Source organism: Candidatus Marinarcus aquaticus (assembly GCF_004116335.1).
Classification (GTDB): Bacteria; Campylobacterota; Campylobacteria; order Campylobacterales; family Arcobacteraceae; genus Marinarcus; species Marinarcus aquaticus.
The window spans coordinates 1-57,671 of sequence record NZ_PDKN01000006.1 but is presented as its reverse complement, the minus strand read 5'-3'; the positions used below and the strand labels follow the sequence as shown (position 1 = coordinate 57,671).

The following is a 57,671-nucleotide window of genomic DNA, read 5'->3' as shown; positions in this document are numbered from 1 at the left end:
TCGTTAGCAAGTCTTTCAACCATTGTTCTTTCGTTTCTTTTTCTAGCTGCATCAACCAACCATCTTAAAGCCAATGTTTGTCTTCTTACTGGTCGAACTTCTACAGGAACTTGATAAGTTGCCCCACCAACTCTTCTAGATTTAACTTCTAAAAGTGGTTTAACATTTTCAAGTGCTTTTTCAAACAGTTCAATACCCGCGTCTTCACCTCTACCATCAAGGTTAGCGATTGCACCGTACATAATTTTTTGAGCAGTTGATTTTTTACCGTCTAACATAATTGCATTAATAAATTTTGTGATCACTTTACTGTTGTAGATAGGATCAGCCATAATTTCTCTAACTGGAGCTTTTCTTCTTCGCATTTTCTTATCCTTCTACTTATTTCTTAGGTCTTTTAGTACCATATTTAGATCTTGCAACCGTTCTGTTTGCAACACCAGCTGTATCTAAAGCACCTCGAACGATGTGATACTTAACACCAGGTAAATCCTTAACTCTTCCCCCTCTAACTAATACGATAGAGTGTTCTTGTAAGTTGTGACCCTCACCACCGATATATGAAATAACTTCATAACCCGTTGTTAATCTAACTTTTGCAACTTTTCTTAAAGCCGAGTTAGGTTTTTTAGGAGTTGTTGTATATACTCTTGTACATACACCTCGTCTTTGTGGACATTTTTCTAGTGCTGGTGATTTAGATTTTTTAATCACCTTTTTTCGCTCTTTTCTAATCAATTGATTGATAGTTGGCATATTTTCCCTTTGTAAAATTTATAGAGAGTCTTTTACGATGTCGTGATTGAATCTTTTGAGATTCTCTATTTATTGGTTTGAGCTTTAAAGCGGCTCATGCTTCTCGCGGACTTTGACATATGCGTGGAGCATAATCAAAACGATACTACCATTCTAGAGAAACGTTGAGTGTTTTCTAAAAAAGTTATGGATTGTACTTAATTACACCTTAATTAACCCTTATGCTAATAAACATCTTTTGGTATAACTACACGTCAAATAGAAAAATATCTGTACTCATTTACACCAAGTAAAATCCTACAAATATTTTTCTCTTTTCCTCTATTTATTTTAAAATCTATTCATTATCATAAGGGTTGATTTCAAGAAAATAACTTAGGGGTTAAGGAAGTAGGTTTAATAGTCGGCTCTTTAATTTTAACAATTATTGGCATTGGCATTTCAATACTAATTAAAAGTGCCTCACCTGATTGTAATGCTGGTAAATAAGAAAGTGAATTTCTACTTCCTTCCGAACAAGCTTTCTCTATAACTAATCTATCCGTTTCATTTATAAGTCTATGAACAATAAATGTTCCCATTTGACTTAATGTTCCTACAGGTATATCTCGAGGATTCTGTGTAGATATACATAAAAATAAACCATGTTTTCTACACTCTTTTGCTATTTTATCAAAAGCATCTAATTCCAGGTCTTGAAAAAAATCATCAGTAATTGTCTTTTTAAGAAATTGATGTGCTTCATCAACAAATAGTACCAGTGGCTTTTCTTTAAACTTATATTGCCTTGCTTCATCGAGCAAATAGTTACCTATTGCATTTGTTAGAATTTCTCTTAAGCCTTTTTCAAAAGAAGCATCTTTTAAACAGATTATAAATAAAGTTTTTTCAGTCTGGGTTGTGTCTAAAAAATCTTCTAGCTCTTGATTAAACTCATTATTGTTGTTTAATTGTTTATTAAAACCAAAAATATTACGATATTCTAACTTTCCTCGTATATGTTCAATTCTACTAATTAAGGAACGTACATTTGCAACTGCACTACCATCATTCCCCCCAAAATTATTTATATCACCATGTTTAATGCATTCACAACCAATTTGATGTGTCAAATTACTTATATTAAAATCACTCTTATCAGATTCTATCTCTGTTCTATAAGTACCTAAATGACTATAATATTCCATTTTAGATTGATTTTCTTTTTCATATATTGACGAATCATAGTCTTCATTTTCTTGTAATTGTTTTACAAGCTTTAAACTTTTAATTGCATCTAATAATTTAGGTTTTTGAGTATTTTCACTTGGTCTAAAAAGTGCTATTAAATCCATAGTTCTTAATCTTGAGTAATGGAAAAAAGTATCTTCATCATTTGCACCAAATTTTACAGTCTTTACATTACCTAATTCGTAAAAACTTTCATACTCTCCTGTAGCATCTATTAGAATAGCTTTTGATTGATTTAAATGTAAAAATTCTTCAAGTATTCTTGAAATAGTGTAACTCTTACCTCCACCCGTAGTTCCAACGACTGCACAATGTCTACCAAATAATTGATTTGGGTTTAAGGGTAAGTCTGTTTCTAAAGTATTAGTTAGTTTTGCAATATCAAAACTCACATTATTCTCTGCTACATCATTAACGAATAATGTTTTAATTAATTCAGCTGAACATAAATATACTTTTGAACCAACTGCAGGATACTTATCTAATCCTTTATCAATTTTTGTTGAATAATAATTAAATGATAACAATAGTTCCACTTTACCCTGTGGATGAAAAGAAGAATCATAAAAAGCATGTTCACCTAAAAAGTTTTGTTCTTTTTCAGGTAAGGAAACTTCTTGAAGTTTTCCTAAAAAACCATAATTTTCACCCTCTATAACTATATAGTTTCCTACTATACCTCCTGACAACTCATCGTCATAATGCCAAAATTTTTTTAGCAATTTAGGAGTTGGAAAATGAATATTTGAAAAACTAGGTGTTACTTTAGATATATACCCTACAAACTTTTCATTTGTAAAAATATGCTTGTTCATTAACTATCTCCATTAAAATTAAGATATTGACTAGATGGTAAATAGGATACAAAATTTTTAAAAAATTCTCCAATAATAAGTACCTGACTAGTTTTCGTTGATAATTCAAATAACTTTTCAAAGTTTTCATTTAAATCTGGTTTTATAAATGGTTCAATAATTACTAAATTTAAACTTGGATTTTGATTCAATGCTTCATTAATCATAGTAAAAATATGTTTATCCGCAAAACTAAATCCAACAGTAATTAAAGTAGTTGTACCACTTTTTCGTAGTTCTGATTGAAATCGACTCATCATCTCAAAATATGGTTGTTCATAAGAAGATTCATACTTATTACTATTTGGATAAATCATCATAGCTTTATCAGGATTGCTAGTTTGAATCACATCCTTGTTTTTCTTTTCCCAATTCACAGAACCATGAAGTTTATACAAATGAAATACATTATTCGCAAAGTTTTCAGTCGATGAAGTACGACTATTTTCACGGATGACTATATCGTAATCAAAATATTTACCACTAAATTTTCTTGGTTGAGTAAAAGAGAAACCATCAATAATTACATACCCTCCTTCTGCACCAGCTTCCTCAAATGCCTTATCATAATTAGTGGTGAATATTTTTAAGCGTGATTGTTTTGTCTTACGACTTGTCAATTTTTTTATAAACTCTAAATGTATTGATTTATCTATTAATGAGAAACTACAATTATCTAATATAGTTTTTTCAATTATTTTTACTTGATTTTCTAACTCTCTATCTTCTTTAAATTCTAAAAATAGTTTTGCTTTAGATAGTACTGTTTCTAAATCCGACCTATCTCTAATATTCTCGGGAATTTCTAATTTATCTAAAAAACTACCAAAATTGAAGCTATCAACTTCTAATGTACTAATAATATCCCATAGTTCCCACATAAGTTTTCCACCAAATAGTTCATCATCTTTTGAACTACCAGCACCTGTAAGGACTAATAACTTTTCAGCTGATACAAGTTTTTCAAGAGATTTAATATAATAATTTTGGGATATTTCAAAAGCTTTTTTAGTTAATGTATTTTCATCCATAGTATCAGACAATTTATATTCAAATACTTCGTCACCTAACTTTTCTTTTAATAAAACTCCATTTATTTCTAATTCATCATTATTAATTTTAACTAGTTTACTTTTTGTACTTAAAAATATTTTATCTTCCACAATATTTCCTTATGTTTTTATCATAGTATCGTTTATTGGTCACAAAATAAATACATATTCTTTTTTTATATAATCTTTAAGATTATATGTGTCAAAACATATCACTTTTAGTTTTTTAATTAAGATTCAAAACACAAATATTCGACAATAATTTGAAATGGAAATAACAACAAGAACATCAGTCCCTAAAAACTGATTTTTTGTTTTACTTATTTCATTGTTGGAAAAAGTAAAGAAGCGTGACTCACGAAAGTGAGCACAGAAGTAGGGGAAAACTTTTGATTTAATATCAAAAGGCAAACTTCACGCGTAGATTCCAAACGTAGTTTGGCATGTGTTAAGAGAATTCCTTTAAAGATATTTCTGTAAAAAGGCATTGAGTGCATTGGCAAAGAGTGCGCTATCTTTTTGAGAAAATGGGGCAGGCCCTCTTGTCATTTCCCCCATATCACGAATATTTTGCATCAAATCTCTTACTGCAAGTCTCTCCTTGATATTATCCACCGTAAACATCACCCCTCTGTGGTCAAGTGCATGTGCTTGTTTAGCAATGACTCTGTCAGCTAAAGGAATATCCGCAGTGATGACCAAATCTCCTGCTTGCACCTCATCAACAATTTTGTTATCTGCTTCATCTGCACCCAGTTCCACCAAACGATACTCTATAAGTGAAGATTGCCCGATATTGATTCTCTTATTTGAAAAGACAAGCGTTTCTAAGCCTTTTTTTTCAATGGCTCGAAAAAGGATGGGTTTAAGTAAGTTAGGAAAAGCATCGCCATCGACGTAAAGTTTCATTTCATTCCTTTGTATTAAACTCAAGCAAGAGTTTTAGTTATAAAGCTCAAGGCAAACAGTTAAAATAGAAGCAGGAGTTTACAGATAGTAAATGACTGTTTCTATTTTAGCAATAACGTAGAGATTTGCTACAAAAACTCTTGCACTCTTCCGACTTGACCATCTTCAAGCATCACCTTAATACCTCTTGGGTGGTATTTACTGTTGGTTAAAAGCTTTTTCACTTTCCCAGAAGTCAGTTTGCCTGTGCGTTGGTCTTTTTTCAGTACCACTTTTACACCCAATCCAATGGTAATATCTTCTCGTTCTCGATGGTCTCGAATCATTTGTTGTCCTAAATTTTTTGACAGTATATCTTAATCAAACTTCTTATAAAATTGAATTTATGAATGAACCACTTATGATATTAATTGCATTAAACCTTCTTAGCTTTATAGTTTATGGCTGCGATAAATACCTAGCAATCCATGATAAACGACGTATTTCTGAAAAAAATCTGCACACGCTCTCTATTGTAGGAGGTTTTGTAGGAAGTACCCTTGCCATGATGCTTTTTCGACATAAAATCAAAAAAGTGAAGTTTATGCTCATACATTCTGCTATATTTATAGGATGGATTTTTCTGCTATATTTCTATTTTCTTTCCAACTTTTTAAACAGTTCTGTTTAACAAATTCTGTACAAACTTTACCCATATATACTTTCATTCTACATCAACACAAAGGATAGAGAATGAAAAAAAGACTTTTACAAGTTTTAATGACAAGTGCATTAACTCTACTGGGCACTTCAGCAATGGCAGCATGCAATGTGAATATTCCAAATTTGGATAATCAACAAAGAACTGATCTCAACAGTTTTGTACAAAACTCTGAAGTAGCATTTCTTAGAAATGCATATAATAGCAATGATTGCACCATTACACAAAATTTTCATCCAGGAGGAGTGCTTCCTGGTTGGATATTCAATGAATATGGTATACCAACTGATGCATTTCATACAGAAACACATCTTACAGTCAGAGTCAGAATTGCTGATGATATAAATCTAACTTGCCATGTGTTTCAAACTTTAAATAGCAATGCTCAACGCTATTTAACAACATGTGGACATTAATAAAGGAGAAAAAATGAAAAACAAACTGTTTCAACTACTCGTTGCATTCACTCTTTTTGCAACCACTTCTTCAATGGCAGAGTGTACGACAGAGGATACAGACCTTAATACCTATGTTGAAAACTCTGAGTTGGTTATGGTCAATAAGGCCTATAAACAGAATAAATGTACCATCACAAAAGGGTGGCATCAAGGCGGTTATATCCCAGGATATATTATAAAAACTTACTATCGAGATGATTTACACGAAGCAAAACGCAATGTTGAACATATTACGGTTACATTAGATGGAGACGATAAAGCAACGTGCCACATCTTTAAAGAGCTTAACCGTTATGGATTTCATGTTTCAACGTGTGAGTAAATTCTACGAGCATCTTACTGCTTGAAGCAGCAAGATGCTCTTTTAAACTGTCTTGTGTGCATACAAGCGTATCACAAAACAAGCACCCACATACTCTTTCCCCTCATACTCAAAAGTCTCATTATAGACTTGAATCAAACCTTTGTATCTTTGACGTATTATTTTATCACTCAGAGATAACCCAAGTCCTGTTCCAACAGATTGATGTTTGGTTGTAAAATAGGGTTCAAAAATACGGTTAATAACCTCAGCATTAACTCCTCCACCATTATCCATGATGCGTAACTCTATTGTCTCCTTATCTAACTTTTTGCTTGAAACAAAGATGTAGCGTTTTTGTTTGGATTGCGCAATCTCTTTGAGTTGATCTTTGGCATTGTTTAAAATATTGATAAAGGCTTGTCCCAACTCATTTTTATTGCCTGCAATGATAAGATCCTCTTCAAGGGTTTCAACCACTTCAATATAGTTGCTTTTCATGGAAGCTTTCGTCAAGCTCAAAGCACTTTGGAGTGACTCTTTTACGCTTGTAGGTACAGATTTCATATCATCTTTAATAAACTCTTTAAAATCATCAATCGTTCGTGAAAGATATTGACATTGTTGTACAACTTCATTTGAAAAGTGTATGATTTCTTGATTCTCTACATGTTCTTGCATCTCTGCTTTTAAAGAGAGTCCCGTTGCACTTGTGGTAATGATACTTAAAGGTTGTCGCCATTGGTGTGCAATGTTTCCTATCATCTCTCCCATGGAAGCGAGTTTTGATTGAGACTCCAAAAGTTTCAAAGAGGTCAAATCTTTAACGGCTAAAAGCACTTTATTTTTATCGGGCATTAACGTAAATGTCATGTTGGTCGATACTCTTTTTTGATTTTTGCCCAAACAAACCTTTTCAAATAGGTCAATTGACTTGTGTGGTTCTATCTCTTTAATTACTCTTTTTATCTCTTCTTTATCCATACTGATAACGGTATCTAAAAAGTTTGTTTCAAGCAATTTGGCTTTTGAAAAACCAAGCATTTTTTCATACGCCATATTACAATCGATGAATTGAAACGTTCTACTGATAATGGCTATTCCATCTTTACTCTCTTTAAAAACTGCTTCAAACTCCTCTTTCTGTCGTAAAAGTTTACCTTGTGAAGCTTGCAACTCTTTGTTGATGAGTTTGATTTCCCTGTTTGTATTTTTAAGCAATCGGTAACGCCATACACCAAGAACAATCAACACCAATGCCCCTGCAATTATTTGATACAACAACTTATAATTGACTACTTTTCGAACCTCAATTTCGGTCCATTTTTTAACGATAGTATCGATTTTTGTTTTAGAAATTTGATTCAAAGACTTTTCAATCACTGAGGCTAAGACTCTGTTCTCTTTTTGCGTTGCCATTGAGAGTTTTAATGTTTGTTCCAATCGTCCAATGATTTTAAACTCTTCATCCTCATATTTAGAGATATAATATTTTGCAACAGGGTATAAATCTAAGTGCATGTAGACTTTTTTACTGTTAACCAATGCCAATCCCTCTTCTGTGTTCTGCACTGTGACTGTTTCAACAGAAGGGTACTTATTTTTAATCTCTTCACTTTTAAGTGTACCTTGAACAACCGATATTGTGATATTTTTCAACTCACTTAAGTCTGAGAAAAACTTTTTATCACTCTTTCCAACTGCTACATACGACATATCTAAATAAGGTGATGTCAGATTATCAGACAAACTTTTTTTCTCATACTCCATAATAGGTATAATATTGCACTTTTTATCTTGAATAAGTTGTCGTGTATTACTGTAATGATTGACTTCAATAAATGAGAAAGGTACATCCATAATCTTTTGAAGTTCAAACAAAATATCAGCAACAATGCCTTGCGGTTTTCCATTTTCAATATGACTTAAAGGGATCACATTGGCCAAAATACACGCATTGATTGAGCGCACATCCGAGAGATACTCCAACTCTGCAAGGTTAAACAGCGACTCCCCTTTTTCAAGCATGTTGCCAAACCATTTGTGTTGCAATTTATTCAACAAATTAATATCGGTATTCATATAGGCTTTATTTAAAATAGAGATTAAAATGGCTTGACTTTTCAGTGTTGCAAAATAGTAATCATCCAGAGAAGAATTGCTGCGTTCCAAAACAAATTTGCCCACTTTTAAGTTCATAAATCCATTTTTTATAATCGTATAATTTGCAATAAACCCATCATTCATAATGGCATCAATTTTGCCTACAGAGAGCGCTTCAAGTTTCTCTTTTAATCCGGAGAAGTAGACTTTGGTGATGTTGGGATTTTTGCTGATAATCTCCACCTCCAGCCACCCTTTGGTCACCCCTACTTTTTTACCAGAAAGATCTTTTAAATTCGTGAGTTTAAAATCATTCTTTCTTTGAACAAAATGGTTACGTCCAGTTAAATATGATGATGAAAAAGAGAGACTCTCTTCTCTTTTTTTTGTCTTATAAATGGTGTGCATCAGATCAATTTGCCCATTATACAAACTCTCTAAAAGTTCACTCCAAATTTGCGTTTTATACTGCACTTTCAGACCCACTTGGGTAGCTAAAATATTGAGTAAGTCAATCGAATACCCGACAGGTACTCCATTGACATTAAAATCCATGGGTTCATAGTCATACTCATTGGATGCAATGATAACTCTTTTTTGTTTGATATATGCAATCTCTTCTTGCGTTAAATAATCAGGAAGTTGAACACTCTTTTTTTGTAGGGATTGTGCGGTGAGTTGAAAGTTTAATAAGAGAGAAAAAAAGAGTATAAAACGCAACATCTCATTCTCCTTAGGAGATTGTATCTCTGATAAGTATAGCATATCTGAATCACATTTGTATTAGTGTTTCAATACAGTACTTTAAGTTAGTAGTAAACTTATTTTACTAAAATTCCAAAAATAGACTAACAAAGAACTTTATATGAGAAAACAACTTTTCCCTTTAGCCTTAGGTGGCCTTGCCATTGGTACCACAGAATTTGTGATTATGGGTCTGCTTCCTGATGTGGCACACGATATTGGTATTACCATTCCTGTAGCAGGGCATCTTATTTCTGCCTATGCTTTTGGGGTGGTTATTGGCGCACCTATTTTAGTCGCACTCAGTGCTAAGTTTCCCCCTAAAAATATCTTGATTGCCTTTATGGTGATTTTTACACTTTTTAACTTTTTATCGACCATTGCACCTGATTACGCCACTTTGATGATGGCACGATTTTTAAGTGGTTTGCCGCATGGAGCCTTTTTTGGTGTGGGTACGGTTGTGGCAGCAAAATTAGCCAAAGAGGGTAAATCTGCCCAAGCCATCGCTACCATGTTCACAGGTCTGACCATTGCCAATTTAGCGATGGTGCCTTTAGTGACCTACATTGGACACCACTATCACTGGCGTTATGCATTTGGTATTGTTTCACTCCTAGGTATACTCACCATCTTGTTTTTATTCAGAAATTTACCTCAACAAAAAGCACTTCGCACGGTTACGTTTAAAGAGGAGTTGGAGTTTTTTAAAACCATCAAAGCGTGGCACATTTTAACGATTGTCGCCATTGGTTTTGGAGGGTTGTTTGCATGGTTCAGTTATATTGCACCTCTGTTAATTCATGTCTCTGGTTTTGAAGCAAGCAGTGTCTCATACTTAATGATGGTTGCCGGTGCAGGTATGGTTGTTGGAAATATTTTAGGAGGCTATTTAGCCGATAAAAAAAATCCCATCAAAGTTGCCATTGCGCTTCTTATTGCCATGGTGATTTCCTTGGTGTGCGTCTTCTTCTTATCTGAATTTAAAATCATCTCTGTAGCGTTGACGTTTGTGTGTGGTGCCCTTGCAGTCTCTATTGGAGCACCTATTAATATGGTGATGCTTCAAAGTGCCAAACACTCAGCGATGCTCGGAGCTGCATTTTTACAAGCCGCATTTAATGTCGCTAACTCCTTGGGTGCTTTTTTTGGAGGTATCCCGCTGTTTTTTGATTTTAATTATGCGTACCCCTCACTTGTAGGAGCCTTTATGGCATTGATAGGGGTGATTTTATGTACACTTTTTTTAAAACAATATCACACAAAAGAAGCATAACATGAGTACCATTCTTGGGCACACCATCATCGGTCAGGGAAAACGAATCATGTTAGTTTTACATGAACTCATGGGTGATTGTAGAAACTATGAACCCTCTTTTGCTTATTTAAATACCCAAGAGTTTACCTATGTTTTTCTAGACCATCGTGGTTATGGAAAATCCAAAGCCATACAAGGAGAGTACAGTTGCAATGAAGCTGCCAAAGACATCTCAACACTTATTACACATTTAGGTTTTAGAGAAGTCTACCTTACAGCCCACTCCATGTCCACCATGATTGCGCAAAAAGCAGCACTTCTTGATAAACGTATCATTCAACTCAATCTTATCACCCCTATTTCTGCTGCTGGCATCAAAATGAAACCAGATGCCAAAGAGACCATGCTTTTACAAATGCAACAAAACGAGAGCAAAATTGAAGAGATTGTTGAAGCTGCCAGTAAACGCTACAATGATACTTGGAGGCAATACCGTATAGATATGGCATACAGCTCTTCTACTTTAGACGCGCGTGTGGGTTATATGAAGATGTATTTAGAGACCGATTTTTTACACGAAGCCCAAGAGGGTATTGATGTTCCTATTAAAATCCTCACAGGCGCAGAAGATTTTCCTGTGTTCAGCACAACACACGTACAAAAACTCTTTAAAGGATATAAAGATGTTGAGATAGTTGAGTGTGCCGTAGCAGGACACTACCCTATGATTGAGTGTCCTGTTTATTTTGTTACACAACTAGAGAAGTGGTGCTCCAATTTACTCTAAATTGAAATTAATACCTTGTTCAAGTTGTTGAATCCAGACATTGTAGTTTCTATGAATATAATAACCTTGATATTTTAAATTCTCACTGCTGATATACGTAATACTGTAATGCTCTTGATCATACGAAATTCGCACTATCATGGTATGTTTTCGTATCACTTTTTTTGCTAAGATAAAACCCTCTTTTTGCTTTTTCATTAACCAATTATTCTGTTTTCCTGAGATAAAAATTGCCTTTTCAATTTCTTCTATGCTGTGCCCTTGTGCAATGGGTGCATTGATCACATCGTAAATCTTTCGTAAGCCATTATCTGTCGTTGAACTGTTCTTTTTATCTGCTTGTGCTTCTTGCTCTTTTTTCTTTAAACTCTCTGTCATCATTAATGGCGTTGCAATACCATCAATTTGATTCTCTAAGTTTAAAATCCAACCATTATAGCCACTTCGTATGGTTTCCTCTGTAGGATTATAATCTAAGTTGTTCGCTTCTAAAAGTTTAATGCTGTATGAGTTTTCATTATATGTTATAGAGATTTTTGCATCATAATAACCAGTAAATTGAGGATTAGCAGTTGCACTGAATTTTTTTCGTACTAATATACCAATAATAGTATTTGAATTTTCTTCTCTCATATTCCATCCTAAAGAATAACCTGCATCAAATATTGCACGTTTCAGAACTTCTTTATTTGCACCTTCAATAATTTTATTTTCAACGTTATAGAGTTTTACAGGACCACCACACCCTATCATGATGAGTGCAAAGAGTGCTATTGCAAAGATATTTAACGTTTTGATTTTCATGTTTGTCCTTTAATATAGTTACAAAATGTAATAAATGAACTCTTAGAATATGATAAATTTATACTGTTTTATAAAAGACTCATTATCAATAATGAGTCTTTTGACGTGGTTTATTGTAAATTAAAGTTTATACCTGTTTCAAGCTCTTTGACCCAGATATTATAATTTTGGTGTACATGGTATGTTTGATAGTGCAATTTCTCACTTGTAATATACGTAATACTGTACTCTTTTTGACTGTAGGTAATACGCACGATTGCCACGTGATGGCGCACGATTTTTTTGGCAAGAATAAATCCATCTTCTTGTTTTTTCATCATCCAATTATGTTGTCGACCTGCAGTTAAAATTGCTTGTTCAAGCTCTTTCAAAGTATGTGCTTGGGGAATAGGAGTATTCATCACATCATAAATTTCATGAAGATTTCCATGAAACTGTCCTACTAAAACCAAACCTTTACTGCCAGGTTTTTTTAATTCTGAACTCTTCAAAGATGCAAGGTTTTCTTTATCTTTGTGTGCTTGTAACTCTTTTTTTTGGAGTGTCGCAGACATTTTTAAAGGTTTCACCAATCCATCGATTTTGCTTTCAAGCTGTAAAATCCATGTGTTATAGCCTCTTTTTATCATCTGTTTTTGGGCATCATACTTCATGTTTTTTGCTTCAAGCAGTTGAATACTGTAAGAATCAGTCGTATACTCCACAGCAATTTTAGCTTGGTAATCTTTGATGGCCATTAGCCCTATGATTCTATTTGAGGATTCCTCTTTCATCATCCATCCCAACTCCTCTCCTGCATTTAAAATAGCATTTTTCATTGAAAGTGTTGAGACATCTTCAAACGTTTTTGTTTTTACATTGTACACAGAAGCAGATGCACACCCTATAATAAAGAGTAATACACTGCTTAAGAGTGCATATTTAATCCAACTCATGTTTAAACAACTCTGTTATAGACCATCTTCTGGGTTCAATGTTCTCTCTGCAATTTGTGCATTATTTTTCGTTTGAAATCTTGGCCAATAGTAATCATATATTTTGACATACTTCTCTTTGTTTTCTACAAACCACTCTTGTGCTTCTTGTGGGTTAGTGGTATACAATTTGGTTTTCTCAACCCAATTTTTAAATGAAGACATATCGGTATTGTAATTTGATGTACCATCGGTTCTTATTGGTGTAGGTGCAAAACCACCGGTACCCCAGTTTGGTCGTACAATTGAGTAGTACGTCTTTCCTGCTTTAACATTTGCAATCATAAAATCAGCCGCCCCGCCAAATGCCATAAAAACTTTCTCTCCCGGTTCTGTTTGATGCGCAATCTTGCTTCCATTTCCTAAATATCCTACAAATGACAGTTTTCCATCATTAACTTCAAATACCTCTACACCAATGGCAGCTAATACAAATGACGAACGCATAAATACAATGGTTGCTTTCTCTTGTGATGGTTGAACCACGTTATTGGGAACTTTGACCATATAACTTCCCGCACATCCACTAAAAAGCAGTGCCAAAAAGATTGATACGACGAGGTACATACTCTTTTTCATTCTCTTCCTTTAATTATAATTATGAAAGTGTAATAAATGAACTCTTACAATATAATAAATTTGTGATTTTTTAAAAACTTTTTCTGATTATAGTAGCTTTTCGATACGTTTAGCCATAACCTCATATGCTGGCGTGTTCAAATGAAGTCCATCAGTTGTAAAACACTCTTTTAGTATCTTTTGTTCACTCAAAATATCATTGAGATTCAAAAGAGTTAAACCTTGGTGCTCTTTGACATAGTGTTGTATAAATTGGTTAAACACGGTTACTTTTGTATTGAGTGCATTCATTTGCGTATACAAAAGTTGTATGATGATGACATTAAATCCATGATTATCAAGTTTTTCGACAATGGTTTTATAGTTTTCAAACACCTCATCAAGAGGCATATAGAGATTTAAATCATTGATTCCCACGAGTAAAACCACGTTTTTAGGTTGCAACTCCACCACTTTATCCATGCGAGAGATGATATCTTTGGTGGTACTTCCATCCACACCAAGATTAATCACTTTTTTTGAAACAAAGAGTTGTTCCCATTTGGCACGTGCGAGTAAAGAGTCGCCTAAAAACACCACATCAATATTGTTTATCATCACTTCTCCTGCACTTTGTTTCTGTCTATATCATAGTCTTTTCAGACTAAAAAAAGAACTCATTTGATGAAAATTTGTTTTGAGTGCTTGGTGCTGTTTCAATTCGTAGCCCAATTTTATCTCATTACAAACATTAAAAGTGAGTGTTTAGATGAAGTTCAAGGAAGGAAAATAAAGTGATGAAGGAGCATACAAAAAGTATGTGACTGAGTAAATTTATTTTTCTGACGCTAAGATTCGCTCAAAACTCACTTTTTAGGAAGGAAGTAAAGAACGGTTTCATAGATGCCCTCCATATAATGCCTTAAATATACATCATAATCTGCTCGTATCCCCAGTACAATCTGCGGTACTTTGTACCAATCTTGTGCTTGATGATAGATACACACAGCTAAGATGGGATGAGATTTTAAAATAGTTTGCTTTGCTCCTTTTAAGGCTGCTTGTTCTGCCCCTTCAATATCGAGTTTGATGTAATCAACTCTGTCTTTTATGAGATTATCCAACGTGTCTGTTTGTAGTGCTTGATAGTTGTGGTCGCAGTTGTTTTGAGCTTCTTGAAATTGCTCAACAGTGGTTGTGGTATCACTCAAACCACAGTTGATAAACTCAATATTTTTTAACTCTCCAAACTCTCTTTTGGCGATATTGATGTGTAAGTTATTGGGCTCAATACAGTATATCTTTTCATAATCAGGGTAATTTTTGATAATCTCTTGAAGCGTATCTCCTACATACGCACCGCCATCCACAAAACGGATGTTTTTGATATTAGGAATAATATCTTTATCAAAGTATTGAGCTTCATGATTGTTCGTAAAGCCTTGCATAAATCTAAAGTCATAGGTGATTTTAAAATTCAAAACCTTCTCAAAAATTCGTTTTGACTCTTCATCAAAGAGCAGATGATAACTCTTTTCATACTCAGCTTTATTATTTAGAAAATCCTCTTTAAAATCAGCCATAAACATGGGATCAGGAAGTTGAAGAGTGCCGTATTTATATAAAGAGAGATAATTGAAATTTTCATAACCCAAGGCATCCAGACTCTTTTTAATTTCCAAAGGACTGCCACTTGCAGTTGAAAGAATCAGAGCATCTTTGGGTACATCTTCTATTTGTAGAATCTCTTTTTTACGCGAACTTTGTACTCGAGTAAAATCATCAATGATGCCATCAATGGCTACTTCTTTTGCAATAGATTTGGTGTATTTATTGATGCCTAAAATATACTTTTTCTCTTCAGAGCTGTACAAAAAGCGCTCTACTAAGCGTTTCTCCTTTTCATTGATATAATCAAACCCAACCAAATTCACCTGCATTCCTTTTTTAAGTGCATAAGTATAACAAACTTCAACGTAAAACTTATCTATGCTATAATATCAAATACTTAAATAAAGGCTACATCATCAAATTTCATACACTTCCCATTGAAGAGCAATTCAAACTTTTCTGCGAGCAAAACAGACCCAAAGATATGGAGCAAGCCATTGCTTACTTCACTGTGTTTGGAGGGACCGATGTTGTTTTGGATATGAATTTACCACTCACAACTTTAATTGAAACACACATTTTAAACCAATATAAGTTTCTACGAAATGATATCAGTAAACTCACCGATGGCGATGCTTTATTGCACTCAATTTTAAGTGCATGTGCTTTAAGTGATCGACGCACTAATGCTGCATTTAAGCGAGCCAATGTCTCTTTTAATGAAGGTATTGACTGCGTAGATGAATTGTGCGATATGAAACTGCTTACGCTTGAAACCACTGTTCGATTGCATCCCAATCAATTTGATGATGAAAACGTTTCAGAGAAAGTGCTTTTTGTATCACCTTTTTTACGTTTTTGGTTTGCATTTATCTCGCCACTCTTTAAAGGGATTAAAGAGGGCGATTACAGTGAGTTTTACGAACGATTTAAAAACAGAGAGCAAGAGTTCTCTGATTTGATTTTTGAACAACTCTGTCATGCCTATATCAAAAACTGTTTTACGCAAGAGAGTATTAAAAAAACCAAACGATACTGGGATGATGAGTATGAACTTGATTTGTATGCCAAAACACAATCAGGAAGAATTGTTATTGGAAGTTGTAAATACCGAGACAGTAAAGTGAGTAAAAAAGAGCTCACACGACTTCATGAAGTATGTGAGGATTTAGATTTCACACCAGATATTACTGTACTGTTTGCAAAAAAAGGCTTTTCAAGTGAACTTAAAAGCCTAAAAGGTGAACACCTCAAACTCTTTACCACCAAAAGTCTTAAAGCCTTGTTATCATAAAGTATGCATAATGAGACTTCGTTTTGGTACCTTTAATCTTTTTCAATTTGTGGCGCCCCCTTTTTCATGGTATATCAAAAAAGATCAATTCACCAATGAAGAGTTTCAAGAAAAAAAAGAGTGGGTTAGCCAACAAATTAAACGTATGAAGTGTGATATCATAGGCTTTCAAGAGGTTTTTTCTATTGATGAACTTCAATCTTTATGTAAAGATGCAGGCTTTAACTATTTTGTTACAGTCGATAAACCCACCGTTGAAAAAGAGACGATTTTTACCTCCACAGTGGTTGCACTTGCCAGTAAATATCCCATCAAAGATATTCAAGAAATCCCCGTACACAAACCCACACTCAAAGAGCACAACTACAAAGCCAAAACTGTTTTTGCACGCAAACCTATCAAAGCACTGATTGAACTTCCCAATCAACAAAATATTTGGCTTTATGTGTGCCACTTAAAGTCCAACCGTCTCAATGAATTTGAGTATACGTTTAAAGAAAAAGACAGCTTGGCTTTTAAAAAAAAGCAAACCAAAACAGCTTTAAAAGACCGCTATTCAAACGCTTTACGGCAACGTTTGTGTGAAGTAACCTCTTTATATTATGATATAAAAAAGCAGACACTTCCTACTGTATTAATGGGAGATATGAATGACAAACAATACTCGATTTGCTTAGAAGCATTAACAAACAGTGCATATTATGATGAAAAGAGAAAAGAATCACTTCTTATAGATGCCTACACACTTCATACCCCAATAGAGTATAACCCTCACCCTGAAGCAAAAGAAGTCAAACGCACCCCTACAAGTTACTATCAAGGGTATGGCAATATCATTGATTATATTTTTATCACCAAAGAGTGGTTGCCTACATTTAAAATCACAAATTATGAAATCCTTGATGAACATCTGCAAAAGCACAAAGATGGTTCTTTACTGCAAAGTGACCATGCTCAAGTGGTATGTGAAATCAGCTTAAATGCTTGACAATCCCCTTTAAAAAGACTACACTGTAATTAATTCTAAAAAGTCTTTTTATCACTATTTTGGCTTTTTTCTAAGGTCAGATATGCATATAATTGAACTCACTCGTGATGAATTTTTTGAATCCGTACAAAGCATTGAAGACTACGACAGTTTAAACTTCAGTAAGCACTGTTTGGATTGGTGGGACAACTATTTTAGCTGGACAAAATTCCCTCCTTTGTGTTTGGTCGATGATGAAGAGGAACACGTTTGTTATCTTTTTTACAATATTTCCAAAGACAACCAATATCTCACCATTCACAACTTATTAACGCCCAAGGCACACCGATACAAAGGCTATGCTAAGATGTTGTTTGCTTATCTCTTTGAAAAAGTAGCTGATCAAAATATTGAACGGTTTAAAATGTATTGTGTCTCCTCATCCTTAAGTTTTTATAATAAATTGGGCTTAGAGTATTGGGGTATTAATGATCTGGGACAATACTATTGTGATTATAAAATGCCCAAAGAAACCATTGATGAAATTCCAGACATTGTTAAAAATGCTTCGTTGTTTGAACTTGGAGATAGTGCCATTTTAGGTATTTATGAAAAACTAAAAAACAATGGTCAAGAGTTAGAAGAGAAACGTTGGGATATTTATGAAGAGATTTTAGAAAAATTCCAAGACCGTTTTCATTTTGATCAACTGTGTGAAAGAGTGGAGAGTATCAAATCTTAATATTAAAATACTCTTCTAAAACCTCTTGGCGATTATTTTTGCACACTTCCCAGCTCGTTTTTTCACCCTCTTTTTTAACACACAACATCTCATGCGTCAAGGTCATACGTCCATCTTCAAGTGCTTGAGTGACTAACATCATCTCCTCTTGTGAGAAGATTTCATCATCCACATCTTCAAAAACACACGCAAAGTCAGAGACATATTTGGGCTCTTTGGTAAACAAGTAACGTGGAAGCCACCCTTTGTGTCGATGATTAACTAAGAGAGTATACACCCCCTCTTGATGCTCTATTTTATACTCATTGTTCTCAGCAATGGCAATAAACATCTCATCGTGTAAAGGCATGGGTTCTCGTACATTTTGACCATTGGCCACATCCACAAGGTATTCATCATCGTTCAAGGTAACTAACAGTGCTAAATGAGGATAATCAAAGCCAATATAGGTCGTATCAGCAACTTTAGCTAAAATCATAATCACATCAAAACCCAACTGTTGTAACACATATGCAAACAAAGTATTGGATTCATAACAAATCCCTCCTCGGCTGGAGCAAACAATCTTAGAGTAGATATCTTCAAGCTTTACACTGAACTCTTTTTTCAAAGCCAAATCAAGATTTTCATAGGGTACATTTAAAATGTAGTGTTTAACTAAAAGACGCAGTGTCTCTAAGTTAGGTTTGTACTCTTTTGTAGGGTCAAGTTTGATTCGTTCTAATATTTTTGGGATTTCTATCATGCGTTATTATAATACCTTTCACAAAAGAGTTTCTTTAAGACTTCAAGCCTCTTTTTTATACGTTAAAACCTGTTTTGCAAAGCCAATATTATAAAAGAAAATAACTTTAAATAAAAATGAAATTTTTGTTTTTTTCTCTTGCGAAGTATCCAATACTAAAAAGCTTAAAGGTTCGAGTTCTTCAGGTTCGATACTTATCTCTAAAGGTTTCAAAGTTTTCATCATATTCATGATTTTTTTATACTCTTTTGGATTTGTTCCTTGTAACATATCCCCTTGTTTATCTTCTTTTTTCAATGCGGTAAACAAAGCAGTGAGTGTTGGTTTATAAATCATTTTATTCCAAGTAATTTTCCCTTTAGGGTAGTGAAACGTGCTGCTTTGTTTTAAAAGAGGATTGACTTTTTCAGCTTTGATACTTTCAATGAGTTGTAAAAAAAAGTTCATACCACCCAATTGGTTAGCATATTGCAGTAACTCTTCATGCATAGCTTGTTTGACACTGTTGTCAAGTGCGTTAAAATTCATGGTTCTCCATTGTTTAATATTTTTAGAAGTATATCTAAAAACTCAACAATTAAAGCGGTTCTAAAATTTTATTTTCAAGTTTATAAATTGTAGGGGTGAGTTGTTCGATAAAACTTTTATGATGAGAGACAATCACCATTGACTTTTTAATGCCATTGAGGATCTCAATAATGCGTTTCTCACTCTTTTCATCCAAAGCATTGGTGGGTTCATCCAAAAGCAAAATTTTAGGTTCTAAGACCAAAAGTCCAGCTAAAGCCACAATCTTTTGCTCTCCACCACTGAGTTCAAAAATCACACGCTCTTTTAAGTGTTCAATGCCTAATTGCGCTAAGACTTCATGGGCTTGTTGCATTGCATCATCACTGTTTACCCCTCGAGCTCGCAAGGAAAACATCACGTCTTCAATCACCGTAGGGCATAAAAAGTGATTGGTGACATCTTGCGGCAAATAACCAATATCATTTCGATAGATTTTAAAGGCCTTAAGGTCAGTGATTTTATTATGAAAGATTTCTAAGTATCCTTCACTTGGTTCTTGTACACCTGCAATGATTCGAAGAAGTGTGCTTTTCCCACAACCATTAGCCCCAACAATGGCCACCTTTTCTTCATGCCCCACATTTAAATTAATGGCTGCGAAGAGCGTTTTTTCACCACTTTTATAACCCACTTCTCTTAAATTTAATGAACAACTCATATGGCCAGCCCTTTTAATAAAATCATCATCGCAACAAGCAGTGCTAATGCATAATCTAACATCACAAGTTTTTGTGCTTGTAGAAGATAAATCTCTCCATGAAAACCACGTGTTATCATGCTTTCTTGTATGTGTTGTGCTTTTCGAATCACTTTAATAAACAGCAGTGCAAATACATTGCCGTAAGTTTGATAGGTAAACATGGAAGTCGTTGCACTAAAACCTCTCATTTTCATTGTTTGTTTTACATTTTTCAATTCACAGAAAAGATACTCAATTAAAGAGATCGTAACATAAAAAAGTGCCACAAACTTTTTGTTCATCTTTAAAGCATAACAGCCTCGTACAATATCATACCCTTTGGATTGATAAAACAAAAAAAGATTAAAAAGCAGTATTGCATTGGTTCTTAAAAAGAGTTGCCAAGCCTCTTGATGGTCTTGAAATAGAACAAAAAGAACTAAGAAGATAATAAAAACATTCAAAAGTAACAGTCGTTTAAAAATCGCCAGAAGATACGCTTTATGCACAAATGCTAAAAAAATCAAGGGGATAAACACATATATTTCTACTTCAGAAAAAGCAATGCTTACTGAGTACAACAATGCAATAATAAGATTAAACCCCTCTTTGCTCACTTCTTCACTCGTTTTAATAAAATAAAAACCAAAGCAATGAGGATCAAAGCTAAAATAATTTTAAAATAATTGCTCTCTTGCTCTTTTTTTTGATGCTCTTTGAGACTCTCTTTGGTCAAATGATCCACCACGACTGCTCGATGGGCAGCATGACCTCCAATGGTACTGACATGAATATCTAAACTGGGATACTGTGATTTAAAACTGTATTTCCCTTCATCATTGAGTTTGGTTTTTAATACCACCGTTTGGTTGTGTTTTATGACCAAATCACACCTTTTACATGGTGCAGCATTGGCAAAATAAGAGTATATTTCTACATTTTGTTTTTGAGTAGTGATAAAAAGATTAATTTTATGTGCCCAAACAAAACTCACACCTAAGCATAACAATAAAACAATACGCTTCAATCTAAACCTTTAATATATTCGAATATGTTTTTTGAATAAAAAGCAATAAAAACATGCTGATAATTCCTTCTATAAACATGGTAATAATATTGACACTGAATATGGTGTATGCCGCCCATTCATACTCTTCTTTTGAAAAATATAAAATTGCTGTTAATAAAACTGTAGAGAAAAATGCTCCTAAAAATCCTACTAAAAAAAATCTTATTTTTTGATTTAAATTCTGCATCCAAGCACATCTGTACAGCTCGTAAACTATCCATGCCGGTGCAGCCATAATAAAGAGATTCACCCCGACAGAAACCATGCCACCATAACCCAATAACAGTGCTTGCAAAATGAGTGCCACCGCAATGGCTAAAAAAGCACTTCTCCCTATTAAAACACCTATGACGCCTACAAGCAGAAGATGTATTTGCGTCACTCCCAAAGGGATATGTATAAATGAAGCCAAAAAAAACATTGCACTGCACGCAGCTGTGAGTGTAATTTTCTCTTCAGGTATCTCTTTAAGTGCTTTGTATAACACATAGATGCTCACAGCACTTACTGCTGCTGTGGCTTCTAATGTTAAAACACCATCTGCTATATGCATTTAAACCTCTTTTAGTACGCTTTCACCCAAATAAGTGCGCCATTTTCAATTGGATACTCTTTTCCATCAGAGTGTTTCAAACTTCCTTCTTCAATCAATGCTGCGAAACCCCACCAACCTTTATGATTCATGGTAAAACTAAAAACACCATTTTCATCGGTTTTCACTACTTGTGTAATGTGTGCATCAGTAGGTGCTTTAAGTCCAAATTCATTATAAAGTTCGACTTCAACTTCAACATTGCTCGCTGGTTTACCATTATGCAACACTTTTCCTTGAAATAAGTTTCCAGCATACAAACCAAATGGTTTTGTCATCGGAACAATCTCATATTTAAGTCCTACGGGTTCATCCCATCCATCTTCTAATCCAAATGAAGAGATAATCAATTTTGGTACATGTACAATAAACTTCTCTTCTGCAGGTTCAAAATAGGGTTGTGGTTGCACATAAAATTGATACACACCTGGGGTTTTAATCTCATACGAACCTTTCCATGACTTATGGTCAAACTTACTTGTTTGAGTTAATGGCAATTTTATTTTGTTATAAAAAAGCTCTGGTTTTTCCATGGTCATACCCGTTTGTTCAAAAGGATGAATAAAAGATATGTCAAATTGAACTTTTGATTGATTCATCTTTTGGATATTGTCATTGTTGGGTAAAAAAGTTAAAAAGTGTGCTTGCGCACCAATCATCACTGATAATACAAATAATAATGCTTTCATTTTGTCTCCTTGTAAATGTGGGCAAATTATATTCTTAAGCTTTTTACAGTAAAATAAATTTTTATATTTCTTATACATTTTTGGAACCAAATATGACAACCTGCATTTTCTGTGGTCACAAACACCTCTACACACTTCAACATCACCACGTCAAATGTGCACACTGCCGTCGTAAGTTCTCACTTTCACGACTGCACACAGATCAAGCAATCATTCACGCTTTTGTGAATAATCAAACAGCATTGCAAACGAGTAAAACTCTGCAGGTGCACTACAACACCGTACAAAAACGCTTTTTAAAACTGCGCACCAAAATTCTTTATTATTTAGATGAGCAGTATCAAAAAACATCAAACAGTTCTGAGTATGATGAGTATATCTACATGAAAAATAAAAATATCTATAACGCACAAAATTTTCTAACGTTTATCTATGACAACAACATCTATAACTTGATGTTGCCCTCACTGCATAAGTTTCGCACTTATGACAAAAGTGATGAAGAGTTAGCGAAATTTCTGTTTTTAAACAAAATTGCAAAACTGCAAAGCAAACATTCACATATCAATGAGTTTTGGAACTATTTTGAGAGTTTTTTAAAAGCCTTTAAAGGGGTTAACAGTGAGAATTTTATCTATTATTTAAAAGAGGCCGAGTTTAAATTCAATTACAGTAAAAAAGCGCAAGAAGAGATTCTTCTTAAGCTTTTTTATGACTAAGCTTGTGGCATCACTTTCACTTCTACAATTTGAATATTCTCCATATCCCAAACTTTTCCTTTCACGTATGGTTCATTGGACAACCATGCTTCAAACTCCTCTTCACTGGCAAAGTTTGTAACCACAGAAGAGCCCACCATTTTTTCATCTTCAATGAGTGCACAAGCAGAGATGATTTTTCCTTCTTTCATAAGTGCTTGCGTTGCTTTCACATGCTCTGGTCGAGCTTCCATTCTTTTATCTAATGCATTGTCATAGTCATAAGCGATTACTAAATATTGCATACGGTCCCTTTTGATTTTTTGAAATTATATCATGTTAATATGAAAAGAGTATAACATTACACCGTCTTTGTTAAATCCGAGAAATAATAGCCTTGCATGTAGTTTGACCCCAGTTTTTTAACTGTCTCATAATCCTCTTTGGTCTCAACCCCTTCAACAATTGACTTTTGTCCATTGGCTTGAATGGTTTTAATCACCCCTTCTAAATAGTAAAAGTAGTTTTCATTGCGCTCAATTTGACGCAAGAAAGATTTGTCAATTTTGATGTACGAAGAGTTGTTCATAATAAAAAAAGAGAACATGGAACCATCTTGAGCGAAATCATCCAGTGCTGTTTTAATTTCTCTTTGTTTTAACCATGATGAGAAGTTGCGCATGATATTGGCACTTTTTTCATCATCACTTCCATTTTCTGTGATTTCAACAACAATACTCTTTTGATGCTCTTTTAAAAACATTTCCCAATGATTTTTTTGCTCATCACTAACAACAATATCGGCATCAAAATTGACAAACACAGGATAACTTTGAGGTGCATGTTCAAGTTGATGTGCTTTATTTCGTTGCTCCAAAGAGTAAAAGAGTTCATTGTTATGATGCAAATATTGAAATATTTTTTCTGTAGAAATAATATTTTGATTTATGCCAAATTTGGCCAGTGCTTCATAGGCAACAATATCTTTAGAAGTAACGTCCAGTATTGCTTCATACTTGGTTTGATAAGGTGCATTTAGGATTAGGTTATTCAATTCATTTGTATTCATAAATGAAAATATAACGAAATGTAACTTAATTGTTATTGATAATAAATATTAATATTATAAGTAGTTGACTGCAAAAAGAAAGGATATCGGATAGATTAATACGTTCATGTATCGAAATATAAAGCCCATTTTTGCATTGACAGGCATGATATTTTCCATCTTTTCTCCATTGTCTAACTTTTTCATCATGGAAATTTTAAAAAAGACGTCGATGAATTTAACGATGGCAATTGCAATTAAAAGCATGGAGTCCACATTTAAATAGACCAATAAAAAGAGTGCATAAAAAAAAGTAGGATTGAAAATAAAAAAAGTAAAAAGGGATTTTTTATAAATTAAATAGTTGTTATAAAGAACTCCATATAAAGAGTCTGATTTTTGCCAATTAACTTCAAATAACTCTAATGCAATAAACAGAAAAAACAAAAAGAGTATATTATCCATTGATAAGCCTTAACAGTGAAGCTTTCGCTTCACTGTTTTACTCTTCGTCGTTTGCTTCAATGTCAGCAAACTTAACTTTTTTGTCTTTGTATAGACCTGTACCAACTGGAATGGTTCGTCCAATTACTACGTTCTCTTTTAAGTCTTCTAGCATATCCATTTTAGCAGAGATTGCTGCTTCAGTTAATACTTTCGTTGTCTCTTGGAACGATGCTGCTGAGATAATAGAATCTGATGTTACCGCTGCTCTTGTAATACCAAGTAACAGTGGCTCAGCAATTGCAGGTTCTCCACCTAGTTTGATGATTCTCTCATTTTCTATTTTAAATCGTTTTTTAGAAACCATATCACCGATAATAAACTTTGTATCTCCACCATCTAAAATAGAGACTTGTCGTAACATTTGAGATAAGATAACCTCAATGTGTTTATCCGCAATATTTACCCCTTGTGATCGGTAAACTTGTTGTACTTCAGATACGATAAAGAAATGAAGTGCTTTTTCACCTAAAATCTTCAAGATATCATGTGATGCAACTTGACCATCAGTCAATGCCTCACCTGCGTGTACAAACTCACCATCGTGAACTAAGATTTGTTTTGATTTCTCAACTAAATACTCAGCTTTAACTCCGTTTTCATCGGTTACGATGATTCGTTGTTTGTTTCTTAATGGTTTACCAAATGAAACGATACCATCAAACGATGCAAGCAAGGCAATATTTTTAGGTCGTCGTGCTTCAAACAGTTCAGATACTCTTGGAAGCCCCCCAGTAATATCTTTTGATTTTTGAGTTGCTTTTGGTGTTTTACCTAATACATCTGCAACTTCAACTTTTTGGCCTTCGCTTACGTTCAATGACGTTTTAGGATCAAGTGAATATCTTGACACGCTTGAAGAACCTTCAGCTGCAATCACGATAGCTGGTTTATATCCACTTGGGATATATTCATTAACTACCAGTTTCGATGTACCTGTTAACTCATCATATTGCTCAGCTACAGTAACACCTGGAATAATATCTTCAAACGCAACTGTACCAGCTTGTTCTGCAATTGTTGGATTCGCATATGGATCCCACTCAGCAATGATGACTTGCTCGGTTGATTGAGGAGAAGAGATCACTGTATCTTTTTCAACTTCCGTGTTATCATCTAACTCTAAGATAGACCCTCTTGCAACGTAATGTCGTAATGCTTCTCTGTCTTCTGCATCAACGATAACAGCAAAGAAACCTTTCTCATCTACTTTTTGACCCGCTTTAATATCTGATCTTCTTTCAATATAGTCACCTTTAAGTTTGTAGTATTTTACCACTCCCTTAGATCCAGCAACAATTTTAGAAGTAATAGGCGCACCATCTTCTACTTTTAATTCAGAAGCAAATGGGATTCGGTTAGGAACGTTCCATCCATCTTTGATCATCTCAACCACAGACTCATTCTCTTCTACTTCATCACCATTTGTATATGGTAAGTACAATTTACCATCAATTTTACCAGAAACACCTGCAAGCTCATTTGGCTTAGCAACATCGTTCTTTCTTAGGTAATATTTCTTCGTTTCACTTGCACCTGTGATGGTTAAAATTGTCTCTTCGTGAATCGTTTCAACAGTAACTTTACCTTTGAATGGTGCATTGATTTTTGGTTCAACCAATAAAATACCCGCATTTCTTCTGTTTGAAACAATTTTTGTTCCTGTTTTTGTTGTATAGGTTCTTACGTTGTAGTATCGGATGAAACCTTCTTTATCTACTCGTAATTGTCTCTCAGTTTGAGTTGCAGACGCTGTACCCCCAACGTGGAATGTTCGAAGTGTAAGCTGCGTACCTGGCTCACCAATTGATTGTGCTGCAAGTACCCCAACGGCTTCACCTGGGTTTGCTTTTCTTTGCTCACCAAGGTTAAGACCATAACATTTAGAACATAAACCATGCTCCTCTTTACACGTAAGTGGTGTTCGAATCACAACCGATTTTACTTCTGCTTCAGCTACTACTTTTGCATTCTCTTCAGTAATCAATGTACCTTCAGGGAACAAGATTTCATTAGAGATTGGGTCAATAATATCTTCAGCAATAACTCGACCTGTGATTCTCTCTTCAAGACTTTCAATCAACTCGTTACCACTTGATAAATCAGTGATTTCAATTCCTTCGTGTGTACCACAATCTTCTACAGTAATTCTTACATTTTGAGAAACATCGATTAACTTTCTTGTTAAGTAACCCGCATTCGCTGTTTTAAGTGCTGTATCAGCTAAACCTTTTCTCGCACCGTGCGTAGAAATAAAGTACTCAAGAACGTTCAGACCCTCTTTAAAGTTAGAGATAATTGGTGTCTCAATAATCGAACCATCTGGTTTCGCCATAAGACCTCTCATACCTGATAACTGTCTGATTTGCGCTGCAGATCCCCGTGCTCCAGAGTCGGCCATCATATAAATAGAGTTAAATCCATTTTTATCTGTTTCAACCAATGTCATCATCTCAGACCCAAGTGTATTGTTAACTTCTGTCCAGATATCAATGATTTTATTGTATCTCTCTTGCTCCGTTAAAAGACCTTGAGAGAACTGTTTTTGGACTTCAATTACTTCTTTTTTAGACTTCGCAATATGGTCAACTTTTGTTTCTGGAACTCGAATATCATCAATTGATACAGAAATACCAGCATCTGTAGCGTATCTGAAACCTAGGTTTTTCAAGTCATCTAAGAATCTTGGAGTTACTTTGTATCCACCATGTTTGTAGATATAATCAACTAATACACCAATATCTTTTTTCTTTAATACTTTGTTCCACAATTCAATTGGAACGAACTCTGGTAAAATCTCTTTAATAATCAATCTTCCCACAGTAGTGTGAATCACTTTATCATCTACTTTTGTTCTGATTTTTGCATGTAAATCGACTTGTTTCATGTCAAGTGCAATCACTGCTTCATTAACATCAGTAAAGAGTTTATGCTCACCTTTTACACCATCTTTAGCTAATGATAGGTAGTAAATACCTAAAATCATATCTTGTGATGGTACAGCAATTGCTCGTCCAGAAGCTGGTAAAAGAATGTTCATAGATGACATCATTAAAATCTTCGCTTCTGCAATTGCTTCTTGTGATAATGGTACGTGTACTGCCATTTGGTCACCATCGAAGTCGGCGTTAAATGCTGAACATACTAATGGGTGCAGTTGAATCGCTTTACCATCAATTAACACTGGGTGGAACGCTTGAATAGAAAGTTTGTGAAGCGTTGGAGCACGGTTCAGTAAAATCGGATATTCATCAACGATTTCATTTAAACATTCCCAAACTTCATTTGTTTCTGTTTCAATTAATCTTTTTGCAGATTTTAGTGTTGTTGCGTATCCTTTCTCTTCTAATTTTGCCATTAAATGTGGTTTGAATAGCTCTAAAGCCATTTTCTTAGGAATACCACATTGGTCCATATTCAGCGATGGTCCAACAACGATTACTGACCGTCCAGAGAAGTCAACCCGCTTACCAAGTAAGTTTTGTCTGAATCGACCTTGTTTCCCTTTAATGATTTCAGAAAGTGATTTAAGTGGTCGTTTATTCGCCCCTTTAACCGCATTTGCCGTTTTACCATTGTCAAACAATGCATCCACTGCTTCTTGAAGCATTCTTTTTTCATTTCGAATAATGATTTCAGGTGCATCAAGTTCTGTTAATCTTTTAAGTCGGTTATTTCTGTTAATAACACGTCTGTAAAGGTCGTTTACGTCTGAAACCGCAAATTTACCACCGTCAAGTGCAACCAATGGTCGTAAGTCTGGTGGAAGAACTGGAAGTTGTGTTAACATCATCCACTCTGGTCTGTTTCCAGAATTGATAAAGTTTTCAACCACTTTCAATCTTTTTACAATTGTTTTTCTTTTTGCTTCAGATTTTGTTCCTTGCATCTCTTCTTTAAGAGAAGTTAACAATTCAATTAAATCTAAACCTTCAAGTAAATCTCTTACAATTTGACCACCCATTTGTCCAACAAATCCAGTGTGTTCGAAATGTTCAGAAATTGTTCGGTACTGCTCTTCATTTAAAATATCATATTTTAAAACAGGTTTTGTTTTTTCATTATCATAAAATGCTTCACCTGGCTCAGATACGATGTATGCTTCATAATAAAGTACTCTCTCTAGGTCTTTTAATTTAACACCCAATAAAGTACCAATTCTTGAAGGCAATGAGCTTACCATCCAAATATGAGCAACAGGAGCCACTAAATCAATGTGTCCCATTCGGTGTCGTCGAACTTTTGATGATGTTACTTCAACACCACATTTTTCACATACAACACCTTTGTATCTCATCTTTTTGTATTTACCACAAAGACACTCATAATCTTTAACTGGTCCAAAGATTTTTGCACAAAAAAGCCCATCTCTTTCAGGCTTCAGTGTTCGATAGTTAATCGTTTCAGGTTTTTTTACTTCACCATTTGACCATGAAAGAATCTTTTCAGGACTTGCAAGTCTTAATTGAAAAGCTGAAAAATCTTGTGGTCTTTCAAGTTCTTTAATCTCTATTGCTTGTAGAATTTTATTACTGCTCATTATCTTCTTCCACCTCGTCAAAAATTTCAACATCTAATCCAAGAGCTTTAAGCTCTTTGGTTAATACGAAGAATGTTTCAGGAACACCTGATCTTGGAACATTTTCACCATTTGCAATTGCTCGATACGCTTTGGTTCGTCCTTCAACGTCATCTGATTTGGTTGTAAGCATCTCTTTAAGTACAGCCGTTGCACCGTATGCTTCAAGAGCCCAAACTTCCATTTCTCCAAATCTTTGACCACCAAACAATGCTTTACCACCAACAGGTTGTTGAGTAACTAAAGAGTAAGGTCCAGTTGAACGTGCGTGTACTTTTTCATCAACTAAGTGGTGAAGTTTTAACATGTACATGTAACCAACGTTTACACGCTCTTTCATTTTATCACCTGTTTTACCATCGTAAAGTACACATTTACCATCTTGGTCAATTTTTGCTAATTCGAACAGTTTTGCAAACTCTTCTTCTTTAACACCGTCAAATACAGGTGTAGCAAATCGTACACCTTTTGACCAGTCTCTTGCATAATCGATCAATTCGTCATCACTTAAGCTCTCAACGAATTTTTTACCATTCATCAATTTAGCTACATCAGCGATTTCAATCATTTTTGCTCGTAATTGCTCAATGAAGTCTGCTTGTTTTGCTTCGAACATATCTTGAATTTGGTCACCCAGTTTCTTACCAGCTAAACCTAAGTGTACCTCTAAGATTTGTCCAATGTTCATCCGTGAAGGAACACCAAGTGGGTTAAGAATAACGTCAACAGTTGAACCATCTTCTAAGTAAGGCATATCAACTTGTGGTACGATGTTAGAAACAATACCTTTGTTTCCGTGTCGCCCCGCCATTTTATCTCCAACTTTGATTTTACGTTTAGTAGCTACATAAACTTTAACTTGTTTAATCACACCACTTGGTAAAATATCATCGTGCTCTAATACTTGAAGTTTCTCTTCATGTTCTGTTCTTAAAGCAGATTTCTCTTTAATGAAGTGCTCTTTGATTTCATTATATTTATTTTCAACGTCACCGCTGTAAGAAGCAACTACTTTTTTCATCGCAAATCGATTTACGTTGTTTAAAACATCTAAAGGAATTTTATCCCCTTTTTTGTAATCCACACCGTCAACTTCAACTGCTTTTGCTAACTCAGATTTAGAAAGAAGGTCATTGATTTTTAAAATCTCTTCTCTGTCTAACATTAACAATTTATCGTGATGTTTAATATCCAATTCTGATTTCTCAGCTTCAATGGCTTGTTTTGCACGCTCATCTTTTTCGTACCCTTTTTTAGTGAATACTTTAACGTCAACAACTGTACCTTCCATTGAAGTTGGGCAGTATAATGATTTATTAATAACGTGACCCGCTTTTTCACCGAAGATTGCTCTTAAAAGTCTCTCTTCAGGAGTTGGTTTGATTTCACCTTTTGGTGTTACTTTACCAACTAAAACCATACCTGGTTTTACAAACGTACCCACTTTTACAATACCTGAAGCATCTAAGTGTGTAATCGATTCTTCTTTAACACCTGGAAGGTCTCTTGTAATCTCTTCATTTCCGTGTTTAAGCTCTCGTGCTTCAATCTCTTTTTCATAAATATGAACAGACGTAAATGCATCTTCTTTAATCAATCGTTGAGAAAGAACAATCGCATCCTCGTAGTTATACCCATTCCAAGGCATAAATGCAACCATTGCATTCACACCAACAGCCAACTCACCTTTGTCCATAGATGGACCATCAGCAATAACTTGACCTTTTTCAATATTATCACCCTCTTTTACTGCAATTCTTTGCCCAAAAGATGTGTTGTTGTTTGTTCGAACATTTTTATTGACATAGTAGTGGTCAATAAATGCACCGTTGTCATCTTCACCACGGATGTAGATATTTTTCGCATCTGCTTTTTCTACTACACCTGCTCTGTCAGCTTTAATGGCTTCCCAAGCATCTCTTGCAACTGTTTTTTCTAAACCAGTTCCTACAATTGGTGCATTTGGTCGTAACAGTGGTACGGCTTGTCTCATCATGTTCGATCCCATAAGTGCCCGGTTTGCATCATCGTGCTCTAAGAATGGAATTAATGAAGCTGCAACACCCATAACCATTTGTGAAGAGATGTCAATTAAATCAACTTTTGCTCTTTCAACTAATAAGATTTCTCCATCTTGTCGTGCTTCAATCAATGCTTCAACAATTTTACCACTGCTGTCTACTTTAGTTGAACCAGGAGCAATAACAAGACCCTCTTCAAGAGTTGCAGTCATATAGATGATTTCATCAGTAACAAGCCCATCAACTACTTTTTTATACGGTGCTTCAATGAACCCAAGGTCATTTACTTTTGAGAACGTTGATAATGTATTAATCAAACCAATGTTTTGACCCTCTGGAGTCTCAACTGGACAGATTCTTCCGTAGTGCGTTGGGTGAACGTCCCGTACTTCGAATCCTGCTCTTTCCTTAACTAAACCACCCTCACCCAGTGCAGAAAGTCTTCGTTTATGTGTAACTTCTGATAGTGGGTTTGTTTGGTCCATAAATTGAGATAATTGACCCGATGTAAAGAACTCAGTGATTGTTGAAGTAATCATTTTTGAGTTAACTAAATCGTGTGGCATTAAGTCTTCTAATGTACCACTTAATGTTGTCATTTTATCTCGAATTGCTTTTTGCATTTTAATTAAACCAGAGTGTAACTCATTTGCAAGTAACTCTCCAATTGCTCTGATTCTTCTGTTACCTAAGTGATCTCTGTCATCAATATGACCGTGACCTGATTTAACTTTTACAAGGTATTGAACTGTTTTAATCACATCTTCGTATGTCAAAGTTGTTACATATTCAGGAACACTTACGTCAAGTTTGTGATTCATCTTCATCCGACCAACTTTTGTTAAATCATATCTCTCTGGATCAAAGAAAAGTTTTTTAACGAAATCTTTTGCTGCTTCTTTTGTTACAGGCTCACCTGGTCGCATTACTTTATAGATTCTGATTGCTGATAAATCATTTTCATCATCAATTTGCTCTGTTTGTTTTAAGAGTTTAAGTGATTCAGCGTCTGCTTTAAATGCGTTAATAATAGAGTCATCCACACCTGTTGCTAAGTCATTTGCAATATCAAATGAATCGAACCCTAAGTCAAGAAGTTTTTTAAGTTTTAACTCATCAAGATGCGTTAATGCATCGTATAAAACTTCTCCAGATTCTGGGTCAAAAATTGCATTGGCAGTGTATCTGTCCATTAATAGTTCAATTGGATACTCAACAAGTTTTAAACCACCTTCAGAGAGTGCATTGGCTTTTCTTGTAGTAAGACGTTTACCCGCACCTAAGATTAAGTTTCCTTTGTCATCTTTTAAATCAAACTCTAATCTTCCTGTGAAATCATCTGGGTTGAATTCCATTAAGAATTTATTGTTCTTAATTTTAATATTTAAAATTGGATAGAACAATTTAATAATGTCTTCTTTAGAGTACCCAAGTGCTCTGAATAGAATAGTCACAGGAACTTTTCTTCTTTTGTTAATTCGTACATATAATACATCTTTTGCATCATACTCGAAGTATAACCAAGAACCTCTGTCAGGAATAATTTGACCTGTGTAGATTAACTTACTGCTTGATGTTGTTGATTCTTCTTCTTTAAAAATAACACCTGGAGATCTGTGTAATTGGTTTACAACAACTCTCTCAACACCATTTACAATGAAAGATGTTCTGTCAGTCATTAACGGAATTTCACGAATGAACAATGATTGTTCTTTCATGTCTTTAACACCGATTTTTTCACCTGTTTTTTCGTCTAAATCCCATAGTGTTAATCGCACATTGATTTTTAAAGGAATAGAGTATGTTAAGCCTCTGACCATTGACTCTCGCACGTCGTACTTAGGTTTACCAACTTCTGTTCCTAAGTAGTCAAGAGTAATTCTGTTTTGTGCATCATGGATTGGGAAAACTGATTTGAAGACTTTTTCAATTCCAGAAGTCGTTCTGTCATCTTGTCCAATCATTAAAAAGTTGTCGTAACTGTTTTGTTGTAGCTGTAGTAAATTTGGAATTTCAATCTTTTGTGGATTTTTAGCAAAATCAACTCTAAGTCTATTTCCAGATTTTAAAGAATTTAGCATTGTTAACCTCATATTAATAGATAAAGATTACTTTTTTTAAAAGCGCAAAAGCATCCTTAAAGGATAGGGTTAAAATTTGGCTTTCAAACTCTAACCTTAGCCTTCAAAGATGCTAGTCTTATACAAGGCACAAGGCCTTGTATACAGTGGATAATTACCGGTGAGTAATTATACTAATTCTACAACTGCTCCAGCAGCTTCTAATGCAGCTTTAGCAGCTTCAGCGTCTTCTTTAGAAACACCTTCTTTAACTACTGCACCAGCTTCTTCTGCCATTGCTTTTGCTTCTTTTAATCCAAGACCAGTTAATCCTCTGATCTCTTTAATTACGTTGATTTTCTTAGCACCTGCGTCTTTGATAACAACGTTGAATTCAGTTTTTTCTTCAGCAGCTTCAGCAGCTCCACCAGCAACTGCAACACCTGCTACTGCAACAGGTTGTGCAGATACACCAAATTTTTCTTCGAATTCTTTTACTAATTCAGATAACTCTAATACAGATAGACCAGAGATATATTCTAATACGTCTTCTTTAGAAATTGCCATTTCATTTTCCTTAATTTTTTTTATTTATTATAATTGTTTTATTAATGCGTTAAATTACGCAGCCTCTTCTTCTTTTTTTCTTCTAAGAGCATCAAGCCCAATAGTGAAGTTTGTAAGTGGAGCCATCCAAGTAGCAGCCAACATACCAAGAAGCTCTTCTCGTGATGGTAATTTAGCGAATGCATTAATTGTATTAATGTCAGCAATTTTACCTTCAACAATACCTGATTTAATAGAGAATTTATCTTTTTTCTCTGTTGCAAATTTATCTGCAACTTTACAAGCAGAAATTTGATCTTCTGACCATAAGAAAATATTTGTTCCAGATAATTGTACATCACCTAAATCAGCATTTTTTACAGCAACAGTTACTAAAGTATTTTTAGCAACTTGAACTTTTGTTCCGTTTTCTCGTGCAGATTTTCTTAAAGTTTCTAACTCTTTGTGAGTTAAACCTTTATAATCACACACAACGATTGCTTGAGACTCTTTGAACTCAGAAGATAAAAAATCAACGATTTCAGCTTTTTGTTGTTTAGTCATAGTTTTTCCTCCTTCCAAAACATCCAACTTCGGCGGGTCTTACAAGAGACGAGGAGAGTCTCTTACCAGCTGTCTTCAGTTTTAATTCAGTGTTTTGAATAACACTCAAACGTCAAGACAAAACATGTCTTGACTATTGAATGCTATTAAATAAGGAAGACCTTATTTAATGTCCATTAATTCTAATACGTCCATATTAACAGATGGAGACATAGTTAATGAAACTGCTGCATTTTTAATATATCGACCTTTTGCAGAAGCTGGTTTAGCTTTGTTGATAGCTGCAAGGAAAGTTTTTAAGTTTTCTTGGATTGCTTCAGCAGAAAATGATGCTTTACCAATACCTGCTTGCATGTTACCTTTTTTATCAACTCTATATGTAACCTTACCACCTTTTGCATCGTCAACTGCTTTAGCTACGTCCATAGTAACTGTACCCGTTTTAGGGTTAGGCATTAAACCTTTTGGCCCAAGGATTCGTCCTACTTTACCAACGATTCCCATGCAATCTGGTGTAGCAATTAATACATCAAAGTTGATGTTTCCAGCTTGAATCTCTTCTGCTAAATCGTCATTACCAACAATATCTGCTCCAGCAGCTTTTGCTTCGTCCATTTTTGCACCTTTTGCAAAAACAGCTACTCGTACAGTTTTACCTGTACCGTGTGGTAATACAACAGCACCTCTGATCATTTGGTCTGCATGTCTAGGATCAATGTTTAAGTTTAATGCAACCTCTACAGACTCGTCAAATTTAGCTGAACTTAACTCTTTTACTTTTGCACAAGCGTCAACAACAGTGTATTGTTTGTCTGCTTCTACTTTTTCTAATAATGCTTTATATCTTTTTGAAACTTTTGCCATTTTATTCTCCGCAATTTATTTTTTTAAAAGGCACTTTGTGTCTTTCGTTTTGCTACCGCACTTTTAAGTCTTGTGGTGAGACTCATGAGTCTTATAACTCTACGTCAATTCCCATAGATCTAGCTGAACCAGCAACAATTTTAGCCGCTTGCTCTTTATCATCAGTATTTAAATCAGCGATTTTTATATCAACGATTTCCATAACTTGATCTTTAGTCAACTTTCCAACTTTATTTTTAAGTGGATTGTCAGAACCTTTTTTAACACCTGAAGTCTTTTTAATTAAGTCTGTCATTGGTGGTTGTTTTAGTACAAATGTAAAACTTTTATCTTGATATACAGTGATCTCTACAGGGATTGTAAATCCACCTTTATCTTTAGTTTTTTCATTGAACGCTTTACAGAATTCCATGATGTTAATACCACGTTGACCTAATGCAGGACCAACAGGTGGTGATGGATTTGCTGCACCAGCAGGGATTTGTAATTTTAAAATTCCAGCTACTTTTTTAGCCATCTTATTTCCTTTTCTATTCTTTTGTTAATGATTAGACATTAGGCAAAAAAACTCAAAGGAAGCTGAAGTTTCTTTGCCTAATGCCTAAAAATGTCTTTAAATTATACGACTCTTTCTACTTGAGTATAAGAGATTTCAACCGGTGTATTTCGCCCAAAGATTGAAACATTCAGTTTCAAAATACCAGAAGCCATGTCAAAGTCTTCAACAATACCATTGAAGTTAGCAAATGGTCCCTCTTTGATTCGTACCATTTCACCTTCATCAAATGAAACTTTTGGTTTCGCTGCTGCTCTGTTGGTTACTTTGTCTAAAATTGCATCAATATCTTTTTTAGACAATGGGGTAGGTTTTTTAGACTCACCAATAAATCGTCCAACTTTTGGCATAGATTGAATTCGATGCCATAATGCAGTATCTAAATCAATTTTAGCAAATGCATACGCAGGGTACAATGGTTTTTCAACGATTGTCTTTTTCCCTTTTTTAATCTCAATTAAATCTTCAGTAGGCACTAACACTTCAGAGATTCTGTCATTAGCCATTTCATCAGCTAATTTTTCTAATGCTCTTTTTACAGTTAGTTCACTCCCTGAGTGCGTTTGAATTGCGTACCATTGATGTGCCATAAAAATTCCTTAATTAATGATTGAAGATAGACTGACTGACATGATTGCATCAATCAATGCTAAAAACAGCGAAATAACAGTCACTACGATAAATACTGAAATATATGCACTTCGGATTTGTTCTTTGATAGGAAAAATTACTTTTGATAATTCTTCTTTGCAACTTCTATAATAGTTTTTTAATTTATCCACAGTTAACTCCAAGTTATTTTTGCTATATAAAAAAATTCTCTTTAATAAAGTTTTTAAAAACCTTATTAAAAAGAATTAACTGGCAGGCCAGGAGGGACTCGAACCCCCAGCCATCGGATTTGGAATCCGGCGCTCTACCATTGGAGCTACTGACCTTGCTGTAAAAAAAGAGTAAGTTAAAGTCTTACGACTTTAACTTAACTTCTTTATGAATTGTGTGTTTTCTTAATCTTGGACTGTACTTTTTAATCGCCATTTTCTCAGTGTGAGTTTTTGGGTTTTTGTAAGTAGAGTAGTTAATATCACCACACTCCTCACATTTAAGTCCAATTTTGATGCTTACGCCATTACCCATAAGTTATCCTTACTCGATAATTTCAGCAACAACACCCGCACCAACAGTTCTACCACCTTCTCTGATAGCGAACTTAGTTCCCTTTTCAAGAGCGATTGGAGCAACTAAAGAAACAGTAACTTCTACGTTATCACCTGGCATTACCATTTCAGTACCTTCAGCTAGTTCAATAGAACCAGTTACGTCTGTTGTTCTTACATAAAATTGTGGTCTGTATCCTGAGAAGAATGGAGTATGTCGTCCACCTTCCTCTTTAGAAAGGATATATACCTCACCTTTAAATTTAGTGTGTGGAGTGATTGATCCTGGCTTAACAAGAACTTGTCCTCTTTGAACATCTTCTTTTTTAATACCTCTTAATAAGATACCAGCGTTATCACCAGCTTCAGCGTAATCCATTTCTTTTCTGAACATTTCAATACCAGTAACTGTAGTAGTTTGAGTATCTCTTAATCCAACGATTTCAATAGTATCACCTAATTTAACAGTACCTTGGTTAATAGCACCAGTTACAACTGTACCTCTACCTGCAATTGAGAATACATCTTCAACAGGCATTAAGTAATCTTTATCAGTTGATCTTTCTGGAGTTGGAATATAAGCATCTACTTCTGCCATTAAGTTGTAGATTTTTTCAGACCACTCACCAGCGTTACCAGCTTTAGCTTCTTCTAATGCTTGGAATGCAGAACCAGCTACGATTGGAGTATCGTCACCTGGGAAGTCATACTCAGAAAGTAATTCTCTTACTTCCATTTCAACTAACTCTAACATCTCTTCTTTATCTTCTTCATCAAGTTGGTCTTCTTTGTTTAAGAATACAACGATGTATGGAACACCTACTTGTTTAGATAATAGAATGTGCTCTCTAGTTTGAGCCATTGGTCCATCTGTAGCAGCAATAACTAAGATAGCACCATCCATTTGTGCAGCACCAGTAATCATGTTTTTAACGTAATCGGCGTGACCTGGACAATCTACGTGTGCGTAGTGTCTAGTTTCAGTTTCATACTCAACGTGAGAAGTAGCAATAGTAATTCCTCTTTCTCTCTCTTCTGGAGCGTTATCAATTTGATCATAGTCCATAGTAGCTTGACCGTTTTTAAGCCCTAAACACATAGTAATAGCAGCTGTTAAAGTCGTTTTACCGTGGTCAACGTGACCAATTGTACCAATGTTAACGTGCGGTTTACTTCGCTCGAATTTTTCTTTTGCCATAAAATTCCCCTTAAAAGATTTATTAAATTGCCCTCTGAGTAGATAAGCCTAAGGCTGATCTATTCAGAGGGGATTGGTTTGTAAATTTAAATATGTCCATTACATCATGGAGCCCACGATAAGACTTGAACTTACGACCTCTTCCTTACCAAGGAAGTGCTCTACCCCTGAGCTACATGGGCATACGCTGGACTAAACATATTTAAAAGTTATACTTGGAGTTTACATTTTGTAGAAAATGGAGTTATAAATTTTTGCGTCTATAACTCAGCTCCCAGTATCAATAAAAAAATAATGGAGCGGGAGACGAGACTCGAACTCGCGACAATCTGCTTGGAAGGCAGAGGCTCTAGCCAACTGAGCTACTCCCGCAACATTACGTGGTGGTGAGAGAAGGATTTGAACCTTCGAAGCCATAGGCGGGAGATTTACAGTCTCCTGGATTTGACCACTCTCCAACCTCACCGTTGAAAAATTATTGTTCTGGTCAAGCGCTGATCTTTTATAAAGACTACGCACGACAGTTAAAAATGGAGCTGGTGAAGGGAGTTGAACCCCCGACCTGCTGATTACAAATCAGCTGCTCTAGCCAACTGAGCTACACCAGCACCCAACAAAAACTTAATGGTGGCGCGGGGCAGAATCGAACTGCCGACACAAGGATTTTCAGTCCTTTGCTCTACCGACTGAGCTACCGAGCCATCAATTTTGGAGTGAAATTATATTACCTTGTTGATTAATTCTAGCTTAAAGTATTTACCAGTGTTTTAAATTCGTCTCCACGTTGTTTGTACGAGCTATACTGGTCGAGTGAAGCAGCCGCTGGAGAGAGCATTGCAACCGATTTGTAATCATGATTTTTATTCATCAATTCAACCGCTTTTTTCATCACATGACAAGCATGTAATTTTATGTTAAATTGAGTTGATAGTTGCGTCAGTTTTTCAGTGTTACTTCCAATGGCATACACCGTAATTGATTTTCCTTTTAAGTACTCAAAAAGTGGGGTCAAATTTGCCCCTTTATCATCTCCACCTAAAATCAAATGAACACTTTGTTGTTCATAAGGTTTAAGTGCTGCAATCGTTGCATCTAAATTCGTGGCTTTAGAATCATCAATCCAGACTCTGTTTTGTCTGTCTTTAAATACCTCTACTTTATGCGCATCAATTTTAAAGGCATTGATTTTTTCATAATCCACCTCATCAAATAAAATCTTGCTCACACCCAATGCCATCATGGCATCGAGCAAAAATGGTTCATTAAATTTAATTTTTGATACATCAATATCAAATATCTGTGCTAAATCTTCTGTACTTTCATACGTAATTTTATATGCTGCAGTGGGGTAGTCTTTATATTTTAAAGGAATAATCGCAGCCTCTCCCTCTTTCATATGATCCATTGCTTTGAGTTTTGCATTCTCATACTCTTCAAATGATCCATGCCATGAAACATGGTCATCTGAAATAGGAAGTAATACATATATATTAGGTCGCGCTTTTTGTGTATAGTGTAATGTAAATGAAGAGGTCTCTAAAATCCAAATTTTAGAATCCCTGTCCAGTTTTGAAACGGCCGTTCCAATATTTCCTCCACACACACTGCCTTTGCATTCAAGAAGGTGTTGCATCATTTGAGTGGTGGTTGTTTTTCCATTTGTACCACTTATCCAAATAGAAAATGGCATGGTACCAGCAAACAAGTCATAGTCGCTTTGTATATTTTTTGCTTGTTGTACCATTGTATTAAAAGGTGGAATTCCAGGGCTTACTACGGTTATATCTTCACATGTTGTATCGTATGAGTTAAAATCACTCTCATCGTATAAAACAACATCATCAAATGTCTCTTGTATAGCTTGGGCAGTATTACCCTTACCTAATACTCTTATCATTATCTTACTTTCAAGCTTAACAGTGCAATGAGGTTCGCCATAAATGAGATAATCCAAAATCGCACAATGATTTTATTCTCTTTCCACCCTTTTTGTTCAAAGTGGTGATGTATGGGCGCCATTAAAAAAACTCTCTTTTGTCGTAACTTATAAGAGCCCACTTGCAAAATAACTGAAACCGTTTCAAGTACAAAGATAAATCCAATGATGATTAACAGAACTTCACTTTTACACACAATGGCAAAGTATCCCATAATTCCTCCAATAGCTAAAGAACCACTGTCTCCCATAAAAACTTCAGCAGGGTGACAGTTGTGCCATAAAAAGGCAATGAGTGAACCACAAATAGAGGCTCCTAAAATAGTAAGTTCCCCTGTAAGTTTGATGTTGGGTAAAAGCAAATAGTTACTGATAATCGCATGTCCTGTAATATAGACAATCGTTGAGAGTGTAAAAAATGCAATGATAGATGGTACGGTTGCCAATCCATCTAAACCATCCGTTACATTCACTGCGTTGGAAGCAGCCACCATGACCAATACCCAAAAGACAATTGAAACCAAGCCCATGTCTGCTATTGGGTATTTATAAAAAGGGAGATACAACTCTGTAGAGTGACTGTAGATTATCAATGTAATCGCTGCACCCAATGCCACAATAAATTGTAAAATGAGTTTCATTCGTGCACTTAAACCTGCATTGTTTTTATTGTTGGTAATTTTAGAGATATCATCTTTAACTCCAATCAAACAAAATGCTCCCAAGGTAAAAAGACCTGTTGCAACATAAAAGTTATTGAGTTTTGCTGTAAGAAGTGTTGCGATAATAGAAGCAAAAACAAACACCAAACCACCCATGGTTGGGGTACCTGCTTTTTCTTGATGTGATTGTGGTGCTAAATCATAAATTGGTTGAGAAGCTTTCTTTGTTTTGGCCCATTTTATAAACTTTGGCATAAGATATAAAGTAAGAAAAAAAGCGATGAAGAAGCCAAGTCCTGCTCGGATTGAGATGTATTGGAATATGTTAATATCCATATGTCGATAGAACCAATAAAACAAAGTTAAACCTTCCTTTTGTTATAATCAGGGATTATATACTATTAAAGTTTTTAAAAGGTTTAAAATGACGAAAAAAACAGTTTTAATTATCACAGATGGTATTGGCCACAACCAAAATATCAAACACAATGCTTTTGCCAATGCTAAAAAACCAACCTATGATTATCTTTTTGAACAAGTACCCCATTCACTTATACATACCTATGGAGAAAATGTGGGTCTTCCTAATGGACAAATGGGAAACAGTGAAGTGGGGCACATGACCATTGGAAGTGGGCGAATTCTGTATCAAGATTTAGTCAAAATCAACTTAGCCATTAAAAATGATACGCTTAAAACCAATGAAGTACTTCAACAAACTCTTGATGCTTCAAATAATGTTCATTTAATCGGATTATTAAGTGATGGTGGTGTGCACTCACACATCAATCACATCATTGCTTTGGCTAAAATCGCTCAAGCAAAAGGGAAACATGTCTATATTCATGCCATCACCGATGGTCGGGATGTGGCTCCTAATTGTGCACAACAATACATTGACCAAATCTTAGATATTTGTGATGAAAGTATTCATCTTGCAACCATTGCGGGGCGATACTATACTATGGACAGAGATAACCGATGGGAGAGAGTTCAAAAAGGGCATGATGCGATGGCATTAGGTTTACCAAAGACCTCTAAGGATGTTACAACATACATTGCCAATTCGTATAAAGAAGAAGTATTAGATGAATTCTTAGTGCCAACGGCATTTGAAGGGTACAATGGTTTTCACAAAGGCGATGGCGTGATTTTTTGTAACTTCAGAAGTGACCGAATGAGAGAGATTTCAAACGTTTTAGCCAATAAAGACTTCAGTGAGTTTCCACGATTTGCAGATGAACTGCACCTTGCAACTATGACAGAGTATGATAAAAACATGCCCTTACCTATCTTGTTTCCAAAAGAAACACCTCGAAATACACTGGCTGAAGTCATTTCAAATGCAGGCTTAAAACAACTTCACACCGCTGAAACAGAAAAGTATGCACACGTGACGTTCTTCTTTAATGGGGGTGTTGAAGAACCCGTAGAAAATGAGATGCGTGTACTTATTCCTTCTCCTAATGTGGCAACATATGACTTACAACCAGAGATGTCTGCACCAGCAGTAGGTGATGCTGTACTTAAAGCGATGGAAGATTCTTATGACTTTATTGTGGTGAATTTTGCCAATGGTGACATGGTTGGACATACTGGAAATTATGATGCCAGTATTAAAGCTGTCGAAGAAGTTGATAAACAATTGGGTCGTATAATAAAAGACTCAAAAAAGTTACAGTACAATATAATCATTACGAGTGATCACGGAAACTGTGAGATGATGAAAAGTGAAGAGGGTAAAGTATTAACCAATCACACCGTAGGTGATGTTTACTGTTTCATCTTAGCAGATGGTGTTCAAGAGGTTAAACCAGGCAGCTTAAATAATATTGCGCCAACGGTTTTAAAGCTCATGAACTTACAAATCCCACAAGAGATGGATAACCCACTAATTTAAGGATCAATATGGAAACTTCTAAAATCAAATCTGATTTAAGAAATATTACTCTGCTCGTAGCAGAAGACGGTGAAGATATTATTAACATTATGGATAGAACGTTTCAAATGCTTGTTAAAAAAATTCTTTTGGCAAGTGACGGAGAGATTGCGCTTGAAAGTTTTAAATCAAACCGACCTGATGTTGTAATTACGGATTTACGAATGCCAAACTTAGACGGTAAAGCTTTGGTCAAAGAGATTCGTAAAATTGACAAAGATGTACCTATCATTGTGATTACAGCATACAAAGATGACTTAAATGAAGAGGAACAAAAAGAGGTTTCTGCTATTTTTGAAAAACCAATTAATTTTATTAAATTGGTGACACAACTTGATGAGTCTATTCAAGGATTATCAAAATAGTAGATGTCAAAACTTTCGATTAAGCGACTGCATATAGTCCATGAAACCACTGAATTGGTGGATATAAGTTTTGAAATAAAAGAAGCAACCGCACTTATAGGTCAAAGTGGAAGTGGGAAATCTCTTACGCTCAAAGCACTATTAGGCTTGCTTCCAAAAAGTTTAACTTCACATCTACAAATGGATGCTCCTTTTGATCTGCATAAAGAGAATTTGGGTTTTGTACCACAAAACCCTTTCACTTCACTCTCACCCATGACAAAAATCAAACAACAATTTTTTTGCTCACAAGAACGCAAATTGGAGTTGCTTTCATTGGTAGGATTAGAACCTTGGGTGTTGGAGCGTTTTCCTTCACAACTCAGTGGAGGACAACTTCAACGTGTTGTCATTGCCATTGCGTTGACCAATGATCCCAAGTTGTTGCTTTTAGATGAACCCACAACCGCACTGGATACAAACAGCAAGCAAACCATTATAGAACTGATTAAAAAAATACAAAAAGAACTGAACTTATATGTTTTATTTGTTACACATGATATAAACTCTATAATTGACATTTGCAAATACCTCATTATTATTAATCAAGGAAAAGTGGTTGAAATGGGACTTACTCAAGAGGTATTGAGTAATCCAAAAGATGAATACACACAACACCTTATTTCATCTGGATTTAACACACGAACGTTTAGGACATAACTACATGAAATATATTATTGGTTTTTTTACTGTTATTGGTTTAGCCCTTTTGGCATTTTTACTCTATTTATACTCTGAAATACGATTTGAAATCAATCAAATTGTGGATTATAACCCCAAACTCACCACACAATTTTTTGATAAAGATGGACAACTTGTTGCCAATATCTTTCAAAAAGAGCACCGTATTTATGTGAAATATGAAGACATTCCACCCAAAGTAATTGAGGCACTTATTGCCATTGAAGATACACAATTTTTTGAACATAACGGTGTCAATACCGATGCAATTTTACGAGCCATCATAAAAGATATCAAAGCACGAAAACTGGTTGAAGGAGCAAGTACGCTCACTCAACAACTCATCAAAAACATGCTTTTAACACGAGAGAAAAAGTTCACACGAAAACTCAAAGAGGTCTTACTCGCACTTCGACTTGAAACGATTCTTTCAAAAGAGGAGATTTTAGAGCGATACTTAAATCAAGTCTACTTTGGGCATGGTTATTATGGTATTCGTACGGCTTCTCTTGGTTACTTTAAAAAAGAGTTGTTTGAACTTAACTTAAAAGAGATTGCCATTTTAGTTGGACTTCCAAGAGCACCAAGTTTTTACTCACCAACCAAAAACCTCAAATTTGCACTGGTTCGAGCCAACCAAGTGGTTAACCGTCTGAAAACCTTGGGATGGATCAATGACCGTGAACATATGGAAGCAATCAGTTATGTCCCTGCTGTTTACGATGAAACATTGACACTCAATAAAGCCCCTTATGTGATTGATTATGCATTGAATGTATTAAGTAATGATATTCCTGACGTAAAATATGGTGGGTACAAAATCAATTTAACGATTGATTTAAAAGCACAAGAGATTGCCAGAAAATCGTTACAATATGGCTATGACAACATCAAAAAACGAGAAGAGTATTTCAAAAAAACAGAAGCTCTTCCTGAAGAGGAGTATGTTGATCATACTGCAACTCTCAATGGTGGCTTGATTACCATAGAGAATAAAACAGGAAAAATCTTAACGTTATTGGGTGGAGTGAATTATAAAGAGTCAAACTTTAACCGTGTGATTCAGTCTAAACGACAGCCTGGATCGGCGATTAAACCCTTTTTATATCAAACCGCATTGAACTTGGGATACTCACCTGCAACTAACTTAATTGATATCTCTCGTACTTACAGTTACACCAAAGATGATGAAGAGAAAAAATGGCAACCTAAAAACTATGAAGAGAACTACAAAGGACTCATTACACTTAGAGAAGCACTGTTGCACTCCAGAAACTTGGCCACCATTAACTTAGTCAATGATATTGGTATTGACATTGCGCATAAGAATCTCAGAGCTTTTGGTTTTGAAGATGTCCCCATGGATTTATCCATTACACTGGGGAGTCTCTCTATTTCACCATTTGAACTCAGTCGTGCGTATACCATGTTTTCAAACAATGGTATTCAAGTACAGCCCTATATTGTCAGTTCGATTGTGAATAAAAACAATCAAACCATTGTTTTCCAACCTCAAGAGAATTATATACAACCACCTGAACAAGCCTACTTAATCACCTCAATTTTACATGATACCGTGCAAAGAGGTACGGGGAAACTTGCAAAAGTAAAAGGTTTAGATATTGCAGGTAAAACCGGTACGACAAATAGCAACGTGGATGCATGGTTTTGTGGATACACACCAACACTTCAAACTGTTATTTGGTATGGAAATGATGACAATAAACCTATGAGAAAGAGTGAAACAGGTGGTCGAAGTGCAGGTACAGTCTTTGGGCATTTTTATCGACAATACTTACAAATTCACCCTGAAATCAAACGGAATTTTGAGATACCAGAAGGGGTGCATAAAAGTGTCATCAATGGTAAAACAGAGTATTTTACAGACACATCCAAACTGCCTGAACTTAAAATTGAAAAAGATTTAGGTTCTACGCGGGAGTTTTAAAAGAGAGTTTCTCTCTTTGGACTCTTGACTTTCCATAAATTCATTCCATTTATAATACCCTATTAATTGATACTTTAATTTTATACTACACATAACTTTTTTTCTAAAATTTTCTGATGATATATTTCATAAGTTCAAAATTTTAGATATAAAAAAAGCCCACCTTATATAAGGTGGGCTTTTTAAATTATAATCAGCTGACTAGCAAGAGTAAGTTGATTTAAATTCGAATGCAGTTGGTCGAGCTTCGTCTGGCCAAACTTGAGTTTCGAATTTGTAGTGTTGGTAAGTATCAATCATATCTTGAGTGAATACTGGTTTTAAGAAGTCGTTATCTCTGATAAGTGCTTCTAATGAACCTCTTAATGTGTGAGGCATTTGAGGGATTTTTCTCTCTCTGATTTCATCTAATGGCATTTCAAATAAATCTTCATCCATTGGACCAATTGGTTCAATTTTGTTAGCAATACCATCAAGCCCCGCCATCATCATAGCAGCAAATGCTAAGTATGGACAAGAAGTTGAATCTGGGAATCTCATCTCAATTCTTGTTGCTTTTTCACCCGCTCCATAAGGAACTCGACAAGAAGCCGATCTGTTTTGAGAAGAGTACGTTAAGATTGAAGGAGCTTCAAATCCTGGAATTAATCTTTTGTAAGAGTTCGTTGAAGGGTTAGTAAACGCAGCAACTGCTCTAGCGTGTTTGAAAATACCACCCACATAGTGTCTAGCAGTATCAGAAAGGTTACCATACTCACCCTCTTTGTAGAATAAGTTTTTACCCTCTTTCCAGATTGATTGGTGTACGTGCATACCGTTTCCGTTATCACCAAATAAAGGTTTTGGCATAAATGTAGCTGTTTTACCATTTAAGTGAGCTACCATTTTTACAACATATTTATATTTTTGAACATTATCTGCTGCACCAATGATGTCTGAGAATACTACTCCAATTTCACCTTGTGCTTGAGCAACTTCGTGGTGTCCTAAAACAACTTCTAAACCTACTTGCTCCAATACTTGCATCATTTCAGCTCTTAAGTCAACCATTGAATCTGTTGGTTGAACTGGGAAATAACCACCTTTAGTTCTAGGTCTGTGTCCAACATTTCCTACTTCATAATCAGTGTTGTCTGACCATTCACCCTCATCAGAATCAACTCTGTAGTATGATTCATTGATTGAGTCAACAATTTTAACATCATCAAAAATAAAGAATTCATTTTCTGGCCCAAAGTAAGCAGCGTCACCCACACCAGACTCAGATAAGTGTTGTAATGCTTTTTTAGCAATAGATCGTGGACATTTCTCATACATTTGACCTTTGTAGATGTCATAAACATCACAAAATACAACAATGGTTGAATCAGCAGTAAATGGATCTAAGAATGCAGTCTCTACATCTGGCTTTAAAATCATATCAGATTTATTAATTGGTTGCCATGCATCTACAGAAGAACCGTCAAATGGCATACCATTTGTTAAGTTTTCTTCATTTACAGCACTCATCATATAAGTCAAGTGGTGCCACATACCTTTCATATCTGTAAATCTTAAATCTACAAATTTTACTTCGTTTTCTTCACAATATTTGAAAAATTCTTCAGTATTGTTAACAAATTTACCCATGGTAATATCTCCTATAAAGTTGTTTGGATGATTATATCAAAACAAACATAAAGAATTTCCTAAATTATGTATAAAATTTATACAGTTTTTCAGAATTTTTATTTTTGTTTCAAATTTAAACTGTTTAAAAAATAAACAATTCTCTGTCACGGTTTTTAAACCGCATCGCTTTAGTATATCCTACAGCTTGGGCTAATGCTTTAGCCTCTTCATATTTAAAGCCTACTTGTGCAATTTCATGAGCATCTGAACCAAAAGTAATAGCAATATCCAGCTCAAAACATGCTTCTAAAAGCTCTTTGGAAGGGTAGGTTTCCCCAATTGGTTTTCGTAAACCAGCAGGGTTTATCTCTACGACCATATTGGCATTTTTTATGGCTTTAAGAGCACCGTTTGCAATACTTTTAATCTCTTTTTTAGGCATGAACTTAAATATTTTAATTAAATCTAAATGCCCTACGATATCAAAGAGATTGGCTTTTGCCATTGCTTCAATGGTATTAAAATACTCTTGCCAAATGGTATCAATATCTCTGTTTTCATAACTTCCTATAAACTCAGGATTATCAAAGCCCCAACCATCTAAAAAGTGTACCGAACCAATCAGATAATCAACTTTGGCTTTGAGTATTTCATCGAGCATTGGAACGTTTTGCATAAAATCAACTTCATATGCCAATAAAATCTCAATATCATTTGAGAACATCTCTTGAAGTCGTTTTACTTCAGTTTCATACTCTGCTTTTTTCTCTAATGGCAATCGGTAGTGTTGATCAAAATCCATTGGGGCATGTTCAGAAAAACCAAAAACATCAATCCCTTTTTCAATTGCTTTTTCAACATACACTTGCATACTTCCATTGGCATGGTTACAAAAATGAGTGTGGTTATGCAAATCAACACGCATCAGTTTAAAATCCCTGCACCATTTATTTTTGTACTTCTATCAAGTGCATACTCTCTTTTTCCATTGATAATATCATACTTCCAAATAGGCGCACTTTGTTTAAAATCTTCTACAAACTCATCAATCATTTCAAGTGCTACTCTTCGTTTTGGGGAACACACTGCTGCAATGTATGAGCTCTCATGATTCAATACATCCCCTTTTGAGTGAGCCATAAGCACAATGGCATTTTGTGCATTGGCTTTCTCTTGCCAGGCATTAAACCAGTTATTTAAAATAGGTTCATAGATATCAAATGAAAGACCATCAATTCCATCTTCGTCTCGTACCACACCTACAAAAGTAATAATAGCACCATAATTAGAGAGTTTAAATTCATTGTACCAAGCATTGGTAATCTCTTCAACAGGTAGACTTCCATCAAAAAGTTCTAATTTGTTCATTCTCATCCACCGCATACAGGAGGAAGAAGTGAAATCTTATCTCCATCATTCAGACTCATATCTTTAGATGAAACCAGCGTATCATTCACTGCAACAGCACATTTATCTAACCATTCAACGACGTCATTGTCTTCTTTTAACAGTTCACTTAATTGCGAGAGGTTTGAAATATCCAATGTTAATTTTTCTTTATTAATCGGTCCAAGAAACTCTACTTCAACCATTTTAACCCCTTATTTACTAAATTTTTACTATTATATCCAAAATAATTTTAGTTTTAGGAATCATAAATGAACTTTGCCAAAATCGATTTTATCAATCTTCTTCCCGTTCATATTTTTTTAAAAAAGAGTATAAAATCAAATCAGCTTAAAGCCATCATCGAATATCAAAAATCGTATCCTTCAGCCATTAACAAACGATTTAAACAAAGAAAAGTACATTCTGCATTTATTTCATCGATTGCTTCACGAACTGAAAAAGCTTTAGACTTAGGAATCATTGCACGAAGCAACGTACGTTCTGTACTGCTTGTACCAGGGGAATACACAAAAGATTATCAAAGTGATACTTCCAATGCTTTAGCAAAGGTTTTAAACCTCGAAGGTCAAGTCATTATCGGAGATAAAGCCTTGAAGTTTTACCATGAAAATGATAAAGAGAGTTTTATTGACTTAGCCAAAGCGTGGCAAGACAAATATAACCTTCCATTTGTTTTTGCACGTCTTTGTTACAACAAACATGGAAAACTGTTATATAAAGTAATGAAACCATTTAAAAAACGTTTCATCAAAATCCCACAGTATATCCTAGAGCATTATTCACAACGTTCAGGTGTATCGAAACAACATATTTTAGAGTATTTAAAAATGATTGACTATGATATTGGTTATAAAGAGAAACGTGCACTCAAACGATTTTTTCAACTGACTAAAAAAAGAGGATTATAATGACCATATCTGATTCAATTATATTAGGAGTCATCGAAGGCTTCACAGAATTTTTGCCTATTTCATCAACGGGGCATTTAATCGTTGCCAGCGAGTTTTTAAACCTCGAACAAACATCTGTGAATAAAGCCTTTGAAGTCATCATTCAATTTGCAGCTATTTTAGCTGTTATTTTAAACTATCCCAGTAAATTCACTCTAAAACATATTGAATTGTGGAAAAAACTAATCCTTGCATTTATTCCAATTGGAGCAGTTGGGTTTCTTTTCTCTTCACAAATCAAGATGCTCTTTAGTGTTGAAGTGGTTGCAACGATGTTTATTATTGGGGGAATCATCTTTTTAATTGCTGAACGCTACTATAAACCGCAAGAGCATTTTATTGATGATGTTGAAAATGTTTCATACAAACAAGCACTTTTGATTGGTTTGGCTCAAATAGCCGCACTCATCCCTGGAACAAGCCGAGCAGGTGCAACCATTCTTGGAGCGATGTTTGTAGGACTTACAAGAAAAGCAAGTGCAGAGTTCTCATTTCTTTTAGCCTTCCCCGTCATGTGTGCAACCACAGGCTATGATTTACTGAAACACTACAATGACTTTACACACACAAACCTAATGGTTTTAGCAATGGGATTTGTCATTTCATTTATTGTAGCGTATTTGACCATCAAACTTTTTTTAAAGTTTTTAGAGAACTTTACATTTGTGGCCTTTGGTATTTATAGAATTTTGTTTGGTTTGTTGCTCTTAGTGATCCTCTAAAATGCAATCAAGCATGAGTTTAATAGAATCACTCATAATAGAATTCACCAAACGTTTTGACATCTCATAATTGTCTTGTTGGATGCACTCAAAAAAATACTCTTGACTCAATTGACTCTCACGTTTCATATAGGCCATATTTTTCTCAACCAAAAAAAGAGCATTGGTGTATTGATGATCTTGTGCGGCATGTGGGAAAGGAATAAAAAGTGTCGGTAAGGCATTGGCTGCAAGTTCCCATAAAGTTGAGGCTCCTGCTCGACTCACTGCAAAATCAGCTTTACTCATTTTATTTTCAATGTCCATACAAAAATCAAAAACATCTGCTTCTATTCCCAGTTTTTGATACTTCTCTTTAATACGTTGAAAATCTGCTCGTCCCGTTTGATGAATGATTTTAATGCCCATAATATGAAGTTTTTCAGCGACACTCAATGCAAAGTTATTGATTGATTTTGCCCCTTGAGAACCACCTAAAAAGATCACTGCTCGAGTAGCACTTCGAACACGAGCGTTATCAAAGAATTTGTTATCTACTGGGTAATCTTTAACTTTTGATTTTGCATCATATGAAGAGAACAGCTCAGTTGCAAAAAAAGAGGTGAGTTGATTGAGTTTTCCCATTTTAGAGTTTTGTTCATGAATATAGAGTTTACAGCCGCTTGTCATAATGGCAGCAAACGTTGCAGGAGCAGCAGAATATCCTCCAACTGAGATGACCTTATTAATATTTTTATCTTCAAACATGTCGTTACATTCAAAAGAGAGTCTGATGATATTGATTAAAGATTTGATTTTCCCAAAAAATCCTTTGTTCACAACACCATACGAATCTAAAAAGATGGCTTTTTTCAGTTTTCGGTTGTGTGGACCAAACCACTCTTTATCTTGCCCATTTTTTGAGCCAATATAAGTCGCTTTCAAGCCTCTTTCATACAGTTCATTAATAAATGCTTCTGCTACTTTTAAATGTCCGCCTGTTCCACCACCCGTGATGACAATATTATCTATTTTCATGTAATCCCTTATTTTAGATTCACTGTTCGACTGATGGATAACACCAATCCCACGGCTATGGATACACTTAATAGCGCACTTCCCCCATAACTTAAAAAGGGTACAGCAATCCCTTTAATTGGAATCATACCCGATATTCCATATGAGTTGATTAAAAATGAAAATATAATCATTAAGCCTATTCCCAAGGTAAACAGATGATCAATTTGATTGGTACAACGTCTGCTGATACGTAAAATTCGAAACACCACAAAACCGATGAGTGAAACAATCAAAGCAAACCCAATAAAACCTAACTCTTCCGTGATACCTGCTAATACAAAGTCCGTGTGTACTTCTGATAAAAAACCCAATTTAATCGAACCTTCCCCCAAACCTGTACCACTTAACCCCCCATTGTAAATGGCATTGAGTGAATGCGAAACTTGGTATGGTTCAGGAAACTCTTTGATACGTAACTCATTGGCAATGGCGGTGGGTAAAAAGGATAAAATACTGTCTTGCACCATACTCCACCAACTTTGTATTCGAACAATTCTGTGAGGTGCTGCTAAAATCAAACCCACAAAAGCAATGATACCTGCAAACCCTAAAGAGAGGAAAAACTTCATACTTCGATTGGCAAACATCAATAGAATAAATAAAATCGCCCCCATCAGTACCACTTGCCCCAAATCTTTTTGCATAAATGCCACAATGAATACCACCACTAAAAATGCTCCAAAATATGGAAGTACGAGCAACATCTCATCTTTCCACTTCATTTTTGTAGGTTGGTCATACACACGACGGTTAAAACTCCAAGCTAAAAAATAGATAAACCCTATTTTAAAAAACTCTACGGGAGAAAGAGAGAAACCAGGCAGTCGTATCCAACGATTTGCTCCACCTGAAGCAGTTACTAAAGAACTTGGCAGAAATGGCATGATAATCATAATTAAGAAAAAAAGTATGAAAAATGCCATACTAATCGGCTTTACCCATTTGGTTGGGTCAAACTGTGCCATGATCCACATGATCAATATAGAGAGCAATCCCACAAATGCTTGACGCAAGAAAAAATGAAAATTGCTGTAATCAAAATAAATTACCGTATACACAGAAAGTGAATAAGAAAAAAGTATGCTAATTAGGATTAAAATAGAAGCTGCTATAAACAAATAGTAATCGGGTTGTAACAGCGTGGTTGTTTTTGATTTAATACTTTTTTTGGTAGAATTCATTTGCTTATTATATTATATTATGGATAAATATGTCTTCAAATCAAACAAATAATTTAGAAAATATCACGAAAACAAAAAAAATAGCCATTCTCTTTTTCTTTCTCATTTTTTTACTTGTTTTACTCATTATTTCAGTCTTTAACTCCACTAAAAAACAGCGACGCCTACCCTCATTGGAGACCACAAAAAAAGAGTTGGCCGTACGTGGCGATATTATCAGCAGTGATAATTTTAAAATCGCTTCATCTAAAAAGCTCTATAAGGCCTCTATTGATACACGATTTTTAAATGAAGATAAAAAAGAACTCTTTATTAATCTCTTTTCTATTTACAGCGATATTCCAAAAGCCAAAATTAAAAAGAAGGTTTACGACTCCTTAAAACACCCTGGCAGTTTGGTATTGTCATATAACATTGATTCACGATCTGCAAAAAATCTTAAAGAGCTCAGCTATAAACTTCGACGACTGGATGTCTTTAAAGCCATCAAAATCAATGGCAATAAAATCCTTCAAGGTTTAGATATCATCGAAAGTGGTGAAAAACGTATCAACTCATACCAAAACTCATTAACACCTGTTGTGGGATATATCAGAAAATATGAAAGCAACAATGAGAAAACAAGAGTAACTGGGATAAAAGGTTTAGAGAGCAGCTACAATGCCATTTTAAACAGTTCAAAAGATGGCATTCTAAAAGGAGAACGTGATGTGCTTTCTTACATCTCTTTTAATAAAAATTCTATCATTAAAAACAGAGAAGATGGTGCTTCCATTGTATTAAATATCCCTTTAAAACTGCAAAAAACCATTGAAATGCAACTTGATTATTATAAAGAAAAATTCACTGCCGATGAGATTATGGTATCGATTATGGAGAGTGACACCGGTAAAATTTTAAGCTTGGCCACATCCAATCGATTCAATCCAGAAGACATTAAAAAAGAGGAGATTCCTTACTTAAAAGTCAATGCTGTTGAGTACGCATTTGAGCCAGGTTCGATCATTAAACCTGTTGCCTTAGCGATGGTCTTGGATAAAGATCGTGCAAAAAAGAATGAACTTCTTTTTGCTTTTAACAAAGGAAGCAAAAACTCAAAAGGAGAGTTCCCCCGTGGGCGATACAAACTGGGGAGATACTCGATTAAAGATGATCACCGCTTTACGAAAAATTATCTGACACTCGATGATGTGATTGTCTATTCAAGCAACATTGGAATTTTACAACTCGTGCAACGTCTCTCAGGAGAAGAGTTTTCTGATGGCATGAAGTCTTTTGGATTTACTGAAAAAACAGGGATTGATTTGACCAATGAAAAAACAGGCTATATTCCTGAAGTCTACAAATTTAAAGCAGGTGAAGATAAGCAAGAGGACAACGTCTTTAAAGCCACGGTCTCTTATGGTCAAGGGATGACCTCTACTTTCATGCAAGCTATAAGAGCCTACAGTGTCTTTAACAACCAAGGAAACATGACTACTCCTAAACTGGTCTCACATGTTTTAACATCAGATAATGAAAAACTTTTTTTCAATCCTCAACCTACAAAACGCGTCATCTCTGAAAAAACTGCTAAAACCATTAAGCGTATGCTCATTCAAACGGTGAAAGAAGGTACGGGAGAAAATGCTGCTGTAGCTGGCTTAGAAATTGGTGGGAAAACAGGAACAGCACAAATTGCCGATAAGGGACGTTATCAAAAAAAATATATCTCCTCTTTCTTTGGTTTTGCCAATGATAAAGAGCACAAATACACTATTGGTGTAACCGTTGTCAACCCCAGTGCCAGTGGAAAATATTGGTACTACTTATACGCTTCTCAATCTGCGGTTCCTGTATTTAAAAAAGTGATTGAAAGCTTAGTTAAACTCGATTACCTCAAACCCCAACTTGATGAGCATCAATAAAAAATCACATATAATGGTGTATTATAAAAAAGTATTAATAGAAAATATGTATAATTCCACCAAGAAAATACAAAAGGAATTAAAATGTTTGGATTTAAAAAAGAGTTAAAAGAGTATAACTTACCCTCTGAAGAGCTCAATAGATTTCAATATGCAAAAATTACAACTGAAAATGGAACCATTTGGATTAAACTCTTTCCAGAGTCAACCCCCATTGCTGTTTCAAACTTTGCAACATTAGCAAAAGATGGTTTTTATGATGGCTTAAAATTTCACCGAGTTATTGCTGGGTTTATGGCACAAGGTGGATGTCCAGATGGTACAGGTATGGGTGGGCCAGGTTGGTCAATTGCTTGTGAAACCAATGCCGACAAACAAGTGCATAACAGAGGAAGCCTCTCTATGGCTCATGCAGGACCAAACACAGGTGGAAGCCAATTCTTTATCTGTTTTGTACCAACGCCACACTTAGATGGTCACCACACAGTATTTGGTGGTATAGAAGAGGATGACAAAGAGAGTTTTATTGCATTAGATGCCATTGCACAAAACGACAAAATCGTCTCTATTGAAATTTTAGAAACAAGAGATGACAACTAACTTACTTCTTTTTATTCATATCATCGCTGCTGCCACTTGGGTTGGTGGCAGCATGTTGTTGTTTGGTATGGGAATATATTTTAAAGATCCAAAAATCCAAAAAACCATTTATACACACATTGGTCCTTTTTATGGTTATTTCCAACTTATCTGGATAACATTACTTCTCATTACTGGACTTTTACTACTTACACAACACGGTATCTCTTCTGTTTTATTCAATGAGGCATTTATACAAAGTGATTTGGGCATGCTTTTGTATCAAAAACTCTTTTTGGTTGTTATTGTTATTATTGCAACCATTGTTCACATGTTTATTGCTTTAAAAAGGCACAATCAAGAACGCACACAAAAAGAGAAAATCATTTCACGCATTTCATCGATGCTGATTTTTATTCTAAATTTTTTTATCATTTGGTATGCAATAAATATTGCTGACTATTTTTAAGATATGAACTATTTGCCATAATGGCAAATAGTTTATTTAAGTTTTTTAAGTATTTCAATAAGCTCAGAGGAGACTTCAATCAAAGTTTCTGTTGCTGTGGCTGTCTCGCGAGATTGAACCCCACTCTCTTCAGCACTGTTTGAAACATCTTTCATTGTATTGGTGATTTCATTCACCCCTTGACTTGTCTCCAATGCAGTACTGGCCAAATCATTCGAGATATTTTGTTGTTCCTCTATAGAACTTGAAATTTGTCCTGACATGGTTGTAATTTCTGCAATCGTGCTGTCAATTTTATTGATTGAACCCAATGAATCTTTCACCAATGATTGAATAAGTTCAATTGCGGCTGTGATCTGTTTGGCTGCTTCATCTGATCGTGTTGCAAGATTTCGAACCTCTTGTGCAACCACAGCAAACCCTTTTCCAGCTTCACCTGCTGTGGCTGCTTCCACCGCTGCATTCAGCGATAAAATATTGGTTTGAAATGCAATTTGCGTGATCACATTAATGGTATCACCAATCTTTTCTGATTCATTATTCAATCTGGTCATCGCTTCAGTTGTAATTTGTGATTGTTCTTGAGCCTCTTTGGCTACTTTTTCACCTTGTGAGGAAGCAGATGCAATACTGCCAATAGAACTCACCATGGCTTCAATTTTTTCAGATAATGCAGAAACCGCTTCATTCATCTGCGTAATTGAAACAGTGATTTCTTGAGAACCATGCATGGTTACTTCTGCCCCTTTGGACATTGAAGTTGATGCCGTTGATAAATTATCCAATGATTGCGTAAGTGTGTGCACTTTCTTATCAATATCAAAAATCAAGTTTTTTCGTTCTGTAATATCCGTTGCATATTTCACAACTTTAAAGGGTTTATTGTCAATATCAAAAATAGGATTATACGTTGCTTGTATCCAAACTCTCTCGCCATTTTTTCCTAAACGTAAATATTCTCCTGAATCAAACTCACCACGATTTAATTTTTTCCAAAACTCTTTGTACTCATTTGAATTGACATACGTATTTTCACAAAAAATTTGATGATGTTTTCCCATCACATCTTTAAGTTCATAATGCAAGGTATTTAAAAAATTATCATTGGCTGTAATAATCGTACCATCCATATTAAATTCAATGACTGCTTGAGATTTACTGATCGCTTGAAGTTGGCCTTCATAATCAAGTGATTCTAACTTCTTTTCAGTAATATCTTGTGCAAATTTCACAACTTTTATTACTTTACCACTGCTGTTTTTTATTGGAATATACGAAGCTTGAATATAAATGGATTTACCATCTTTACGGATTCTACGAAATTCAGATGTATTTGTCTGACCTTTGTTTAATGAAGTCCAAAACTCTTCATACTCTTGTGTATTCACATATGTTTTATCGCAAAATATACGATGATGTTGACCAACAAATTCACTTTTATTGTCATATCCTAAAGCTTCAACAAAATTTTGATTAGCATCTAATATCGTACCACTGTTTGAAAATGAAATCACAGCATAATTCATATCTAATGCATGTAATTTTGCTTCATCTTCCTGATTATTCTTTTTAAACCAACTCATAAACGAACTCTCCTAAATAGTCTCTATAAACAATTATTATATTATAATATTTACGCTTCTCAGGTGAATTGTCTCATAATTTTTAGAATATGTATATGATGTGACTTTTAAATAACTAATATATGTTAAAAATAATAAAATTGATGTTGTAATGAAAGAAAAGAGAGATAAAAAAGGCCTAGGGTTAAACATCTGATGATGTCTAAAACTAAGCCTGTAAATAAAATTTGTCCCTGAAAAAGATGCAAATCTTTTTTAGCACAAATACTCAAAGCTGGCAGCGGCTTACGTTTCCACACCTGAAAGGTGCAGTATTATCAGCGATGAAGTGCTTGACTTCCAGGTTCGGAATGGAGCTGGGTATTTCCACTTCTCTATAGCCACCAGCA

At 34.9% G+C, this 57,671-nt stretch carries 59 protein-coding genes, 6 tRNA genes and 1 rRNA gene (1 of these 66 running past the window's edge); 18 read left to right on the top strand and 48 right to left on the bottom strand.

Features of this window, described 5'->3' with window-relative positions:
* The 6 genes from rpsG to CRV04_RS09235 form a co-directional block, all read right to left on the bottom strand.
* Positions 1-365, bottom strand: the 5' portion of a protein-coding gene (rpsG, locus tag CRV04_RS09260; protein ID WP_128996564.1) for a 30S ribosomal protein S7. 103 nt of this gene lie to the left of the window's left edge; the window shows 365 of its 468 coding nt (coding positions 1-365); it begins with the start codon at positions 363-365; the stop codon falls past the left edge of the window.
* Between the two features lie 16 nt (positions 366-381).
* The gene (gene rpsL / locus CRV04_RS09255) at positions 382-756 is read right to left on the bottom strand and encodes a 30S ribosomal protein S12 (protein WP_128996563.1); all 375 of its coding nucleotides are present in this window, start codon (positions 754-756) and stop codon (positions 382-384) included.
* Between the two features lie 362 nt (positions 757-1,118).
* Positions 1,119-2,801 (bottom strand): ATP-binding protein, encoded by a 1,683-nt coding sequence (locus CRV04_RS09250; protein ID WP_128996562.1) that lies wholly within the window; start codon positions 2,799-2,801, stop codon positions 1,119-1,121.
* The gene (locus tag CRV04_RS09245) at positions 2,801-4,003 is read right to left on the bottom strand and encodes an SIR2 family protein (RefSeq protein ID WP_128996561.1); all 1,203 of its coding nucleotides are present in this window, start codon (positions 4,001-4,003) and stop codon (positions 2,801-2,803) included. Before CRV04_RS09245 ends, CRV04_RS09250 begins: the two co-directional genes overlap by 1 nt.
* A 351-nt stretch (positions 4,004-4,354) precedes the next feature.
* The gene (locus CRV04_RS09240) at positions 4,355-4,801 is read right to left on the bottom strand and encodes a YaiI/YqxD family protein (protein WP_128996560.1); all 447 of its coding nucleotides are present in this window, start codon (positions 4,799-4,801) and stop codon (positions 4,355-4,357) included.
* Between the two features lie 128 nt (positions 4,802-4,929).
* Positions 4,930-5,127 carry a YwbE family protein gene (locus CRV04_RS09235; RefSeq protein WP_128996559.1) on the bottom strand — a complete coding sequence of 66 codons (198 nt, stop codon included), beginning with the start codon at positions 5,125-5,127 and terminating at the stop codon, positions 4,930-4,932.
* Between the two features lie 59 nt (positions 5,128-5,186).
* On the opposite strand from CRV04_RS09235, the gene CRV04_RS09230 reads away from it, so the two are divergent.
* From CRV04_RS09230 to CRV04_RS09220, 3 genes are all read left to right on the top strand, one after another.
* Positions 5,187-5,471: a DUF1294 domain-containing protein gene (locus CRV04_RS09230; RefSeq protein WP_128996558.1), complete on the top strand. Its 285-nt coding sequence runs from the start codon at positions 5,187-5,189 to the stop codon at positions 5,469-5,471.
* Between the two features lie 62 nt (positions 5,472-5,533).
* Positions 5,534-5,917 carry a hypothetical protein gene (locus CRV04_RS09225; protein WP_128996557.1) on the top strand — a complete coding sequence of 128 codons (384 nt, stop codon included), beginning with the start codon at positions 5,534-5,536 and terminating at the stop codon, positions 5,915-5,917.
* Between the two features lie 13 nt (positions 5,918-5,930).
* On the top strand, positions 5,931-6,281 hold the full coding sequence (locus CRV04_RS09220; RefSeq protein ID WP_128996556.1) for a hypothetical protein: 351 nt from the start codon (positions 5,931-5,933) through the stop codon (positions 6,279-6,281).
* Positions 6,282-6,323: 42 nt separating this feature from the next.
* Here the strand turns inward: CRV04_RS09220 and CRV04_RS09215 are convergent, their stop codons facing one another.
* Positions 6,324-9,086 carry a transporter substrate-binding domain-containing protein gene (locus CRV04_RS09215; RefSeq protein ID WP_164969141.1) on the bottom strand — a complete coding sequence of 921 codons (2,763 nt, stop codon included), beginning with the start codon at positions 9,084-9,086 and terminating at the stop codon, positions 6,324-6,326.
* A 142-nt stretch (positions 9,087-9,228) separates the two neighbouring features.
* Here CRV04_RS09215 and CRV04_RS09210 point away from each other — a divergent pair, with 142 nt between their 5' ends.
* Both CRV04_RS09210 and CRV04_RS09205 read left to right on the top strand, forming a co-directional pair.
* Entirely contained in the window at positions 9,229-10,383 is a 1,155-nt protein-coding gene (locus tag CRV04_RS09210) for an MFS transporter (RefSeq protein ID WP_128996554.1), read from the top strand.
* Position 10,384: 1 nt separating this feature from the next.
* A complete protein-coding gene (locus CRV04_RS09205) occupies positions 10,385-11,152 on the top strand; it encodes an alpha/beta fold hydrolase (protein WP_128996553.1) in 768 nt (255 codons plus the stop codon).
* Here the strand turns inward: CRV04_RS09205 and CRV04_RS09200 are convergent.
* From CRV04_RS09200 to CRV04_RS09180, 5 genes are all read right to left on the bottom strand, one after another.
* Positions 11,144-11,956, bottom strand: coding sequence for a hypothetical protein (locus tag CRV04_RS09200; RefSeq protein WP_128996552.1), 813 nt, complete (start codon positions 11,954-11,956; stop codon positions 11,144-11,146). The genes CRV04_RS09205 and CRV04_RS09200 overlap by 9 nt on opposite strands.
* A gap of 110 nt (positions 11,957-12,066) precedes the next feature.
* A complete protein-coding gene (locus tag CRV04_RS09195; protein ID WP_128996551.1) occupies positions 12,067-12,891 on the bottom strand; it encodes a hypothetical protein in 825 nt (274 codons plus the stop codon).
* Positions 12,892-12,906: 15 nt separating this feature from the next.
* Entirely contained in the window at positions 12,907-13,509 is a 603-nt protein-coding gene (locus tag CRV04_RS09190; RefSeq protein WP_128996550.1) for a hypothetical protein, read from the bottom strand.
* Between the two features lie 87 nt (positions 13,510-13,596).
* Entirely contained in the window at positions 13,597-14,106 is a 510-nt protein-coding gene (locus CRV04_RS09185; RefSeq protein WP_128996549.1) for a GDSL-type esterase/lipase family protein, read from the bottom strand.
* Positions 14,107-14,354: 248 nt separating this feature from the next.
* A complete protein-coding gene (locus CRV04_RS09180) occupies positions 14,355-15,422 on the bottom strand; it encodes an FkbM family methyltransferase (protein WP_228126521.1) in 1,068 nt (355 codons plus the stop codon).
* A gap of 17 nt (positions 15,423-15,439) precedes the next feature.
* Between CRV04_RS09180 and CRV04_RS09175 the strand changes: the two genes are divergently transcribed.
* The 3 genes from CRV04_RS09175 (at position 15,440) to CRV04_RS09165 (ending at position 18,102) form a co-directional block, all read left to right on the top strand.
* Positions 15,440-16,393: a DUF234 domain-containing protein gene (locus tag CRV04_RS09175; protein WP_128996547.1), complete on the top strand. Its 954-nt coding sequence runs from the start codon at positions 15,440-15,442 to the stop codon at positions 16,391-16,393.
* Positions 16,394-16,403: 10 nt separating this feature from the next.
* Positions 16,404-17,381 carry an endonuclease/exonuclease/phosphatase family protein gene (locus CRV04_RS09170; protein ID WP_128996546.1) on the top strand — a complete coding sequence of 326 codons (978 nt, stop codon included), beginning with the start codon at positions 16,404-16,406 and terminating at the stop codon, positions 17,379-17,381.
* Between the two features lie 82 nt (positions 17,382-17,463).
* Complete coding sequence (locus tag CRV04_RS09165) at positions 17,464-18,102, top strand: GNAT family N-acetyltransferase (protein ID WP_128996545.1); 639 nt, start codon at positions 17,464-17,466, stop codon at positions 18,100-18,102.
* Here CRV04_RS09165 and CRV04_RS09160 read toward each other — a convergent pair.
* Genes CRV04_RS09160 through CRV04_RS09130 form a run of 7 tightly spaced genes read right to left on the bottom strand, consistent with a single transcriptional unit; the run spans position 18,092 to position 22,446 of the window.
* On the bottom strand, positions 18,092-18,847 hold the full coding sequence (locus CRV04_RS09160; RefSeq protein WP_128996544.1) for an arylamine N-acetyltransferase family protein: 756 nt from the start codon (positions 18,845-18,847) through the stop codon (positions 18,092-18,094). The genes CRV04_RS09165 and CRV04_RS09160 overlap by 11 nt on opposite strands.
* 42 nt (positions 18,848-18,889) lie before the next feature.
* Positions 18,890-19,375: a hypothetical protein gene (locus CRV04_RS09155; protein ID WP_128996543.1), complete on the bottom strand. Its 486-nt coding sequence runs from the start codon at positions 19,373-19,375 to the stop codon at positions 18,890-18,892.
* Between the two features lie 49 nt (positions 19,376-19,424).
* Positions 19,425-20,075: an energy-coupling factor ABC transporter ATP-binding protein gene (locus CRV04_RS09150; protein ID WP_128996542.1), complete on the bottom strand. Its 651-nt coding sequence runs from the start codon at positions 20,073-20,075 to the stop codon at positions 19,425-19,427.
* The gene (locus tag CRV04_RS09145) at positions 20,072-20,713 is read right to left on the bottom strand and encodes an energy-coupling factor transporter transmembrane component T family protein (protein ID WP_164969140.1); all 642 of its coding nucleotides are present in this window, start codon (positions 20,711-20,713) and stop codon (positions 20,072-20,074) included. Before CRV04_RS09145 ends, CRV04_RS09150 begins: the two co-directional genes overlap by 4 nt.
* Positions 20,710-21,123, bottom strand: coding sequence for a hypothetical protein (locus CRV04_RS09140; protein ID WP_128996540.1), 414 nt, complete (start codon positions 21,121-21,123; stop codon positions 20,710-20,712). Before CRV04_RS09140 ends, CRV04_RS09145 begins: the two co-directional genes overlap by 4 nt.
* Position 21,124: 1 nt before the next feature.
* A complete protein-coding gene (cbiM, locus tag CRV04_RS09135; protein WP_128996539.1) occupies positions 21,125-21,718 on the bottom strand; it encodes a cobalt transporter CbiM in 594 nt (197 codons plus the stop codon).
* A gap of 11 nt (positions 21,719-21,729) precedes the next feature.
* Entirely contained in the window at positions 21,730-22,446 is a 717-nt protein-coding gene (locus CRV04_RS09130) for a DUF4198 domain-containing protein (RefSeq protein WP_128996538.1), read from the bottom strand.
* Between the two features lie 92 nt (positions 22,447-22,538).
* Between CRV04_RS09130 and CRV04_RS09125 the strand changes: the two genes are divergently transcribed.
* Complete coding sequence (locus CRV04_RS09125; protein ID WP_128996537.1) at positions 22,539-23,165, top strand: transposase; 627 nt, start codon at positions 22,539-22,541, stop codon at positions 23,163-23,165.
* Here CRV04_RS09125 and CRV04_RS09120 read toward each other — a convergent pair.
* From CRV04_RS09120 to mraY, 21 genes are all read right to left on the bottom strand, one after another.
* On the bottom strand, positions 23,162-23,449 hold the full coding sequence (locus CRV04_RS09120) for a YciI family protein (protein WP_128996536.1): 288 nt from the start codon (positions 23,447-23,449) through the stop codon (positions 23,162-23,164). The two genes, CRV04_RS09125 and CRV04_RS09120, sit on opposite strands and share 4 nt — an antisense overlap.
* Before the next feature lie 56 nt (positions 23,450-23,505).
* Complete coding sequence (locus CRV04_RS09115; protein WP_164969139.1) at positions 23,506-24,198, bottom strand: EAL domain-containing protein; 693 nt, start codon at positions 24,196-24,198, stop codon at positions 23,506-23,508.
* Positions 24,199-24,267: 69 nt separating this feature from the next.
* Positions 24,268-24,657 (bottom strand): hypothetical protein, encoded by a 390-nt coding sequence (locus CRV04_RS09110; protein ID WP_128996534.1) that lies wholly within the window; start codon positions 24,655-24,657, stop codon positions 24,268-24,270.
* A 37-nt stretch (positions 24,658-24,694) separates the two neighbouring features.
* Complete coding sequence (rpoC, locus tag CRV04_RS09105; RefSeq protein WP_128996533.1) at positions 24,695-29,236, bottom strand: DNA-directed RNA polymerase subunit beta'; 4,542 nt, start codon at positions 29,234-29,236, stop codon at positions 24,695-24,697.
* Positions 29,226-33,377 (bottom strand): DNA-directed RNA polymerase subunit beta, encoded by a 4,152-nt coding sequence (rpoB, locus tag CRV04_RS09100; RefSeq protein ID WP_128996532.1) that lies wholly within the window; start codon positions 33,375-33,377, stop codon positions 29,226-29,228. Before rpoB ends, rpoC begins: the two co-directional genes overlap by 11 nt.
* A gap of 168 nt (positions 33,378-33,545) precedes the next feature.
* Complete coding sequence (gene rplL / locus CRV04_RS09095) at positions 33,546-33,923, bottom strand: 50S ribosomal protein L7/L12 (RefSeq protein WP_128996531.1); 378 nt, start codon at positions 33,921-33,923, stop codon at positions 33,546-33,548.
* Between the two features lie 54 nt (positions 33,924-33,977).
* The gene (gene rplJ / locus CRV04_RS09090) at positions 33,978-34,466 is read right to left on the bottom strand and encodes a 50S ribosomal protein L10 (RefSeq protein ID WP_128996530.1); all 489 of its coding nucleotides are present in this window, start codon (positions 34,464-34,466) and stop codon (positions 33,978-33,980) included.
* Positions 34,467-34,628: 162 nt separating this feature from the next.
* The gene (rplA, locus tag CRV04_RS09085; RefSeq protein WP_128996529.1) at positions 34,629-35,330 is read right to left on the bottom strand and encodes a 50S ribosomal protein L1; all 702 of its coding nucleotides are present in this window, start codon (positions 35,328-35,330) and stop codon (positions 34,629-34,631) included.
* Between the two features lie 91 nt (positions 35,331-35,421).
* Entirely contained in the window at positions 35,422-35,847 is a 426-nt protein-coding gene (gene rplK / locus CRV04_RS09080) for a 50S ribosomal protein L11 (protein ID WP_128996528.1), read from the bottom strand.
* A gap of 101 nt (positions 35,848-35,948) precedes the next feature.
* Positions 35,949-36,476 carry a transcription termination/antitermination protein NusG gene (nusG, locus tag CRV04_RS09075; RefSeq protein ID WP_128996527.1) on the bottom strand — a complete coding sequence of 176 codons (528 nt, stop codon included), beginning with the start codon at positions 36,474-36,476 and terminating at the stop codon, positions 35,949-35,951.
* Between the two features lie 9 nt (positions 36,477-36,485).
* Positions 36,486-36,668, bottom strand: a complete 183-nt coding sequence (gene secE, locus CRV04_RS09070) for a preprotein translocase subunit SecE (RefSeq protein ID WP_128996639.1) — start codon at positions 36,666-36,668, stop codon at positions 36,486-36,488.
* Between the two features lie 80 nt (positions 36,669-36,748).
* Positions 36,749-36,824, bottom strand: a tRNA-Trp gene (locus CRV04_RS09065).
* A 28-nt stretch (positions 36,825-36,852) separates the two neighbouring features.
* The gene (gene rpmG / locus CRV04_RS09060) at positions 36,853-37,023 is read right to left on the bottom strand and encodes a 50S ribosomal protein L33 (RefSeq protein ID WP_128996526.1); all 171 of its coding nucleotides are present in this window, start codon (positions 37,021-37,023) and stop codon (positions 36,853-36,855) included.
* Positions 37,024-37,032: 9 nt separating this feature from the next.
* Entirely contained in the window at positions 37,033-38,241 is a 1,209-nt protein-coding gene (tuf, locus tag CRV04_RS09055; protein ID WP_128996525.1) for an elongation factor Tu, read from the bottom strand.
* A gap of 107 nt (positions 38,242-38,348) precedes the next feature.
* Positions 38,349-38,423 (bottom strand) — tRNA-Thr (locus tag CRV04_RS09050).
* A gap of 113 nt (positions 38,424-38,536) precedes the next feature.
* Positions 38,537-38,613 (bottom strand) — tRNA-Gly (locus CRV04_RS09045).
* A gap of 9 nt (positions 38,614-38,622) precedes the next feature.
* A tRNA-Tyr gene (locus CRV04_RS09040) sits at positions 38,623-38,707 on the bottom strand.
* A 65-nt stretch (positions 38,708-38,772) separates the two neighbouring features.
* A tRNA-Thr gene (locus tag CRV04_RS09035) sits at positions 38,773-38,849 on the bottom strand.
* A 17-nt stretch (positions 38,850-38,866) separates the two neighbouring features.
* Positions 38,867-38,942: transfer RNA gene (locus CRV04_RS09030), tRNA-Phe, on the bottom strand.
* Positions 38,943-38,983: 41 nt separating this feature from the next.
* A complete protein-coding gene (murD, locus tag CRV04_RS09025) occupies positions 38,984-40,138 on the bottom strand; it encodes a UDP-N-acetylmuramoyl-L-alanine--D-glutamate ligase (RefSeq protein ID WP_128996524.1) in 1,155 nt (384 codons plus the stop codon).
* The gene (gene mraY, locus CRV04_RS09020) at positions 40,138-41,199 is read right to left on the bottom strand and encodes a phospho-N-acetylmuramoyl-pentapeptide-transferase (protein ID WP_128996523.1); all 1,062 of its coding nucleotides are present in this window, start codon (positions 41,197-41,199) and stop codon (positions 40,138-40,140) included. The genes murD and mraY overlap by 1 nt, the downstream gene beginning before the upstream one ends.
* A 64-nt stretch (positions 41,200-41,263) precedes the next feature.
* On the opposite strand from mraY, the gene gpmI reads away from it, so the two are divergent.
* The 4 genes from gpmI to CRV04_RS09000 are packed head-to-tail and all read left to right on the top strand — an operon-like array spanning position 41,264 to position 45,811.
* Complete coding sequence (gene gpmI, locus CRV04_RS09015; RefSeq protein ID WP_128996522.1) at positions 41,264-42,739, top strand: 2,3-bisphosphoglycerate-independent phosphoglycerate mutase; 1,476 nt, start codon at positions 41,264-41,266, stop codon at positions 42,737-42,739.
* Between the two features lie 8 nt (positions 42,740-42,747).
* Positions 42,748-43,143 (top strand): response regulator, encoded by a 396-nt coding sequence (locus CRV04_RS09010; RefSeq protein ID WP_128996521.1) that lies wholly within the window; start codon positions 42,748-42,750, stop codon positions 43,141-43,143.
* 3 nt (positions 43,144-43,146) lie between these two features.
* Positions 43,147-43,842, top strand: coding sequence for an ATP-binding cassette domain-containing protein (locus tag CRV04_RS09005; protein ID WP_128996520.1), 696 nt, complete (start codon positions 43,147-43,149; stop codon positions 43,840-43,842).
* 4 nt (positions 43,843-43,846) lie between these two features.
* Positions 43,847-45,811, top strand: coding sequence for a transglycosylase domain-containing protein (locus tag CRV04_RS09000; protein ID WP_128996519.1), 1,965 nt, complete (start codon positions 43,847-43,849; stop codon positions 45,809-45,811).
* A 201-nt stretch (positions 45,812-46,012) separates the two neighbouring features.
* Here CRV04_RS09000 and glnA read toward each other — a convergent pair whose 3' ends face one another.
* The 4 genes from glnA to CRV04_RS08980 form a co-directional block, all read right to left on the bottom strand.
* Positions 46,013-47,440 carry a type I glutamate--ammonia ligase gene (gene glnA / locus CRV04_RS08995; RefSeq protein WP_128996518.1) on the bottom strand — a complete coding sequence of 476 codons (1,428 nt, stop codon included), beginning with the start codon at positions 47,438-47,440 and terminating at the stop codon, positions 46,013-46,015.
* A 124-nt stretch (positions 47,441-47,564) separates the two neighbouring features.
* A complete protein-coding gene (locus CRV04_RS08990; protein ID WP_128996517.1) occupies positions 47,565-48,347 on the bottom strand; it encodes a histidinol-phosphatase in 783 nt (260 codons plus the stop codon).
* A complete protein-coding gene (locus CRV04_RS08985; RefSeq protein WP_128996516.1) occupies positions 48,347-48,790 on the bottom strand; it encodes a molybdopterin synthase catalytic subunit in 444 nt (147 codons plus the stop codon). Before CRV04_RS08985 ends, CRV04_RS08990 begins: the two co-directional genes overlap by 1 nt.
* 2 nt (positions 48,791-48,792) lie before the next feature.
* Positions 48,793-49,014, bottom strand: coding sequence for a MoaD/ThiS family protein (locus CRV04_RS08980; protein WP_128996515.1), 222 nt, complete (start codon positions 49,012-49,014; stop codon positions 48,793-48,795).
* 66 nt (positions 49,015-49,080) lie between these two features.
* Here CRV04_RS08980 and CRV04_RS08975 point away from each other — a divergent pair, with 66 nt between their 5' ends.
* Positions 49,081-49,740, top strand: coding sequence for an MqnA/MqnD/SBP family protein (locus CRV04_RS08975; protein WP_128996514.1), 660 nt, complete (start codon positions 49,081-49,083; stop codon positions 49,738-49,740).
* The gene (locus CRV04_RS08970) at positions 49,740-50,504 is read left to right on the top strand and encodes an undecaprenyl-diphosphate phosphatase (protein WP_128996513.1); all 765 of its coding nucleotides are present in this window, start codon (positions 49,740-49,742) and stop codon (positions 50,502-50,504) included. Before CRV04_RS08975 ends, CRV04_RS08970 begins: the two co-directional genes overlap by 1 nt.
* Here the strand turns inward: CRV04_RS08970 and CRV04_RS08965 are convergent.
* Both CRV04_RS08965 and CRV04_RS08960 read right to left on the bottom strand, forming a co-directional pair.
* Positions 50,490-51,521: a UDP-N-acetylglucosamine--N-acetylmuramyl-(pentapeptide) pyrophosphoryl-undecaprenol N-acetylglucosamine transferase gene (locus CRV04_RS08965; RefSeq protein ID WP_128996512.1), complete on the bottom strand. Its 1,032-nt coding sequence runs from the start codon at positions 51,519-51,521 to the stop codon at positions 50,490-50,492. The genes CRV04_RS08970 and CRV04_RS08965 overlap by 15 nt on opposite strands.
* An 8-nt stretch (positions 51,522-51,529) precedes the next feature.
* A complete protein-coding gene (locus tag CRV04_RS08960; RefSeq protein WP_128996511.1) occupies positions 51,530-52,744 on the bottom strand; it encodes an FtsW/RodA/SpoVE family cell cycle protein in 1,215 nt (404 codons plus the stop codon).
* 29 nt (positions 52,745-52,773) lie between these two features.
* Between CRV04_RS08960 and CRV04_RS08955 the strand changes: the two genes are divergently transcribed.
* The 3 genes from CRV04_RS08955 to CRV04_RS08945 all read left to right on the top strand — a co-directional run bounded on the left by CRV04_RS08955 (position 52,774) and on the right by CRV04_RS08945 (position 55,699).
* Entirely contained in the window at positions 52,774-54,651 is a 1,878-nt protein-coding gene (locus CRV04_RS08955; protein WP_128996510.1) for a peptidoglycan D,D-transpeptidase FtsI family protein, read from the top strand.
* 84 nt (positions 54,652-54,735) lie between these two features.
* Positions 54,736-55,251: a peptidylprolyl isomerase gene (locus CRV04_RS08950; RefSeq protein WP_128996509.1), complete on the top strand. Its 516-nt coding sequence runs from the start codon at positions 54,736-54,738 to the stop codon at positions 55,249-55,251.
* On the top strand, positions 55,241-55,699 hold the full coding sequence (locus tag CRV04_RS08945; protein ID WP_128996508.1) for a hypothetical protein: 459 nt from the start codon (positions 55,241-55,243) through the stop codon (positions 55,697-55,699). The genes CRV04_RS08950 and CRV04_RS08945 overlap by 11 nt, the downstream gene beginning before the upstream one ends.
* A 32-nt stretch (positions 55,700-55,731) precedes the next feature.
* On the opposite strand, the gene CRV04_RS08940 is transcribed toward CRV04_RS08945, so the two are convergent.
* Together CRV04_RS08940 and rrf are read right to left on the bottom strand one after the other, a co-directional pair.
* On the bottom strand, positions 55,732-57,282 hold the full coding sequence (locus CRV04_RS08940; RefSeq protein ID WP_128996507.1) for a methyl-accepting chemotaxis protein: 1,551 nt from the start codon (positions 57,280-57,282) through the stop codon (positions 55,732-55,734).
* Between the two features lie 272 nt (positions 57,283-57,554).
* Positions 57,555-57,670: ribosomal RNA gene (rrf, locus tag CRV04_RS08935) — 5S ribosomal RNA — on the bottom strand.
* Between the last annotated feature and the right edge of the window lies 1 nt (position 57,671).

Bases quoted from the DNA above. Each gene is read 5' to 3' on its own strand.
- CRV04_RS08945 (WP_128996508.1), top strand. From the start codon at position 55,241: ATGACAACTAACTTACTTCTTTTTATTCATATCATCGCTGCTGCCACT.
- rplK (WP_128996528.1), bottom strand. From the start codon at position 35,847: ATGGCTAAAAAAGTAGCTGGAATTTTAAAATTACAAATCCCTGCTGGT.
- CRV04_RS09225 (WP_128996557.1), top strand. From the start codon at position 5,534: ATGAAAAAAAGACTTTTACAAGTTTTAATGACAAGTGCATTAACTCTA.
- CRV04_RS08990 (WP_128996517.1), bottom strand. From the start codon at position 48,347: ATGCGTGTTGATTTGCATAACCACACTCATTTTTGTAACCATGCCAAT.
- tuf (WP_128996525.1), bottom strand. From the start codon at position 38,241: ATGGCAAAAGAAAAATTCGAGCGAAGTAAACCGCACGTTAACATTGGT.
- rpsL (WP_128996563.1), bottom strand. From the start codon at position 756: ATGCCAACTATCAATCAATTGATTAGAAAAGAGCGAAAAAAGGTGATT.
- CRV04_RS09160 (WP_128996544.1), bottom strand. From the start codon at position 18,847: ATGATAGAAATCCCAAAAATATTAGAACGAATCAAACTTGACCCTACA.
- CRV04_RS09170 (WP_128996546.1), top strand. From the start codon at position 16,404: ATGAGACTTCGTTTTGGTACCTTTAATCTTTTTCAATTTGTGGCGCCC.
- rpmG (WP_128996526.1), bottom strand. From the start codon at position 37,023: ATGGGTAATGGCGTAAGCATCAAAATTGGACTTAAATGTGAGGAGTGT.
- CRV04_RS09200 (WP_128996552.1), bottom strand. From the start codon at position 11,956: ATGAAAATCAAAACGTTAAATATCTTTGCAATAGCACTCTTTGCACTC.
- CRV04_RS08950 (WP_128996509.1), top strand. From the start codon at position 54,736: ATGTTTGGATTTAAAAAAGAGTTAAAAGAGTATAACTTACCCTCTGAA.
- CRV04_RS09195 (WP_128996551.1), bottom strand. From the start codon at position 12,891: ATGAGTTGGATTAAATATGCACTCTTAAGCAGTGTATTACTCTTTATT.
- CRV04_RS09210 (WP_128996554.1), top strand. From the start codon at position 9,229: ATGAGAAAACAACTTTTCCCTTTAGCCTTAGGTGGCCTTGCCATTGGT.
- murD (WP_128996524.1), bottom strand. From the start codon at position 40,138: ATGATAAGAGTATTAGGTAAGGGTAATACTGCCCAAGCTATACAAGAG.
- CRV04_RS09185 (WP_128996549.1), bottom strand. From the start codon at position 14,106: ATGATAAACAATATTGATGTGGTGTTTTTAGGCGACTCTTTACTCGCA.
- CRV04_RS09155 (WP_128996543.1), bottom strand. From the start codon at position 19,375: ATGAATTTTAACGCACTTGACAACAGTGTCAAACAAGCTATGCATGAA.
- glnA (WP_128996518.1), bottom strand. From the start codon at position 47,440: ATGGGTAAATTTGTTAACAATACTGAAGAATTTTTCAAATATTGTGAA.
- CRV04_RS09235 (WP_128996559.1), bottom strand. From the start codon at position 5,127: ATGATTCGAGACCATCGAGAACGAGAAGATATTACCATTGGATTGGGT.
- CRV04_RS08960 (WP_128996511.1), bottom strand. From the start codon at position 52,744: ATGAATTCTACCAAAAAAAGTATTAAATCAAAAACAACCACGCTGTTA.
- CRV04_RS08975 (WP_128996514.1), top strand. From the start codon at position 49,081: ATGAACTTTGCCAAAATCGATTTTATCAATCTTCTTCCCGTTCATATT.
- CRV04_RS09240 (WP_128996560.1), bottom strand. From the start codon at position 4,801: ATGAAACTTTACGTCGATGGCGATGCTTTTCCTAACTTACTTAAACCC.
- CRV04_RS09190 (WP_128996550.1), bottom strand. From the start codon at position 13,509: ATGAAAAAGAGTATGTACCTCGTCGTATCAATCTTTTTGGCACTGCTT.
- CRV04_RS08940 (WP_128996507.1), bottom strand. From the start codon at position 57,282: ATGAGTTGGTTTAAAAAGAATAATCAGGAAGATGAAGCAAAATTACAT.
- cbiM (WP_128996539.1), bottom strand. From the start codon at position 21,718: ATGCATATAGCAGATGGTGTTTTAACATTAGAAGCCACAGCAGCAGTA.
- CRV04_RS09130 (WP_128996538.1), bottom strand. From the start codon at position 22,446: ATGAAAGCATTATTATTTGTATTATCAGTGATGATTGGTGCGCAAGCA.
- CRV04_RS09165 (WP_128996545.1), top strand. From the start codon at position 17,464: ATGCATATAATTGAACTCACTCGTGATGAATTTTTTGAATCCGTACAA.
- CRV04_RS09205 (WP_128996553.1), top strand. From the start codon at position 10,385: ATGAGTACCATTCTTGGGCACACCATCATCGGTCAGGGAAAACGAATC.
- CRV04_RS08965 (WP_128996512.1), bottom strand. From the start codon at position 51,521: ATGAAAATAGATAATATTGTCATCACGGGTGGTGGAACAGGCGGACAT.
- CRV04_RS09110 (WP_128996534.1), bottom strand. From the start codon at position 24,657: ATGGATAATATACTCTTTTTGTTTTTTCTGTTTATTGCATTAGAGTTA.
- CRV04_RS08970 (WP_128996513.1), top strand. From the start codon at position 49,740: ATGACCATATCTGATTCAATTATATTAGGAGTCATCGAAGGCTTCACA.
- CRV04_RS09010 (WP_128996521.1), top strand. From the start codon at position 42,748: ATGGAAACTTCTAAAATCAAATCTGATTTAAGAAATATTACTCTGCTC.
- CRV04_RS08955 (WP_128996510.1), top strand. From the start codon at position 52,774: ATGTCTTCAAATCAAACAAATAATTTAGAAAATATCACGAAAACAAAA.
- rpoB (WP_128996532.1), bottom strand. From the start codon at position 33,377: ATGCTAAATTCTTTAAAATCTGGAAATAGACTTAGAGTTGATTTTGCT.
- CRV04_RS09230 (WP_128996558.1), top strand. From the start codon at position 5,187: ATGAATGAACCACTTATGATATTAATTGCATTAAACCTTCTTAGCTTT.
- nusG (WP_128996527.1), bottom strand. From the start codon at position 36,476: ATGGCACATCAATGGTACGCAATTCAAACGCACTCAGGGAGTGAACTA.
- rpoC (WP_128996533.1), bottom strand. From the start codon at position 29,236: ATGAGCAGTAATAAAATTCTACAAGCAATAGAGATTAAAGAACTTGAA.
- CRV04_RS09150 (WP_128996542.1), bottom strand. From the start codon at position 20,075: ATGAGTTGTTCATTAAATTTAAGAGAAGTGGGTTATAAAAGTGGTGAA.
- CRV04_RS09215 (WP_164969141.1), bottom strand. From the start codon at position 9,086: ATGTTGCGTTTTATACTCTTTTTTTCTCTCTTATTAAACTTTCAACTC.
- CRV04_RS09125 (WP_128996537.1), top strand. From the start codon at position 22,539: ATGACAACCTGCATTTTCTGTGGTCACAAACACCTCTACACACTTCAA.
- CRV04_RS09120 (WP_128996536.1), bottom strand. From the start codon at position 23,449: ATGCAATATTTAGTAATCGCTTATGACTATGACAATGCATTAGATAAA.
- rplJ (WP_128996530.1), bottom strand. From the start codon at position 34,466: ATGACTAAACAACAAAAAGCTGAAATCGTTGATTTTTTATCTTCTGAG.
- rplA (WP_128996529.1), bottom strand. From the start codon at position 35,330: ATGGCAAAAGTTTCAAAAAGATATAAAGCATTATTAGAAAAAGTAGAA.
- CRV04_RS09250 (WP_128996562.1), bottom strand. From the start codon at position 2,801: ATGAACAAGCATATTTTTACAAATGAAAAGTTTGTAGGGTATATATCT.
- CRV04_RS08980 (WP_128996515.1), bottom strand. From the start codon at position 49,014: ATGGTTGAAGTAGAGTTTCTTGGACCGATTAATAAAGAAAAATTAACA.
- CRV04_RS08985 (WP_128996516.1), bottom strand. From the start codon at position 48,790: ATGAACAAATTAGAACTTTTTGATGGAAGTCTACCTGTTGAAGAGATT.
- rplL (WP_128996531.1), bottom strand. From the start codon at position 33,923: ATGGCAATTTCTAAAGAAGACGTATTAGAATATATCTCTGGTCTATCT.
- CRV04_RS09220 (WP_128996556.1), top strand. From the start codon at position 5,931: ATGAAAAACAAACTGTTTCAACTACTCGTTGCATTCACTCTTTTTGCA.
- CRV04_RS09000 (WP_128996519.1), top strand. From the start codon at position 43,847: ATGAAATATATTATTGGTTTTTTTACTGTTATTGGTTTAGCCCTTTTG.
- gpmI (WP_128996522.1), top strand. From the start codon at position 41,264: ATGACGAAAAAAACAGTTTTAATTATCACAGATGGTATTGGCCACAAC.
- CRV04_RS09005 (WP_128996520.1), top strand. From the start codon at position 43,147: ATGTCAAAACTTTCGATTAAGCGACTGCATATAGTCCATGAAACCACT.